Here is a 56737-nt window from a genome sequence, read left to right on the forward strand (position 1 = left end):
TGAACTGCACCCCGTCAAGTAGACAGTACAAAAAATAAAAGTTAGTTAAACGGCCTTCGTCCTGAATTCTATGGGGCTGAGGCCGTTTAGTTTTGCCTGTAACCGTTCATTATTGTAAAAGTGAATGTAGTCATCGATATCCTTCTTTAGTTCCTCATATGTGCGGTAGGTATGCAAATAATACTTCTCACATTTTAGGGTTCCCCAGAAAGACTCCATCGGACCGTTATCAATGCAACGGCCCACTCGGGACATACTCTGCGTCATATTAGCCTTGTCCAGCATTTCTTTGAACCTCAGTGACGTGTACTGGTAGCCACGGTCGCTATGAATTAAAGGCTTGCTATTAGGGGCTGCCTGTAAAGCCAAATCCAACGTTTGAAAGACGAGAGGATTATTATTCGAGTGACCAAGTACATAAGAAACAATCGATTTATCATGAAGATCGAGGATGGCACTTAAATAAGCCTTCTGGCTATTGCCATACTTAAACTCCGTGACATCTGTAACCCACTTTTCATTCGGCGCTTCCGCTTGGAACTTGCGGTTAAGCACGTTCTCAGCTACCTGCTGCGGCGTAGAACGCTCATACTTCTTTTTCTTTCTGCGGATGACGGACTGGATTCTCTTAATCCTCATCAGTCTTTGCACTCGCTTATGATTAATCGGATGTTGCCATTCTCGGCGCATATGTAACGTTAATTGCCGGTAACCAAAGGTGCCCTCAACTTTCTCGTACATGGACATCATCATCTCTGTCAGCTTTCTATTCTCCAGCTCACGTGAGCTAGGTGTTCGATTAAGCCACTTGTAATAGCTCGACCTCGGAATCCCAGCAACGCCGCATAAAAGCTGTATGGTCATTGACTCTGTGCGCTGGACAGCTTGAATGGCAAGGTAGATGTTCTCTTGCCGATGTTGGCTTAGGGACACCTCCTTTCGAACTCCTGTAACTTTTTTAAGAAAGCATTCTCCGCCCGGAGTCGCTCGATTTCGTACTCCAGTTTCTTCATCGCGTACTTTTGTTCATCGACTTCCGTTAACTCTTCAGGCGCCTTGGCACGCCCTCTACCATCCTGTAAAGCATCCTGTCCGCCTTCTGCATACTTTCTCACCCATCCGTATACTTGCTGGTAAGAAACCTGGAATTGCATTGCTGTCTTCGTGTAGTCTTGTCCATTCGCAAGGCAATATAGGACGATGTCGATCCTCTCTTGCCATGTTGTCTTACGTCCCTTGGTCATAGCTGTTGTTCCCCCTGTACAGGCTTTTAAGCTGCTATGACCAGTATACTTCTTAATCCAATTGAAGAGCAGCGCTCGACAAGCGATCCCGTACTTATCGATGACTTGGTTCTGTGACAATTTCCCCTCCAAGTAATCCTTAACCGCTTGATGCTTCAGCTCTTCGGAATAACTACGGTTGTGTTTACGGACCTCTAGTCCCTCAGTACCATACAACCGATAACGACGTTGCCAATTCGCAAGCGTAGACATGGCAATGCCATACTTCTTAACAGTTGCCCTCACTCCAATATGACCAGCTTCGATCTCTTGAAGGATTGCCAATTTTTCTAAAGCGTTCAGTTTATTTCTAGGCATGAAAAATGCTCCCTATACAGTAAACAGGTTTTTATTTTTCACCTGTCTACCGTATGGGGAGCATATCAATCCCAGTGGCGCCATTCTTTATTTTCGTTCAGCTGCAATTTTCTTCAGCAAAATGTGGGCAAGAGAAAGCCACACGTACAGCCGTGCAGCACCTCAGCATACGGACCTACCCGCCTGAACGCAGAACCTGCAAATGTACATCCTTTTTCCTTCAACTGTAACTGGGTGTGCAAAATTCCTGCTAAAACGGCTAGGCCCCCTAATTAAACTGGAGCATTTACCAAGTCGAGGTATCAGGTAGGTTCTATGCAGATAGCTAATTAGACTGAAAGGAAGACATAAATATCCCCTTTTCTTATAATATATAATAAAACTATATAAAGCAGGTGTTCGTTTATCAATTAGTATGAAAGCTAGCCTTGCCTGCTTTATAAACTTAATGAAACTAATAATAACAATGAACCTATACATTACATTGAGGTGTACCCATGAATGTTGAATGGCAAAAGCTCTTCAAGAACAAGATGACTTATCTAAGCCTGATCGCTCTACAGGTCATTGCGCTTCTGGCTATATGGAAGGGAGCAGCCTATTTCAGTGAAGAATACGATCTGGCTGCGAGATTGTATCATGACTACCCGGATGCACTGGCACTGTTTTCATCCCATCAATACTGGGTTGGTCTATCAGACACATTCTTTTCTTCTTTCTATTACTTTGTGTTCCCCCTTCTCGTCTCTCTGCCTGTTGTAGATAGCTTTTACAAGGAGAAAGCAACCGGCTATCTTAATTTCGAGCTGCTTCGGGTAAGCCGGCGAGCCTATTTCGCAAAGAAGTTTCTTTTTGTGTTTGTTTCTTCTTTCTTTATATTTACTATTCCACTCGTCCTATCGATGTTGTTCGCAAATGCAATGAGCGGAAACTGGAATTTTGAAAGCTACTCGACGGCTTATAGTAAGCTGATTAACGGAACAGCAGCCCTTCCGGATACGAATATCTTTTTTTCACAGGAGAAGCTTTTATTTTCAGAACTATTACAAAGCTCTGTTTACCTGTATATTCTCGTCTACTATTTTATTGGCGGACTCTTTGCCGGGGTCTATGCATGCTTTGGGCTTGCCGTTTCTCTATTCCTTAACAATCGCTATCTAATTCTATTTATTCCAATGTCTATCTACTTGGGAATGTGGACTATCTTTACTCTTCTTGGATTGTTGGCATGGGATCCATTCAACTTTTTGGATCCGAGACAGCCTGTCTCAAAATTGTCTTATGCATCAATGATCGTTATGTTTGGTCTGCTTCTAGCCGTTACCATTACTACCTATTTCATAGGAGTGAAGAGGCAACGAGATGTATTTGCGTAAGGCAATGAACTATGCGATTCGGGATGTCGTCGACAAAAGAGTATATATCGCTTCGTTAATGATAGTGCTGCCTATAGTTAATCTACTGAGTGTCCTTCCCATTTCTACATTTACCGCGGCGTCTTGGTCATCCGTCCAAGATCTGATTCGATTACTAAGGTTTGAGTTCTTTTTTTGCCCTCTCCTCATTATCCTGCTTGGTTCACTATTAGAGCTTAGGGTATGGGAAGTTATAAGGAAATATGGGCGCCGAGTAGAAATTGGCATTCACCAAACCATTCTAATCTTTATCGTATGCGCTATATTTACATTTTGCGTGTTTACCTTTGCGGCTCTCACAGCTCTACTAGCGGAATACTTGCCGCTTAACGGTTCCAGATCGCCGTTTCTTCTTTATGCCCCAGAAGGAAGGAACGATGCTTCTATGCTGTTGTTTATGTTCTCTTTTTATTCCATCTCATCTTTAGTAGGTCTACTCTACTTTCTCGCCAGATCATGGTTAGACAATGGATTCTTGTCGGCCGTTGCGGTTATTTCTATGGTTGTGCTGGATCGGTTTACAATAGCTGTCATTCCGAGAGTGTTCAACTTAGGCCTTGCACCTCTTCCCTTAAAGGTGTTCGTTATTGCTCTTATAACGGCAAGTGCAATGGTCATGGTATGGATAACCCGGTGGCGCTTTAAATCAATAGATTTCAGTGGTTAGGGTGAGATCGTTTGAATCATATATTATCTGAGTACAGATTGTTAAAGAAAGAACTCTTCAAGGCTGGCTTCATCACGTTATTGATATCTGCTTTAATAAGTCTGCTATATGCGGCTGACGGAACTCTATACTCCATCCATTCGTCAAGCGAAGTAGTGCGACTGATATTTGGTTCAGTCACTCACACACCGTTGAATTGGGTTTACTGGATTATCTTGTGCGTCGCATACCTTATCATGCTGCAATTCATATGGAAATCCAATTTACATCTGTTTGAGATCCTTCAAATTTTGCGGTTCAGAAATATCTCACGGTACTGGATTTCAAAATTCCTTTACGGGCTTCTATTTACTATTTTTTATGTCCTGACTTTTATTCTCGCCACCTATATCATGTGTTATTTGTTTGGAGTAAGCATCGATATGGACAGTTATGTGACTTGGATTTTTCTATGTTTAAGTCTGAATTTGTACATTCATGCTTTACTGTGGTTGGCCATAAAGCTGTTTTTCTCCGTAGAAGCCGCCCATATTATGACTGTAGCCTTGTTCTATGCGGGTGTGCGGATTGTTCAGCCCTATGCGCCCCTTTACTACAGCATGTATGAACACATCAGCCCACAAGTCATGGTTGTATTCTTACTAGAAGCAGCCGCTATTGCGATTCTAGTTATGCTCATTTTATGGAGAGCTAAAAAAATTGATTATTTCTAAGGAGAATGAGTCCAATGTCTATTGCTGTAAGATTGAGTGGAGTAAGCAAAAAAATAAAAGGCAGAACGGTACTTGATAACGTAACGATTACTCTGGAAAAAGGGAAGGTGATTGGGTTTGTGGGCCATAACGGCTCGGGCAAGTCTATGCTATTTCGTATCATCACAGGTCTTGTAAAGCCATCCTCCGGGGAAGTGACCGTTCTTGGCGAAACGCTTAACAAAGAAGCTTCATTTGCAAAAAACACCAGCGTTATTCTAGAAAAACCTGGATTTCTGGATCATTATTCCGGGTATGACAATTTGAAGTTTCTGGCTGATATTCAAAAGAAAATCGGCTCACAACAAATTCATGCAGCGATTCAACGAGTAGGATTGGATCCGGCAGATAAACGTCCTGTAAAATCATACTCATTAGGCATGAAGCAAAAGCTTGCCATAGCCCAAGCTATCATGGAAGAGCCAGACCTTATTCTATTGGATGAACCTATGAACGGGTTAGATGAAGAGGCTGTAAGCAGAGTCTATTCTATTATTAGAGAAGAAATCGGTCGGGGAGCGACAATTTTATTGGCATCCCATCATAAAGTGGATATTGAAACGCTGTGTAACGAGGTCTACAAAGTGAATTCCGGAGTTGTTACTGGGGCAGAAAAATAATCTGCCCCAAAACTCTTTTATACGCTCATACGAACGACTCAGGGGCGGTTTCGAAAACTACTAAACCACCGTAACAATAATCGGCTTATCCTGCGTTATGATAAGCGTGTGCTCGTGCTGCGCGACGAAGCTTTCATCCGGGACACTGAGCGTCCAGCCATCAGGCTGCTCCAGCACATAATTTGTTCCTGTCGACAGGAACGGCTCGATGGTGATGACCATGCCTTCCTTCAGGCGGCGCTTGTCATGCTTGTTGTAGGTCGGCAGAATTTCCGAAGGCGATTCGTGGATAGACCGGCCGACGCCGTGGCTGCACAGATTTTGAATAACCTGATAGCCGCCCTTGGCCGCCTCCTCCTCAATAATCCGGCCAATCTCGTTCAGCCGTGTTCCATGCTTGAGCGACATGATCACCTTCATCATCGTCGCATGCGTATGATCGCACAGCCGGGTCAGATCCGGGTTAACCGGCTCCAGCTGGAACGAGTGGCCCGCATCGGCAAAATAGCCGCCCTTCTCCGCGCACACATCAACATTGACCAAATCGCCCGGCTCCATGACCCGGTCTCCGGGAATACCATGCGCCACCTCGCGGTTGATGCTGATACACGTATAGCCCGGAAAATCATATACCTTCTTCGGCGCCGATACCGCGCCTTCGCCTTCCATCACGCGGCGGCCGATCTCATCGAGCTCTCGTGTCGTTATGCCCGGCTTTGCGTGCTTCTTCATCTCTTGAATCGTCAAGGCCACAATCCTGCCGATCTCCTGTAAGCCTTTAATATCCTCTTCCGTCTGCACGATCATGCTGCAAACTCCTCTCTGCCCGCTGTATATCCCAGTATTTTACCATATTCATTCGATTATCAAAAAGACACCCTGCTCAGCCCGCAATTCATGCGGTCAGCCGGTTAGTTCGTACCGAGCTTGTAGATGGCCTTATTCTCCAGTCCCCGGATCATCGGCGTCCACGGCTCCGTCTCCGGCGTTGTGTCGAGGGCATCCTCCACCATCTGCAGCTTCGCATCAAGCGCGTCGATATGGTGGAGCGCAACCGCTTCAGCCGTCTGCGGCTGGACGGGACTTCCCCATTCGCCAAGATTATGATGGGACAGCACCAGATGCTGCAGCCCAAGGACGCACTCGGCATCCAGCGGTATGCCGCTGTGAATCGCCGCTTCTGTAATCCAGTTCGAGGCCATCGCAATGTGGCCGATCAGCTTGCCCTGCAGGCTGTATTCGCTGACGATGCCGAGCTGTGCGACCATCTCCTCCGGTTTGGCGATATCATGCAGGATAATGCCTGCCTTAATATAATCCGGCTTCAGGAACGGACGCTGCTTGCAGATGAAATCTCCCAGCTCAAGCATCCGCGCCATGTGATAGGCAAGCCCGGCAAAATACGCATGATGATGCGTCTTCGCCGCCGGATAATGCATCAGCTTTTCCTCTACCTTGCCTACACAGTAAGCCACAATCTGCCTGATCTGCTCATCCTGTATACTATTCATCGACTGCTTGATCGCATGCACAAGATCCACCGGGCGGATTGGCGCCGAGCGGATGAAATCCGTAATGCTCACATTGTCCTCGTCTGTCACCTTGCGAATTCGCGTTACCTTCACCTGAAGCCGTTCCCGGTACAGCTGCACAATGCCCCGTACCTTGACCAGCATCATCGGGAAGAAGGTTTCCTTGTCGGCCGTGCTCACATCCCAGTATTTCGCCGAAATCTGGCCGCTCGAATCACTCAGCACGATGTCAAAGTAATCCTTCGGAGGCGTCGCATTCGTTTGTCTAACGTCCAGTTCCTTCAATAAGTAAAAGCCCGTGAATTCATCCTGCGGGCTGAGCTGCTTAATCTCTGTCATGCCGGTTCCTCCCCACTATGGTAGAAACCATTATACTATGAAGTTCGGCCGGGGGCACGCGCTGCCGGGATTTGCCCATAGAAAAACGACCCGCCGCTTGGACAGGTCGCCTGGTGAAGCCATTCATTAAGGTAATAACGAAGCTTGCTGTATCTTATGGCTACTTGCCGGGTCCTTTACCACTATGCTAAAGCTTGCTGAACTGAAACTGAACCCTTCGTCTTCCGCGGCAGAACACCAGTCCTACAGCAGACCCGCCTTAATCAGTCCGTTGCGGATGCCGCCTTCATCAACATGCGTGGTCACATAGTCGGCGAATGGTATCAGCTCCGGATGCGAGTTGCCCATGGCGATGCCAAGACCAACGTACTCCAGCATCTCCTTGTCGTTCAGACCGTCTCCGAATGCCACCGCTTCCTCCTTGGAGATGCCAAGCACCTCCAGCATGGCTGCGATACCCTGCGCCTTGGAGCCGCCTGCCGGCAGCACGTCCATCGCCTGCGGATGCCAGCGGATCAGCTTCAGCTCGGACAGCAGCTCTTCGTACAGATGCTCCTCGCCTGCTTCACAGTGCAGGAACATCTGGAAGATGTCGTTGCTCTTCCAGAAATGCGGGTCATAGCCCGGCATATCCACCTTCAATGACATAACCGAATCCTTCATGAACGGATGCAGCTCCGCATCGGTGTAGTATTCATTTTCCCCCTGGAACACCAAGGAGTGGCCGTGCTTAGCCGCAACATTTACCAGTGCCTCAATGCTGCTTCGCGACAGCAGCCTTCTATAGATCGGGTCGCCCTTGTAAACCGCGTAACCGCCATTGAGGGTCACGTAGGAGTTAATTCCGAGACTCTCCGCCAGCGGCTTGATGAAATACGGTGCGCGTCCGGTCGCGATAACCGGCTCTATGCCTTTGGCCTTCAGTTCATGTACCGCATCCATCGTGTCCTGCGGAATCTGCTTTTCCTCGTTAACCAGCGTGCCGTCGATGTCGAAAAACACAATTTTGTATGCCATCTGCATTCTCCTATCCGTCTGCCGGCCTGATCTGCCTGCCAGCTTTGTCTGTGTGCTGCTTGTACATGCTTCCTATAAGTAAACACCGAAACGGAGCAGAAGGCAACTCACAGCGAAGATATCATGGTTAAACTGATATACGAGCGGCCGCCTCTGTACCCTTTTTAGACGATATATCGTTTAAATCACAAGTTATATACTACAGCCAAATAAACAGTAGGCCCCCACCTTGTTAAGGCAGAGGCTCATTATGATAACAATGACCATTTACGTATTACCAAGACGGACTGCCGTAGGCAGACCGTCCAACTCCGCAGCGCTCGTTCTACTCCGCAGTATCCTTCACCAAGCGCTGCTCACCCGGCAAAATAAACGGCACGGCATGAAGCACGCCGTCGCGGATTACGCATAGATTGTAGCCGATCCGGTCGACGTACCGGATCGATTCCTTGCCGCATGGCTCGAAGCCCACTGAAGCGCCCGGAGCCGTAAACGTCCCAACCCCGTGGAAGCTCCCGAAGAACGGATAATGAATGTGACCGGACAGCAGCCCTAACACATTTTTTCCCGCGATCGCCTCCGCCAGCTCTTCATGGTTAATCAGCCGATGCTCATCCAGCAGACCGCCTGCCGTCAGGCCCGCCGGATGGTGAAGCGCGATGAGCGTGCCGCCGGAAGCCGGCTCTTCCAGCACCCTGCGCAGCCAGCCCATCTGCGCCTCGTCTATCCGACCCGGCACCTCGCCCGGCAGCAGGGAATCCAGTACGATCAAGCGAACATCATCAATATCGACCGTGTAGTAGTATGGTTCTTCCCCCGCTTCACTGAGGAAGCCTTCGCGGAATGGCCCGCGCAGATCATGGTTGCCCAGCCCCGGATACAGCGGAACGCCTCCGAGCGCAGCCATCTCCTCATCCAGCAGCTGCCGCAGATACCGGTAGTCTTCCGCATCCCCGTCATGGGTCAAGTCCCCGCTCACCACGACGAAAGCCGGCTTGACCGGCAGCGTCCGGATATGCTCGAATACCCGCCTCATATTGGCCGCTGCCTCCACACCGTACATCGGCGTAAGCCCCGGCTTATTCACATGCGTGTCTGTCAGATGGATAAAATACAACTCCTTGCCGCTAACCGCTACCATGACAGCAGCCTCCTCTCCATTACTCCCTTAGATCTCCACTGCAGACTGCACAGGCCCTGTCTTCAGACAAAATCTCCGGATCGCCTCCACAACACCGTCTCCGTACCCCGCTTCACACACATAGTCCGCCTGCGCCTTCAGTTCATCCGGACTATTCGCGACAGCAACACCAATTCCTGCTGCCAGCAGCATATCGAGATCGTTCATCTGATTCCCGATTGCCATAATCTCATCCGGACGAATGTCCAGCCGCTCTGCCAGCCGCCGCAGCGCGGCCCCCTTGCTTTGGCCGGGCGGGATGATCTCCCAGTAGTTCACCTCTGACTGAAAGGTGGAATACTGCAGCTTCAGCCCCGGCTGATGCCGCTCCCAGAGCGGCCGGATGACGTTCATATTCCCCATCAGGATAACCTTCTGTACCCTTCCCACTCTCCACGATGCATCTGCCGTACGGTCAACAAGCGAGCAGGCAACCTTCTCCTTGGCCTCGTATGCGGCAACCGGCTCCGAAGCCCGGAACACCGAGACGCCGCCCTCCCCGAACATCAGCACATCCACCAGCTGCTCATCTGCTTCCTCAAGCAGTCCGGCCAAATCGTCCAGCATGAAATCCTGGCTCTCCACAATTTGTCCTGTACAGGCCAGAACCGACCCATTGCACAAAATATATGGCAGCTGCAGCTGCAGCTGCGTCTCGAAGGCCGCTGCCGTCAGGAACGGCCGTCCGGTTGCGAAGGTAAACAAGCCTCCCCGTGACGTAAATTCCTCCACAGCATCAATTACCGACTTCGAAAGACTGTGATCAGGCGACAGCAGCGTTCCATCCAAATCACTGACAATAAGGCGTATTGCACTCATGAATTCCCTCTCCCTGCTGCACATATATGTAATAAGTCAGACAACAGACAAAAAAACCCGGGCATCATCAGCGTACGGGTCTGCATACAGCATGCAGCATGCCGTTTTCACGACAAGGACAAGTACGAGGCAGCATCCAGATGCCTTCTCCATACAGCCTAAAGCCTGTCCCGCAGCGCTGATTGGTAGCTCCAAGGTTTTCTCATCGTCTCCACCTTAGGATTGTCAATCTCACGTCTTACCAGAATTGATGATGGCCGACGGACACGAAGTCCGCGTTATTATCCAGTGCTTCCTGAATCTCTTCTTCATAGCGGATCAGACCGCCAACGATCAAGGGCTGGCTGACCTTGCCTTTGACCTCTCTTATAATCCGCGGCATCAGGCCGGGCATAAGCTCCACTTCATCGGGCTTGCTCGTATGAATCATCCGGATTGCCGTCTCCACGGCTGCTGTATCAATTGCGAACACACGCTGAATGCTGCGGATACCCGCATTGCGTGCTGCTGCGACTGCGTTGCTCTTCGTTGTCACAATACCGTCCACCTTGAACGTCTGCGCCATGTACTGAATGGCGGATGTATCGCGGCCGAGGCCGTTAACCATTTCCATATGCACATAAACCTGCTTGTCCGCTTCATGCAGCTGCTTCACAATGGACGCCAGCGTTGTAATGTCCCCGGTCATCAGGTTGACCCGCCGGACGCTGCTTGCCAGCACCTTCTCAATCTGCTCCACTCTTGTAATCGAAGCGATGATCCTCTCTTTCATCCTGCACCTGCCTTCCTTGTACCGCCTGACTGTCTACTTAATGCCCGAATGGATGAAGCTGTTCATGAACTGCCGCTGGAATAGCATGTACGCAATAATCAGCGGTATGATGACGATGATCGTCGCCGCGGTCACTTCACTCCACTGCGCTCCCGTCTCGAACGACTGCGCGAAGATCGCCAGTCCAACCGTCAGCAGACGATTTTCCACCGAGTTCGTCACGATAAGCGGCCAGAGGAAGTTGTTCCAATGGTAGCTGACTGATACAACACCGAAGGATATGTACGCCGGACGCGACAGCGGGACATAGATTTTCCACAAAATCTGCCACAGATTGCACCCTTCCATCCGTGCCGCCTCATCCAGCTCGTAAGGCAGTGTCTTAAACATCTGGCGGAGCAGGAATACGCCGAAGGCGGAGGCCAGGTACGGCATCATGATGCCAAGCTTCGTATCAAGCAGCGACAGATCGCGGAGGGTCGTATAGTTCGGAAAAATTAGAATGTCCGCCGGAATCATGATCTGGGCCAGGAACAGAACAAAGACAAGCTGCTTGCCCCAGAAGTCAATTCGCGCGAAGGCGAACGCCGCCATAGTGGCCGTCAGGAACTGCACAGTGAAAATCCCTACTACAACGAGCAGCGTGTTCAGATAATAGGTCGAGAATGGTGCGCCCTGCCAGACATGGCTGAAGTTCGCGAAGGTAAAATCAAACGTAATCGAAGGCGACAGCGCCAGCTTCTTCGGTCGGAATGCCGTCCAGAATGTCCATACGAGGGGGATAAGCCAGATGATGGCCATCACATACATCAGGGTGTAGCTGATTTTCTTCGTCATGTATGGGCTCCTCCTAGCGGTAATGGATCTTCCGGTCCAGTCCGAAGAACTGAACGGCGGCAATAAGCAGCAGCAGCGCAATCATGACGGTTGTCAGTGCGGATGCCATGCCTTGATCCCAGAATTTAAACGCCATCTCGTACACATAGTACAGCAGCAGGTTGCTGGCATTGTCAGGCCCGCCCTTGGTCATAATCCAGAGATGGTCGACCAGCTTGAATGAATTGGTCAGTGCGATGATCGAGACGAACAGCGTCGTCGGCATCAAGAGCGGGAATGTAATCCGCCAGAACACCTTCCACTTGGGTACGCCGTCCACTTCAGCAGACTCATACATTTCCTGAGAAATATTTTGCAGTCCGGCCAGATAAAACAGCATGAAGTAGCCGGCTTCCTTCCACACCACCATGATGATCATGGCGATCATGACAAGGCTCTGCGAGCCCAGCCAGTTGATGTCCCCTACGCCAAAGTTCGCGAGAAAACGGCTCAGCATGCCGTAGCCCGGCGTGTAAATAAACAGCCAGATGTTGCCGATGGCAATCATCGGAATCAGCGTCGGGTAAAAGAACGCTGTCCGCACCAGCCCCTTGGCCCTGACAATCTTGTTGGCGAACACTGCCATCAAGAGCGCCAGCAGAATACTCGTCGGCACGGTGCCGACCGCAAACCAGATGTTATTCGTAAATACTTTCCAGAACACGTCATCTTCCATCATTCCCTTGTAATTGTCCAAGCCTATGTAGATGGGCTGGGGCGTGCTCAAGTCAGCCATGTAGAAGCTGGTCTTGAGCGCCCCGGCCACGGGGTAGAAGGTGAACAGAATGAGGAAGATGAGGGAGGGAAAGAGCAGCATCCAGGCGAATGCGTTCATCTTCAATTTGTTGCGTCTTGCTGTCTTCACAAGCAGCCCCCCTCAAATTCGTCCTTACTTATTAAATGGCGCGAGCACCTTGTCCGCTTCTTCCTGTGCCTTCTGCAGGGCTGCAGCCGGATCAGCGCCGCCGGTCAGTACCGATTGCAGGCTGTCGTTGAACGCCTTCACAACCTTGCCGTTGTTATGGGTGGACAGCTCGGCCGATGCGTACTGCAGCTGGTCGCGGGCAACAAGCGCCTGCGGGAACTCTGCGGTGTAAGCCTTCATTTTCTCCGTCTCATATGCGGATTCACGCGGGGCTACATAGCCTGTATCAATACTCCACTGCGCCATGCGCTCCGGCTCGGTCATGAACTTGATGAACTTCCAAGCCGCCTGCTGCTTCGCTTCGCTCGTACCCTTGAAGATGTAGAAGTTGCCGCCGCCGGTTGGTGTACCGTGCTGCTTGCTCGCCGGCAGGATGCTCACGCCGAAGTCGAACTGCGCGTTGTTCTTCACGTTCGTCAGGTTGCCTGTCGTGTGGTACATCATAGCCGTCTTGCCTTCGATGAAGTCGGATGGAACAGTAGCCCATTCAATCGAGCCCTCTGGCATCGCTTTATGCACAGCGGACAGATCACGCCAGAATGCAAGTGCTTCGACGTTCTCCGGCGTATTGAAGAATACCTGCTTGCCGTCGTCAGACATCAGATTCTTGCCGTTCTGCAGGGCGAAGGTCTGGAACATCCAGTACTGGAAGCCGGTTGTCGGAATCTCAAGACCCCACTGGCCGTCCTTCGTAAGCTTCTTCGCATAGTCAGCCAGCTCATCCCAGGTCTTAGGCGCCTTCTCCGGATCAAGTCCAGCCGCCTTGAAGGCTTCCTTGTTGTAGTAGAGAACGATCGTGCTGCGCTGGAACGGAATACCCCATGTCTGGCCGCCCGTCTGGGAATTGGCCATGAAGCCAGGGTAGAAGTCATTAATATATTCGTCGCCGCCGTCTGCAGCGATCATGTCGTCAAGCGGAACGATTGCGTCCATATCAAGCAGCGTGTACAGCTCTGTGCTTAGCAGAACCGCTACATCCGGCGGCGTCTTGCCTTGTACGGAAGCCTGCGTCTTGATCATCGTGTCGTCATAGCTGCCCGTGTAGACAGGCTTGACTGTGATGTTCGGATTTTCCTTCGTAAAATCAGCCGCCATCTGCTCAATGATCTGCGTCAGCGGGCCGCCTACAGCCACGGGGTAGTAGAATGTCAGCTCCACCTTCTCATCCGTGCTTGCCGCTCCTCCGTTCTCGGCAGCCGCCGGCTCGTTCGAGGCTGGTGCCGCACTGCCCCCGTTATTCGCCGTGTTCGAGGAACAGCCCGCCATGATCATGATGCTTGCGAGTACTAACAGAATCGCCTTCATTTTTGAACGCATGTTTTCTCTACTCTCCTTTGGTTTTGATCGTGCAAATGTATATAACACGGGTCAGTCCGTTCCGGCTTAATGCCGATGCCCGGATACCCGGTGTTAACGATTGATGAACGCCGCCTGCGGAACCCCGGCCAAGCCGAACACCGTGCCGGAAGCTTCAAGCAGTTCGTCCGGTACGCACAGGTGCTTGTCCTGTGTGCTGGTCATGCCGCTCCCGCTAGTCGCTACGAGTTCTTACTATAAAGACTGTTTATCAGAACAGATGCGAGGAAATGTTTACGTATTGTAAAAGTTCCAGGCCCCTGCTGGCTGCAGGAGCGCACGCCAAAAACCCTGTTCGAAGAAGCCTCCAGCTTGTCCAGGGACAAAGCCAGGCTGTCATCAAACAGGGTTTTCTCATCATCTCAACCCGTACATTTGTATGCATCTGTTAAAGCCATTATAGGGTTGCAGCGTCAATTCAGTATCAAGCAGATGTTATGATTTTGTAAATTCTTGTCGGTTCGTGGCGAGTGATAAATATGTGATTATACTGCCACTAATCCAATTAGCCGGCTGAAAACCAAGCTAGGTCGGATCGGACCAGGCCAGACGCAGCGCGAAACTCCATGGGATTCCTGCAAAAGTGCATCCTTTTTCTTAGCCAACATTTGGAGCAGCGGAATTCCTGCAAATGTGCATCCTTTAACTGGCGGAAAGCTCTGACAGGCTCGCTAATGAGGTAATTCCTGCATTTTTGCAGGCATTTATACGAAACCAGCCTTCCTGTCGCAAAATACCTGCACTTTTGCAGTTATTTCCCCAGTCTCTTCTGCGCCCACGGACAATACTAACTACCACCAGCCCACTAGCCCCTTCTCCTGCTCCCGCAGCAACAACTAATTACCGCCGGCCTAATAGCCTCTCCTGTCTCCCCGACAACAATAGCAGCCACTAGCCTAACAGGTTAGCCTCTCCCGCCCCCGCAGCAACACTCGCTGCCACCGGCCCACTAGCCACTTCTCCTGCTCCCGCTGCCCGCTAACAGCCCACCCACTAGCCCTTTCTCCTGCCCACACCGACAACACTAGCAGCCTCTTGCTTACCGGCCTCTCCCGCTACCACTAACAGCCGCTAGCCCACCAGTCTTTTCTCCCGCTCCCCGCTAACAGCTAGCCCATTAGCCTCTCCCGCCCCCGCAGCAACCACTAGCAGCCACTAGTTCAGCCCGTAAGCCGCCCAGCGGTCGAGGTCGATTTTGACCATGCGGTCCATGATGTAGGCTGTTGTATAGCGGTACTTGTTGGCACCCGATTCCAGCAGTACGTACAGCTCGCCATTCACCTCGGCAATACCTTCTGACATCGGTACGATAACGGCTTGGCTGTTCGTAGCCTTCGCTGACTGTCCGTCCAGAAACCATACCGGCACCTGGCTTCCATTCAGCGTAACCGACGTATGCGGCGTCTCCTTCAGCGGATTGTCATAGCGGTACAGAATGCTGTCATTCGCCCGGCCGTAGGATGTGCTGAGAATGATGCCGTCAGTCCCGACCGAAGCTCCCTGCACCTTCCCGATGGTAGACAGGATATAATCCGGATTAGCACCCGCGGACGGCTCGTCCGTTAGCGCGTCCAGCTTGTACCCCAGCATCCAGGCATGGTTAATGTTTCCGTCGCGGTTGCGCAGATGGTGTGACGAATCAGTCGGGTAGCTCTTGGCTTCATAAAACTCTCCCACCCACAGCACGCCATCAGAATAGGTGTTGTACGCCGCCTCCACCGGAACCGGGAAGCGTCCTGCAAACCGGATATCGCTGCCGTCAGCCGCCTGAACAATATCCTCCAGCTCCATCTTATACAGGAACTGCTCCGAGCCAATCCACACATGCTCGCGGCTGATTGCGACACCCCCTGCATGACCGGTGTAAGGCGAACCGTCTTCGTTGTACAGATGAACAGACTTTATATGAGTACCTTTAGCAGCACAAATGATCGAGAGCGTGCCCGGCCTTCCGTCGTCCAGGTAGCTGACCATCAGCAGCCACTCACGCTCCGCATCATAGGCAAGGCCCTGCGGTACAATGTCTTGGGCAAGTCCAGGTATGACGGGCCCTTCCTCGCTGATGTCCCACAGCATCTGGTATCCCGCTGCATAAGGATTAACCGCCCGCTCCTGCTGTGTGATCACCTGATGGGCCGGAGTGGCAAGGACTGCCCCAGATTTCCCTGACACATTTCCCGACGTATCAACCGCAGCTACCTCAAAGCTGTAGCTTACGCCACCGGTTAGTCCATACACCGTAAACTGCCGTTTCGAAGCCGGCACCGTATATTCCAGCTGCCCGTCACGGTAGATGTGATAAGCCCAGATATCGGCTTCACTGCCGGATGTCCACTCGAGATTCACCTGGCCAGCCCCTGCCTGAGCCGAAAGCACAGGTACCTGCGGAGCCTGCTCGTCAAGCTGCCGCTTCGGCGGCGTCTGTTCCTCCAGCGCCCAGCCCGGTGTAGGCTTCTCTCCAGCTCTCAGCAGTCTCATCTCACGGGTGCCGTCTGTCGGATAGCCGTAAACAATGGATTTTCCATCCGTCACTTCTGCTCCTGTATAACGGGCCTTAGCCGCTTCTGCACCGCTTGGGTCAAATACCGTCACCGACTGCGTGCTGCTGTTCACCAGCCCCCCGATATCGTCCAGCTTCAGCATCCGGTCTTCCGTTACATGCTTGCTCGAGTAGGAAGCGTAATAATAGCTGTTAAAGCCCTCCAGCGTAAGCGATGCAATCTCCGCTCTTCTGGTCCAGAACACAACCGTGCTGTATGGTGCCACCTTGAACGTCTCGGTTATGGTTTTATTCCAGCTGCCTGAGGTGATACGGTATCCTTTCAGATCCACTTCATGCGGACTCGCGTTATACAGCTCAATGAATTCGAAAGCATCCAGGCCGGCATAGTTGGCTGTGTTCGGAATGAGTTCCGTAATGAGCAGATTGGCAGGTGCTGACGGATCATTCAGCTGCTCAGACACCAGAGCTCCCGGGGTCGGCGCTTCGTTGTTCCGCAGCTTGACAGCCTCATTAGAACCGCCTGCGGCACTGTAAATAACACTCCGTCCGGTTATACCGTCAGCTTCACCGTCATTAATCAGCGCCGAGCTGATCAGCGCTCCGCTTGATCCGGCAATGCCGACCTTACGAAGCAGGCTGTCGTGCAGCCCCTGCGCAGACGTCGTAAGCTGGATCTCATACACCTGTTCCGGCCGCAGGCTGGTGTCATAGGCTGCATTGAAATCCGTCAGGGGCACATTCGGATAGTCGTATTTTTTCAGCCATAGAACGAGCGCACCCTTCGCCGGGACAATCGCATTCCCAATCGTCCACCGGTTCGCGGGGCTTTCCATATTACTTGTAAAATACTGCAGCTGATAGCCGCTCAAGCTGATGGCCTGGCCGGTTGTATTGTAAATCTCTACAAACTCGTAAGGCTGGCCCTGCCCTTCTGACTTCGGCACAATCTCTGTGATGACCAGCGTTGGTGCGGCAGCCGCTTCAGCTGCGGCGGCACGGTCTGCTTCTCCCTGCGGAATCAGCTGGGTCACAAGCAGCGTCAGCATGACTGCCCACACGGGCATTTTTCTCCACAACTTACCTGCGGTCCTTGTCATTAAATCCCTTCCCATCCTGTACAAAATCAACTAAGGGAACAAGCTCCATGTCTTGGGCACAAAAAAAGAGAAAACCGCTGTCTGTCCGAAGAGCTCGCCGCTCAATCGGTTCAAACAGGGTTTTCTCATCGTCTCAACCCGGGTTCCTTCAGTTGTTACAGCAAGTATAGGGAGGAAAGGTCAACGCATCATTAATGAGAAATTTAGATTGTGTTAATTAAAACAAATATTCATTAGCAGCGAGCAGAGCACTGCCGCGGCCTGGTTAATTGCGCCATAAACGAGCGGCGACATCCCCTTCGTCCATCCACTCAACGTAAGCTGGAATAATCCAAGCCGGGGCACACCTGGCCGGAACGCTAATATTACGCGGCATCTGTCTATGCTTTCACCCCGGTCACCGTACTGTTCACTGTTCTTATATGCACACCTGGGGATTCTTTCAGCTTCCTTAAGATGCACAAAGAAACAGACTGCAGTGAATGGCTGCAGTCTGTTTCCTTCTAGTGTGGCTATTCTATTGTTCATCCTTGCAGCGCGAGCACAGTCATGCCCACAAATAGCAGCAGCGTGTAGAAGGACAAGAGCAGCGATACGGCGGGCAGCTTAACCGGAATACGCTTCTGCGGCTCCAGAAGCTGCTGCAGCCGGTAGTTAATCGCACCATCTGTACTGGCAAAACAGACGGTGACCGGCGCAGTCCCGGCCGCTCTCGGCCTTTCATGAATCCGCACCAGCTTAAGAAGCGCGCTGCCTATTGCCCACTCGGAGCCCGTCCGGCGGATCGCATAGCTGTCTGCCTGCAGCTCGCTTAGAATTTTCACATTCTCGTAAGCCCACTTCGTGAGCGGGATGAACCACAGCGTCTGTGCAATCAGCTGAAGCAGGAAGATCCGCAGCGGATCATTTTTCAACCGGTGATAAGACTCATGCTCCACTACCGCCTGCAGCTCATCCCGGTCCAGCATATCGAGCAGGCCGCTGGAGAGCACAATAACAGGCTTCCAGAATCTCATCGTGAAGGCCAGCGGCTCCGCATGGCTGATGACGATAAGCTGTCCTTCATTCAACCCGCATGCGCTGCTGACACTGCTGCTGCGGCCGGCATCATACAGTGCGCTAATATGCCTTCTGAACCCGCGGGCACTTCTGTACTGAACCGAAATCCTGAACAGCGTATGTATGACGAGGTAAACAATAAAGAATTGCACAGCGAACAGAGCGAGCGAATAATAGAACGTATGCTGCCTAAAGAAGCTCGTGCAGAATTCGAATACGTTGAACATACGGAGGTTCACGCCGAAGAACAGATGCGCCGCATACATCCCAATCTGAAACCAGACGACAATCGCAACAGCCAGGCTGAGCCCGAAGGTCAGCATGGCCTGCTTCCGAAAACACTGCTCTCTCATGGGCTGTCCTTCTTCAGCTTCTGAATTTTGTCCTCCAGCTGCGCCAGCAGCTTCTGGTCGGCATGGTCAAGTGCGTCAATCATATGCGTGATCACGACTCCTCCGAATTCGTCCAGCAGATTCCGGGTCAGCTTCCTTGACTGCTCCCCGATGAATTCCTCTCTCGTCTGAACAGGACGGAACAGCGACAGCCGGCCCTCCGCTCTTTTCCGCAGAATACCTTTGTCCACCAGACGGTTCATAACCGTCATCACCGTGTTGAAGCTCAGTGCCTTCTCTCGGTCCAGCCGCTCCTGCACCTGCTTGATGCTGAGCTCGCCCGCATCCCACAGGTAATCCATAATCTTCGCTTCAAGGGGCCCGAAGAAGCGGTTCAGGCCTGTCTCGCCATACTTATATGATTTAATGTCCATTATAGTCAACCTCCACTACACAGTATAGTGCAGCGGGCCTGTATCTTCAAGCCTTGGACACTGTATATACGGCTGCATGCCGCCGCTGCCCTTAGGCTTGCGCCTTATTAAGAATCAGCTGAAGCTGGACCTTCACATCGTTTTCCGTCTCTACCAGAACCTGGTGCGGATTCTCCATCCCGAAGTCTGCGAAGGTCACCACCGTACTGCCTTCCATCTTGACCTGCCCCTGCTCATAAACAGCCTTGCTGTCGAACACAACATCCTTCGTGATGCCTCTCACCGTCATTGTGCCCTTCATCTGAAATGGTACCGGCACGCCCTCCTGCCACTGCTCCGGAAGCCCCTCGAATGCCGCTGCCTCGAAGGCCGCCTCCGGGTATTTGCCCGTATCGAGGAAACGGTCGCCCTTAATGTGATCGTCCCGCGTAGGATTGCCGGAATCCACACCGCTGAGGTCAATTTTCCCCTCGCCCTTCATCTGGCTGGCATCTCCCATATCGATTGTCCAGCTTCCTTCGACATTTCCGAGCGTCATATTGACCGGTTCCTTGGACGTCTTCAGCGACAGGTAGACTTCCGACTCCTCGGCCAGCTGCCAGACACCATTCAGCTGCTCCGCCTCCACTGCTTCGCCGGATGCAGCAGCTGCTGAGTCCGCTTTACCGATAACCTCCCTTACTTCCACATGATTGCCTGTAAAATAATCAAAGGTCATATAAGCCCCACCCGCCAATACTACTGCTGCTCCAAGCGCAATCCATGCCGTCTTCTTCATTCTGATTCCTCCCCAAAATAGTAGCCGCCCTCGACACTACAATATGTAGTTTTATAGTCAAAAAAAATCTGTATCCTGCGTGCGTCCTCTCTTTCTGTTGTGTCGGTTGCAAATCAGGATTCCGGGATTCCATAACTACAAGTTGTAGTGCAAGTAAGCGGACTGAATAGCCATCAGTGTACCTGCCCATGCTGAAAGCAAGCTTAAGCGAACCTTAAAGGGATATTAATTTACTCGAATGTGGGTTTGGAACGAGGCCCGCCGGTCTTAAATAGGCCTGCGGGCCTGCCCTGCATCAGCTTCAGCTTTTGTCAGGAGATTGTTATTAAGCGCCAGTACACTAGTCAGTAAGCCGGCTGTCCCTATTCCTCAACCCCTCTTCTCGGGAAGAACCAGACCACCATGACTCCGCCAAACAGCAGAAGGAACAAGGCTCCCCAGAATGCTCCTTCAACTAAGGCCGCTGTTCCGAACAGAAGGCTTACAAGGCCTACCCACGTGCCGAACGACAGCCGAGCGTAGAACCAGACAGCTACCACAAACTCCGCGATGCCGCGCAGCTTTCCCCTGCCGCGCGACTGGTAGGCTGCCAGTATAACACTCCACAGCAGCAGAGCCGGGATTCCATAAATGAAGACAAAATAAAATAGTGATTCCAGCATGCAGCTTCACCTCTCTCACATTCAAGCAAGCCGGTTAAGGCCGCCTACGATTCCCGGATCGTGACCGTACTCCAATTCGTCCGGTAGAAGCGGATTGTTACCGCCAGCCCGAACAGAACGAGGTAGGAATACAGCGCAACCCAAGCACCGATGCTTCCCCATTTGAAGATAAAGATCGCAAGATACGCTGTCGGCACAAACACAAACAGGCCAAGCACGAACGAGATGATTAGCAGGAAGCGTGTATCACCGGTTCCTCGCAGGCCCCCGGCATAGATGTTCAGCAGGCCGTCGAACAGCTGCAGGAATGCCGAAATCATGATCAGCTGGCCGGCCAGCTGGTACACTTCTGGATCAGGCGTATAGATTCGGGCTATCGGCTCGGCGAAGAAAAACTCGACCACTCCGATAATAATCAGCAGCAGTGTGCCAACCACAGCCGTGTCCGTTGCAAGCCTTCGCCCTTCAAACGGCTTGCGCTGTCCGATCCGCTGGCCAACGAGAATGGTCGCTGTCGAACCGAAGGCAAATGCCGGCATAAAGCCGAGCCCCATTACACTGAGCGCGACTTCGTTAGCCGCAAGAGCCACCTCACCCAGCACAGCAACGAACATCGTAAACAGCAGCATCGAGAAGCTGAGGGAAAACTCCTGAACCCCCAGCTTGCCGCTTTCCTGCAAAATCAGCCTGGCCTCGCTGCGGTTCCAGGCGATTTTGGAACGTGTACCGTACACTGGGTGCAGACGGATAAAATAAACATACAAGCATCCCAGCAGCCCAACCGCTTCACCCAGGAAGAAAGCCCAGCCCGCCCCGGTCAGCCCGTAAGCCTGAAAGCCGAAGTGGCCGTAAGTCCAGGCGTAGGTGAAGAATACCATCAGAATATTGGATATGAGGGAAAGCACCATAGGCGTCCGGGTATCTCCAATCCCGCGGAAGAAGCCGTGGAACACGAAGTTCAGAATACCGCATGCCATTGCATAAAAGCGAATCTGCAGATATTCCTCGCCAGCCAGCAAGCCTTGAGAGTTCTCCCCGCCGATCAGACGCAGTATTTCCCCAGACAGGAAAGCACCAGCCAGGAATATGAGCACCGCCACAATGGAGGTCACATACAACGCGACATAGGTCCTCTCGATGCCCCGCTTCATATCCCCCGCACCGAAGTTCTGGGCAACGAGATAGTTAACACTGTGCCCGATGCCCGAGAAGATTGCCCAGGCATTATAGATAACAATGTTGGCGACACCGACGATTGCAATTGCCTCGGCACCCAGCTTGCCAATAATAATCAGATTAAGTGTACCCGAGAGCGTTATCATGGCAAACGATATGACGGAAGGCAGCGCGAGCGACAGAATCAGTCCCCAGTTTGCCGTAATTTTTTTCACCTTTATCATGCCTTTCATCGAATATGTAAGCATTCCGTAAGATAGTTGGACGCACCTCTCCCATTTTACGATGACAGGCACTTAAAAAGCTACACGGCCTGCCTATAGATATTATAGATAATAAAAAAGCCTGCGCCTATGATCAGCGCAGGTGGTTGCAGGGTAAGGCACCGGCGGCAAAAAGTAAGCGCCGGATCGAACAATATAATTCGGTCACTTCCCTATAAACATTTGTGTCCAGTGGTTGCCTTGTTCGCAGTAACCGACACCAATATGAGTGAACTCGGCTTTTAAAATATTCGCCCGGTGACCGCTGCTATTCATCCAAGAATTCATTACCTCTCGTGGGGACCGCTGCCCTTTGGCAATATTCTCACCGGCGGTTCGGTAGGAAATACCGAAGGCTCTTATCATATCAAATGGTGATCCGTAAGTAGGTGATTGGTGACTGAAAAATCCTTTTTGCGCCATATCGCAAGACTTCACTCTGGCGGTTCTTTGAAGTTCCCAATCCATCTGCAAAGGCCGGAGTCCGGCTTTGGACCGCTCTTGGTTCACGATCGTCACAACTTGTTGTTCGATATTTTTGGTTTGGTCAATATTCGGTACGTTGACTTTGTCGCCCGGATAGATCAGGTTCGGATTTTTAAATTGAGGATTGGCGCTGATAATTTCGCTTACACCGATCTGATATTTTACAGCGATTTTCCAAAGAGAGTCACCCGGTTGAACTATGTAAGTGTCGGTCTCCGCATTTGAAACGCTCGGCAGCAGCATAAAAACAGCCATTGCCAAAATTAAAATCCGTTTCACAGGTTCCATCTCCTTTTCCCTTCTTAAGATATTAAGATATCCGGCAAGCGGAGTTATTATCGGTGCCAAATTCATGAAACAGAAAAAAGCCGCCCAGCGCATGTAGGCGACTTTCTTCGCTTTATGATAGCTATGACGCTTCCGGCATTCGGATAAGTGAACGCTTCCCGGCGCCTGTAAGAGCAATAATTGTTGCCGTCTATGTATCTGCTCGGAGCTATGCAGTTTGCAGTCTGCTGCTAATTGGTACACCTATCGGTATCTTACCTGTGATAAACTTGATAGAGTCTACAGCACTACACACTGCTGGAACTGCCATCATAAGGAGATCACATACGATATGAAGCTTATATCCTGGAATGTTAACGGTTTGCGCGCTTGTGTGAACAAGGGCTTTTATGATTATTTCAAGGAAATGGATGCCGACATCTTCTGCATTCAGGAATCCAAGCTGCAGGAAGGCCAGATTTGCATGACCTTCGACAGCGAATACCACCAGTTCTGGAATTATGCTGAGCGGAAGGGATATTCGGGAACCGCTGTGTTTACCCGGATCAAGCCGTTGTCTGTCCGTTATGGCATGGAGGAGGACCGTGAGCCGGAGGGCAGAATCATTACGCTTGAATTTGAAACCTTCTACCTGGTTACGGTCTATACACCTAACTCCAAGCGGGACTTGGCAAGGCTTGACTACCGTCTGGAGTGGGAGGACCGCTTCCGCGCTTATCTGCTCGGACTCGATAAGGTTAAACCTGTCATCCTATGCGGCGATTTGAACGTGGCCCATCAGGAGATTGACCTTAAGAATCCGAAGTCCAATGTTAACAATTCCGGCTTTACGCCCGAGGAACGGGGGAAAATGACGGAGCTGCTGAACGCCGGGTTTACCGACACATTCCGCCATCTGTACCCGGATCGTGAGGGTGCTTACACCTGGTGGTCGTATATGCCGAAGATCCGGGAGAGGAACATCGGCTGGCGGATCGACTATTTTCTCGTGTCGGACCGCTTAAAGCCGATTATCCGCGATGCCCGGATTGACCCTCATGTTATGGGGAGCGACCACTGTCCCGTCCTACTGGAAATAGACGAAATCGATCAAAATTAGCGCCTGCTGCTTAATTTCTGCCTTCCGCGTGTATTAGTAAGCTAGAGACTACTGATACTGGAGGTATGGTGATGAAGCTGTCGTACAATACGGAAACCCTGTTCCAGGGAATGAGCATCTACGAGGCAATGGAGACCCTCGCTGCGAACGGGCTGAAGACCATTGAGTTCTGGTCCTGGGAGGACAAGGATCTGAACCGGATCAGACAGTTGATGGCTGACTATGATATGAACGTCGCCTCCATTGTCGTGAAGCTTGAAAGCCTGGTAGACCCGGCCCGCCGGGAAGCGACCGTCGATGCGGTCAAGCGGTCCGCAGAGGCTGCCAACCAGCTTGGCTGCTCAACCATGGTACATACCGTAGGCTTCGAGGCCGGGCATCTGTCCCGCGAAGAGATGCGCAAGAGCCTGGTTGAAGGCCTGTATGCCTGCATCCCGGCCCTTGAAGAGGCAGGCATCACAACAGCGATTGAGCCGCTGAATACGAAGGTCGATCTGGAGCTTTCCGGCTATTATCTCACCACCTCGGAGGAAGCCCTTGATATTGTCAAGGAGATCAATCATCCGCTGGTGAAGGTCTGCTATGACATCTACCATGTGCAGGTGATGGAGGGGCATGTCATTTCGCGTATGCAGAACAACATCCATCACATCGCCCATATCCAGGCCGCAGGCCATCCGGGACGGCATGAGCTGTACCTCGGAGAGCTCAATTATGACAATATCTTCGATGCCATCAAGCAGATGGATTACAACGGTTATGTCGGCATCGAATATTTCCCGATTCATGACCCGATCGACGACCTCAAGCGAATTCATGCCAAGCATCATACCGGCTGACAAAAATATAAAGGAGTTCCCGCGGCGGGAACTCCTTCTCTCATTTTACCCCATTGTGGTGATGTAACGGCCCGTCAGCTTACCTTCCCGTATACGTCAATCTCCCCGCTTTGCTCACCGCCAGCCAAGCTTCATGCAGCGATTTCACATAGCCTTCCGCCCGGCCCCTCGCTTCCTGCACACGGGTCCGAACCGTTAGATCCATCATATCGATCTTCTTCTTGTAGACAGACACCAGGAGCTGGTCAACCTTGTTGGCTGCTTCAAGCTCGCTAACCGTCCTGCGCACCTCAACCAGGAACGCCGCCGTTTCCTGCTCCATCTTCTTCCCTGCATCGTAGCAGGCTTCCGCCGATTCAAGAGCCTGCGTGTACATCGCCTGGTAGCCATCCATATAGGCATTAAAGGCCGTCACGAACTCGCGGTCCTGAGCCAGCAGCGGGGCCATCACGCCGAAGGCAAAATTGCCGCTGTGCGGAAGCTTCAGATTAAGCACCTGGTTCAGCGACTGAAACAGGCGGTCCGAAGCCGATACATATTCCTCCACATTGGCCTCCGCTTCCCGTACCGCTTCATCAATCGATTCCGTCTTGACGACGGCAGCGACCACCTTGTAAAGGTACTGGGCATGGACGGAGTGCAGCTTGAAGAAAATCATTCCCGGCTGCCCGTCGAGCAGCCCCTTGGTCTCATTCAGAATATTGCGCAGCGACCGGAGATCCATTAATAAGGAGGCCAGGTAACCGGCTTCTGGCGGCATGGTGAGCGCGGACTTATTCAGCACGCGGTCGCTGTTCTTAAGCGGATCGGACATCCTGCCATCCTCCTCTCATCAGCTCGCGGTTCCAGCGGCAGACCCGGATGCACCGGACGGGTCCGACGGCTCGGAAGGTTTATCTCCATCTTCCTTCTCAGCCGGCTCAGGCTGATTAAGCATCTGATACAGACGGGCAGCAAGCTCATCGCGCTTCTGCAGAATTGTAAGGGCGTAGGAACGCATGCGGTTCTCGTTATAGAGCTCCTGATTCTTAAGCTCAAGCCCGCGAATCGTCTCATCCTGCAGACTCTTCGAGTAGCTGTCCAGCGCCTCACCCTGACCAAGCAAGGCTTCCACAACTATGCCTTCCGTTCGCATGACGTACTTATTAGCGGCCAGAATAATACCCGGCACGTTAAACGTCGTGCCTGTCGCATCGTCATAATACTCCGAGACATAATCCTTCTTGACCCGCAAATAGCTGGACAGCTCAATAATCTTGCCCTCTTCATCCAGGAAAGGCGTCTCCTCGACGAAGCGGTGATGGCGGTCCTTGTAATCGAATATGTTCGTCAGCTGATGCAGAATAGAGTTGCGCACCTCTACGCGCGCCTCGGGTGCAATCACATCGTTCAGCAGGTTGTTAAGCTGCGGCAGCGGCACCTCCCGGTAGTAGTCGGCATCCTTGCCATCCACTGTTGCCGCTTCATAATAGCCGACACGCACATCCACCAGATGCAGCACGGAAATATACTCTTGGTTCATCTGACGGAAGACGTAATTCAGCGTCCGGCTTACATTAATATTTTCCACTTCCCGGCTGATCGTGGATTCCTCGGAGGTCAGAGAACGCTCCTCGGTACTCGTATTAACCTGTACCTCCCGCTGCGATGAGGCCTTGGCCGCGTGCTTCTGGATGCTGTTGGAGACGTTCTTGGCAAATTCCTCGCGTGCTCCGTTGGTATCCGAGCTGACGGATGCCGAGATGCGCGCGCTGCCCCAGCCCCAGCTGGCCTTCGCTTCGCCGTCAACCGTGTACTTGAAACTTTCCTTATACTGCTTCTGGTCGGATTGTTCATCCATCAGTGACTTCTCAAAATCCTGCGCGCTCTCCGCATTGAACGAGTCCAGAATGCTCGATGCCTTCTGCGCCTTCGTCTCGTTGGACTGATAGGACTTGATGCTGATCTTCGTCTTCTCGCCCGGCAGAAGAGAGAACGTCTTGAGAACCCGTCCGGCCCCATAGCTGCCGAGATAGGTAGACAGCATATACTTCTCCACCAGAAACAGCCGCCGCGAATGCGAAACGACGTCTGGCAGAATGGATACTCTGACTGGTATGGTAACTTCGGTCGTGTTGTTGGCCTTGTCTCTGCATCTGGCTGTGATGAAGTTCAGGCCGGGGTCCGTCAGCGTCAGCTTCCCGGACCACGAGCTCCAGTCATCCAGAGCCTTGGGCTGCACGGGTACCCATACCGGATTGTGTCCGACAGTCAGTTCTACTGCCTGAACCCCGTTAGCATCGGAGGACGTACCGGTTACCTCTACTAATACACCATTCGGTTCAACACCGGTAAGCTCAGCCTGCTCCTTAGGTGATGTGATCGTAATGGAAGGCGGCTCCACATCGACGGTCACCACCATACTCGTTCTGCCCTCAAGTCCCGCTGCATCCACACATCGTGCGTGGATCGTATTAGTACCGCCGCTTAGCTTGACGGTTCTCGACCAGTTTAGCCAGTTGTCGCCGCTCTCCGCCGGCTGGAAAGCGCCATCATTAACCGCCACTTCGACCGTCGTAATAGCTCGGTTGTCAGAAGCGGTGCCCCGAACGAGTATTGGGGTCTCCTCGCTGCCGCCAGGCACATACCCCCCAGCAGGGGATGTTATACTAACTGTTGGCGGGACGGTATCCGGCTCTGCACTGAGTGCAATATGCACGGTGATTTCCCGCGCTGCCGTTGTATAGCCGTCGACATGGGTCGCTACAGCCCGAATCACAACTGGTCCCGGGGAGTCGGCAAATGCATTCGTCAAGGTCCAGCTGCCGCCTGTTCCAAGACCCGCAGTCTGCCAGGATTGGCTGCCGATCCGTACCTGTACGGATGCCACTGTCCCTCCAACTGCGGATGCCTTACCGGTTACCGTGAAGGTTGCGCCGGTATGGGGGCCGTTAACTGTTCCGCCTGGAGCTGGTGACGTAATTGAAACACTGATATCATGATCCGGCTCCTCAGGAATCGGGTCACGATCGATATCATCCCGGGGCCGCATCATAACAACCGGGCCGCCCTCCTCATGAATCGGAAGCGGCGCCCTGGCGAATGCGGCTGCTGGGCTTATGCCCGGTACCGTAGTGCTTACAAGCTCGCCTGACATGGAGCGGTAGACGAGCGGCTGCTCCTCCGCCGCTATGACCTTTTCCGCTGTACCGCTACTGCTTGTTAACGTCCTGCTCCCCAGCTTTGCCGCGCTTCCCCTGCCGCCTCTGTAAATGTTCTCACCGAGCTGCAGCTCGATGAAATTCCGTCCCGTGTAGGCAATCGTTTCGGGAACGCTGTAGCTGATGACTGGTGCCGAGCCCCCTGCCTGCATTTTAATAACCGGCCCTTGATTGTCTCCCATTATTGACCCTCTCCCCGTGATTAGTACCTGTCAGTCTTGTTGTGTAATCCAATCTTAATGACGGCGGGTCACTGCCGCAAGTGCTCATTAACCATATTTATCCTTTCTTTAGAACTTATGACAAAATTCATCATCCCCCTGCTCGAACTTGTGAAAACAAGAAAAAGCCAGCTCCCTTAGACTTATCTAAGAATGCTGACTTTGGTATCAGGATAATGCCTTCAAGCCTAATTTACTACGACTGTCTTCAGCAGCCAATCTGTTCGAACCTTCCGAGCAGCTCCTCCATAGTCCAAACCTGAACACGCTCAGGCAAATCCTGCCCCAGGGAGCAAACTGCCAGCTTGTAGCCCGGATCCACATTATACTGGCCGAAACGCCAATTCTCCCGGGCAGCCGGGCCCGTTTCTGCATGCAGCTCAATCTCTCCATTCCTGTGCAGGGTGAAGCTGAACGAATCCAGCGGAATCGACATGCCCGCCCCTACCGCCTTGATATAGCTTTCCTTCAGGGTCCACAGCTCGAAGAAGCAATCCAGCTGTTGACTGTGCGGCTGTGCTCTAAGGAACTCCGCCTCCGATCTTGAGAAGAAGCGGTCCGCAATAGCCAAATCTACGGTATGTATCTGCTCCACATCAATTCCAACTGGAGCAAAATCGAACACCGCAGCCACCCACTGGCCGGAGTGCGACACATTATACTGGCAGTCCGGCCGGCCGGACAGGCCCGGTTTCCCGTAGCTGTTCGAGCTCCGCAGCTGCTCCAGATCCAGCAGCGCCCACCTCTCAGCCGCATACACGCGGACCAGCAGCTCGCCCACCATCGACCGCACGCGGTCATCCGTCTGCCGGTAGGCCTCCACCTTGCTTCGTCTGGCCGGACTGAAGTTCGGCAGCGCACGTTCACGCAGCAGCAGTTCCTCCCGATAAAGCGCCTCCTGCTCCGCCGCAGAACCGCCGCGGCATCCGCCAATCCTTACAGCGATAATATCCATTCGTGCCCCCCATTCTATAGCTGTAACAGCGTGGTTTAGCGGCGAGATGAAGATAGCTGACGGCTGCCACAATCATCTCTTGCACATACGCCCGTATCTGTACCCAAAATCTTAGATTTATTATAGAGTTATATGCCGCTGGGCGGCAACAGTCTCTCGCAAGATAGACAAAAGAACCGCTCAGGCTGTTAAGCCTTAAGAGCGGTCCTTATGAGAAAAAGATGGCTGCCAATTACAAACTCAGCATCAGCATTTGATTTCGGCGCCTTTTCTCGAATACCAGAACCAGCAAACGAACAAACTGATAGCATAGTATCCTACGAACAGGTACAGGGCAAAATCAGCGCTGCCTGTCGAATCAATCGACCAGCCGAAGATTTTGGGAATGAAGAAGGCACCATATGCGCCAAGCGCCGCAATGATTCCAAGTACGGAACCGGACTGCTTAGCATCGAATATAAAGGGAACCATCCGGAAAGTCGAACCGTTGGCAAGGCCCGTTCCAGCGAACAGGATCAGGAACATGGTCAGGAAGCCGGCAAAATGGTTCAAGTGCAGGAAGTAGATAACTCCGCTTGTTGCCAGCACCATGGACAGGGTTACCCAGAACGTTACCTTCGCTCCACTGTTCACCTTATCGGAAATCCAGCCGCCGATCGGGCGGAACGATGCGCCGATGAACGGTCCAAGGAAAGCGAGCTGAGCCGCATTGATGTCAGGAAACTCTGCTTTGATCAGCAGCGGGAACGCCGCCGAGTAGCCGATGAACGAACCGAAGCACATGACATAGAGCCAGGTCATAATCCAGGTATGCTTCTTGCCAAGAACAGCCAGCTGTGAGCTGACGCTCTGCTTCGTGTTCGGCAGATTGTCCATACCGAATGCTGCAAGCAGGACAGCCGCAATGATAGGAATTACCCATACGAAAGCTGCGTTCTGAATAAATACTTCCGATCCATCCGGCAGCACCTGTGCGCCTCCGGTCATCGAGCCGATAAAGCTGAGTCCAATAACAAGCGGTGTTGCGAACTGGACGACACTCACGCCAAGGTTGCCGACTCCGACATTGATGCCGTTAGCCGTGCCCTTCTCCTTCTTCGGATAGAAGGGTCCGAGCGTTGCAGTTGACGATGACAAGCATCCGCCGCCAAGCCCACACATAGCCGCCAGAATGACCAATACGTAATACGGTGTTTCGGGATTTTGGACCGCTACGCCAATACCGATTGTCGGGAACAGCAGAAGCAGCGTGCTAATGATTGTCCAATTCTTCCCGCCCATGATCCCGGGCATGAAGGTGTATACAAGCCGCAGTGTTGCACCCGATAATCCGGGAAGCGCTGCCAGAGTGAACAGCTCGCTGCTGCTCAGGTTAAAGCCTACATCATTAAGACGCACTGCCGTTACTGACCAGATCTGCCAGACAATGAACGCGAGTATAAGTGCAAATACGGAGATCAGCAAGTTTTTCCTCGCTGTCTTTCTGCCGGAATCTTCCCAAAACTTAGCGTCTTCAGGCTGCCATGTTTTTATTGTTGCCATCTTCTTCTCCCCCATAACTCTTGTTGATGTCTCAATATTAAGCGTTACAGGGAAAGTGCGATGTTAATTTTATCACACCCAAAATGGTGTTTTTTGAAGGTAACATACTGATAACCCATCTCAGGATTCACTTATTTGACAAAAGGAAGGGATGATTCTAAAGACTGAGACACCCTTGTGCCAGCGGGAAGAAGCTATCCCTTCACTCCCGACAAAGGCTTCTCTCTCAATGCCTTGAAACAGAAATCGACCGTACTCCGCACGGCTGTCCATCGCTCCCAGAAGCTGCCGGGCAGCTGACTCCCGCCAGATAGCGAAACGAGAGCAAGCCTCCTCCAAACCTGACCCTGCATAGAATCAAATTCATCCGCTGATGTTTCTCCAGAAATAGAGGCAAGCGCCCAGGAAGTCTGGCCCCGCCAGTTGGCTTGTACAGGCGGCTCTTCCCCTTCGGACCAGAACATACCGCCGAACATCCGCTCGCCTGTATCATAATCCGCATGGAATTTGATCATCGCATTGCTGTAGTCAGTCCATTGTGTGCCTGCCGGAGAATCATTCCAGGCTATCCCGTTAAATCTGGAATTGAAGACAACATTCGTGATCGTTCTCGTATTGCTCCCATCCGCCAAAACAACCTGCAGTCCATCACCGTTATTCACAAGCGTGAAGGTGACCGTTGACGGGACAAATGTGCCATCCTTCCGTCTGCAGACCGTGCCATAATTGCCGCACCAGGCATCCGGTGTTGACGGTGCATCCGTAGAAGACCAGCCTTCCGCTGTCCCGTTCTGAACCAATCTGCCAACAAAGCAGCGCTGCTCCTGCTCTGTAAGCTGAAAGGCTGCTTCAAGGCCTACCCCACCCTTGACTGACGCCTTAAGAATCCCGCTGCGGTACGTGACTTCTTCAAGCCGGGTTTCCCCCAGCCATACTGCTCCCGCTTCAGAACCTGAAGCAGCCGATATGATCAAGTCAGGCCCTTTCTCCTGTCCCGCCGCAGTTTCATAACGACCGTTCCAAATATCCAATGGCCGGGCAACCCAGCGGCCTCGAAGATTCGCTGCAGCCGGCTTTTGGGCCCCTTCCGTCCATATGTAACCGGATATCGAAGGCTGACCTGTCAGCGGATCCACAAAGAGGCGCAGGCATCCGCTGCCGAATGCTCCGCCGGCACGCTGCCAGCTTATTTGATCAGCGCAGCGGTTGACCGGCGATATCTCTTCGCTTCCGATGTACAGCGCACTTCCGCCATCATAGAGCTGATAGAATCCACTCCACTGCCCTTCTTGATACAGCTGGACAGCAAATTGGCCTAACCCACTTTGCACATACTCATGTTCTCCAGTCACTTGCTGTTCCGGCAAAATTATTTCAGAGGCAATGACATTGCTTTCGACCGGCGGATTGTCGCCCCGCCATATCTTCCCTTCTATGATCCGGGCCGCATGGTCCGCTGCAGCTTCTGCCATCCGGAACACGAGCGCGCCATGACTCGGATTCCCGTCGTCTTCATTCCAGATCAGCGTGGAATTAGCGAACGAAAACCTCCGAATGCGTGTGTTGTTCAGATAGACGGCACATGCTGTATGGTCCTGCGAATCACTCATAACGGTCAACACCAGATCGTTGCCCGGGCAATAATAGGCGCCGGTCCACGGCAGGAGCATAGTTGCCTCTACATTCGGCAAAGCCGCTCTGACATCGTTCATAGTGGCGGCATATCCACGGCTCTTGTGCCAAGCATGCATGAAGTCTTGGCGGTCATCAGCGGCTTCTGCCAGCTTCAATGCCAGACTGTACGCAGCGGTAAACTCCGGTGCTGCCAGCATATCGATGATCAACTGCTCGCCCGGAGATCTTGGCGTATCCGATCCCTTGACAGCGCAATTCAGATTGCCCGGCTGCCGGCTCATCAGAAGACGCCGTTCCCAGGCATCAAGGTCCGGGAAGCGGTCGTTAGACAGCGCAGACGCCGGATCACATTCATACAAATCCTGCAGCTCCAGATCACGCGTCAGCTCCAGCATAAATTCAGCCGCATGCGTCCGCTCCGGATGCTGATAGTCAGCAGGGATGCAGTAGTCCGCGAGCTCCCGGATCGCCTGAATTTCTCTATCGCCATACAGATCGATCACTTTGCGGGCCGGGTATGTCCATGGCCTGCTTCCCGGCTTAGCCATCCCGATGCGAACCGCCATCTCCACATGGCTCTCGGTAGAATCCTTGGGCGGTATGTAAAAGGTGGACAAGCCCTGAATGCTCGCTTGAACATCGGGCATCAGCAGGTCGCTCAGCCTCCACTGGTCGACAACCGGCGGCAGGGTCGGATAGTGAGCCGCTATATAATGGGTAACTTCATAATCCGGCCCGTACACACCCTGCAGAAACTCAACGAGCACATTGAAGTTCTTGTTCAGGTACCCGCGCCGGCGAAACCCGGTAACGCCGACCAGCCCGGCCTGCCACAGGACCACGTGCTGTGTGGTGTCCGGCGCTTTTCCCCGGAGCAGCATATCAGTCGCCTCCATCGTCTGCATGCCCGGATAGCTTGGGTCGACCCCAAGATCCGCACACAAGCAATCCAGCGCCGATATCCCCGGCTTCATGACAGCCTGATGCCCTTCGCGGCGGGCAATCGCCACTGCTCTGTGGGTAGATAAGGCAAACACACCAGGATGCCCGTAATATATGCCTGCTACGGTTTTCCCCTGCCGCACGTAATAGAGCATGGCTTCTGTCATCTGCATATAGGTGCTGTAGCGCGGCTTATTATCGCTGTACAATGCGGAGAGATCATAAGCATCCGGCCGGCGCTCCCTTATCCAGATCTTGGTTACAGCATCTGTCACCACAAAGAAAACGTAATCCGCCGCCTTCAAGTACATCTCGGTGTCCAAGGTAAAGCCTGCTGAGGCAATACCCGAACCCATAATGATCAGCCTGCCTTTAGGGGCATCAGCCGCCCTTCCCTGCTGTTGTTCCACACTGCCGTCAAGCGATTCAGCCGTCTTCGCAATTTCCCGCATCAACTGCTCCATCTGTTCCTCAGCATTTGTATAAGCATGCGGCACTTCCAACATTCTCAACCCCTTCCTATAGGGGGATTAGTTCCCCCGCAGCATATGTAAAGGCTTAGCTCCAAGCGATTGAAGAGACGCTGCCAGTGTGACTGCAGCTGTCGTAAGCATGGACAGGAGAATCCCGATGATGCACCAGGTTAAGTTAAGGTCGACATTGCCCTTGACGAACAGGCTTAAGGCGAGCAGTGCAAAGACGAGTCCGGCGAACGACCCGATGATTCCCGACAGAAACGCCAGTACCAGGTTCTCCGACAAAATGGATCTGAGCAGGCGGCCTGTAGACAGGCCGATTGTCTTGAAGATCGCTACATCCCTGTTCTTCTGCACGAGCGACAGCACAACCTGATTGCCGATCATCAGAATCGCCGTCAGGAAAGCGAATAGTGCCATAGCCGAGAAGAAGGTGCTCTGGGTGCTCAGCGTCTTTTGAAGACTGTCGATGATGGAGCTGTTAAGCGAATATGCGACTGCTGAAGCCGGCAGACTGCGGTTAAGATTGGTCAGATGCTCCTGGAAGCCCCTCGCCGATAACTCCACGTAATAATTCAGCCTTGTAGGCGATCCGTAGGCCTTCAATGTGTTTTCCGTAACCCGGATCCCTTCACTCTTGATAACGCCCGATTCATAGAAGCCGACAATCTTAAGCGGTACGACATCGCTGTTAATCCGGACCTCTACGCGGTCGCCGAGCCGGAGTCCCAGATCTCTCCCATAATCCTCCCGCAGGATCGCTGACAGCTTGCCGTTGTCCTCCTCAGTCAGACCCCTGCCCTCTTGAACCGTATAAGCAAGGGCGCTGGAGACAGGGTCAATCCCCTGAATCGTAACGTTCGTTGTGTTCAGGTAGCTGATTTTCCGGTCCGCCGTCGCATCCAGGAACTTCTGCGCAGCATCCGTCCCGCCCAGGCGGACGAACGAGCCCTTCAGTTCATAGCCTCTCGCGTAATGCTTCACACCGGAGGAGCCTTCGAGGACACGGTTCATCTCCTCCTCTTCGTCTGCAGCCGCCGATATGATAACATTGCCGTTGACCTGCTTCTCCATCTGCGCCTGTACCGCGTTTACCAAGTTGTCAGTAAACAGCTGGCTGGCGACGACGAAGAGCACGCCTACCGATAAGGTGATCGTCAAGAGCGCATTGCGTTTATAATCTGAGCCCAAATTGTGCAGCAGCAGGAACCATCTCATAGGCAGTACCGTCTTCAGCCTGCCCAACATCCGGTACAAGAGGCCGTAGCCGAATACGAAGAGCTTCAAGAATACAAGCAGGAAGATCAGAATCAGCATCGAGAGCACGAATGAAGCGATCCACTTGAAGACCACCCCGTCCTGATTGGCCGCTAGCAGCGTTTCATGCAGATAGAAGCCCATCTCCGCGCAGATAACCAAGAACAGCTTTACAGAGGTCTTCCAAGGCAGCCTCTTCTGCTTGTGCACCAGACCCGAATCACGCAGCAGCTCCAGCGGCGACACCTGAATGGCTGAATGAACCGGAGACCAGGCAGCGATAAGCGCGACTGTAATGCCGACAACGAAGGAGAACACAACGGACGGAATGTACAGCTTCCACTCCATTGGCAGCACAAGCATCTTGGCGATGTAGGCGGACATCCCGTAGCCGATCAGATTTCCGATCACAATCCCTGTTAATGTCCCGATGAAGCCCAGGAAGGCCGCCTCAAACAGGAAGTACCGGGCAATACTCGGCTTGTTCATGCCGACAGATTTCATAATGGCAATGTCCCGGAGACGGCCAGCCATCACGATCGTCATTGTATTGAATATCGTAACCGCAGCAATCGCCACAGCCAGCAGGGAAAACAGCTGCATGACGAGCAAAGTCCCTTTGGTTCCCGCCAGCACCTCGGCCTTCTTATCCTCAAGGTCTGCCGCCTGGCTGCCGACGATCTGTTTGCGTATGTTTTCTTTGATTGCCCCGGTATCAGCCGTATCATTCAACTGCAGGTATACTTCGTTGACCGTACCCGACGGAACTCGCGTCAGTTCAATGCTCTTCGAGTAAGACAGATATGCCGTGCCCCAAAATGCGCTGTCCGTATAGGATTCCTGCACACCGTCTACCAGCCCCTTCACCCTGAAGGCATTTAGGGAGCCGTCCTGCTGATTAATCAGCGATACCGTATCGCCTGCTTTGATCTGCAGACGGCCGGCAGCCTGAGCGGATAACAATATTTCATCAGACTGCAGATTCTGAATATCCGGGAATTTCTCTCTCCCGTAATAAGGGTAGGTGTCCGGATCTACACCTTTCAGGATGATATTGGAGGTCTTAAGCTCGGAACGAACCGTAGCGAGTGTAACCCACGCGCCCGTGACCGCTTGACGCTCAGTTTCGGGAACAATGCGACGAATGTCGCCCATCGTCGTGGGCTCCAGATAAGCCTGCACCGACAGATCAGCGCCAAGCAGCTGCCTGCTGGACTGATTGACGGATTCGGGAACCAGCTGGGTCATGGCAGACATGCAGAACAAGCTCGCTGTGCCTACTGCTATCGTTAACAACGTAAACAGTGAGCGGAGAGGTGTCCGCATTAAGCTTCGAAACGCAGATATCAGCATGATGACCGCTTCACTCTCCCTTTGGCTGATTCACATGCTCTTCCACAATTTTCCCGTCAGACAAATGAATAACGCGGTCCGACAAACCTGCTACATTCGGATCATGTGTAGCCAGGATGAAGCTCATGTTCAGCTTGTTGCGAAGGCTGAAGATCAGGTCCAGAATCATCGCTCCGGTCTTCTGATCCAGATTGCCGGTAGGCTCGTCAGCAATAACGACCATCGGATCATTGGCAATTGCCCGGGCAATAGCAACACGCTGCTGCTGACCGCCGGACAGCTGACTGGACAGATGATTTATTCGGTCACGCATTCCGACCAGGCTGAGCAGCTCCTTCGCCCGCTGCTGCATCTGCCTCCTGCTCCTGCCTTTGACAGATATCATCGGAAGCATCACGTTCTCAAGTGCGCTCATGGTAGAAATCAGGTTATACGATTGAAAGACAAACCCGATTTTATGGGCGCGGTAACCGGCCAGCTCGGTCTCGGACAGACTGGTCACGTCCTTTTTCTCAAACAAGATCCGGCCGTCTGTCGGCTGGTCCAGCGTTCCCAGAATACCGAGCAATGTCGACTTGCCACTGCCGCTAGGACCCATTATGCTGACGACCTCGCCAGGCTGTATTTGCATCGTAATGCCTTTCAGAATATGGATCTTGCCCGCTTCCGTCTCATAGCTCTTGAAGAGCTGACGGACTTGAATGATGGACGCAGCTGCAGTCATGATTCTTCATTTCCTCCTGTTCGCTTGTTAAATTTGATCCTGCTGCACGCAAGAATGAGCATACGCAGCAGCATGACGCCGAAGATGAGCAGTATGCTTGAATAATGACCGGGCTGCCCCTGGCTCCAGGAAGCCGCAGACCGGAACAGCCCAATAGCGATGATAGTCAATACAGCTGTAACCGTGATGGCGTACATCACTGCATAAACAGCAAAAATGCGGCGTACCCGCTGGCTGAGTGCGGCTAACACATTCTTGTATTGAAGTCTGTACGATTCTCTCTTTAATATAAACGACAGAAAGAAGTATTTGGTTAATTTTTTAATTCTTGGATGTAAATTCACAATACCCAGATAATCCGTCAGCACCCAGAATCCATCATAACGGAGCAGCGGGTTGAGATTATGCAGCACATTAAAAAGTATCATGACATTCGCGTACAGGAAGGCGGAGCTTCCGGTCAACCATCCCAGGAGTCCTGCCGCACCCATAAATATAAGCTGGAAGTATACCCCTGCAAGGTTAACGACTATCCTCGGTGTTCGGGGAATCTGCCAAAGCTCGCTCAAATCCACAAAAAAAGCCGGCATCAGCATATACAGCCCTACGCCGACGTCACGGGGTTTAATCCCATAACGGAAGGCCGCGGCAATATGGCCAAGCTCGTGAATGAACAGCGACAGCAGAAACAGCGTAAAGGCCAGTACCAGCTGATATACCGATTCATACAGCGAGCCTATCCGAATGCTCTGAAGCTGAATAAGCGTCAGGCCGAGCGCTGCTGCGATCCAGATGAGACAGCCCGCTGCGGCCTTCTTACGAAACAGTGCCTGCAGCGGCCTAGCGGCCCGCTCAAAGGATGCGCCCTTCATAACCGCTGTACGGAACATGATCGCCGATTCATGACGAGGCTTTCCGGCGCATCCCTCCAGAACCCCCTTGGGCTTCAGCTGTTTATCAATGAGCTGCAGTAATTCATCCGCTGCAATCGACATATTCATTTCCAGCTCCACCCGCTCACAGATCCGTTCAACCGTATGACTGCCGTCGAGATAGCGGAACAGCTGCTCCATGCGGGAGGTAACTTTAAGCTGGAATTCATTCTCAAAGGCGAGAAGGAACATATCCCCTTCCTCGGATACATCCATCGGTATGGCCTGATAAGGAATCAGCTTGGGGAGTATCATACCCGCCCCTCCTCCTGGTTTTCCCCTAATACAACCTAAACTCCGCAATGGATGCGGAGTTTAGGCCAATCAGCAGGATAAGACCTTAAATTTGGAAGCAGCAGTCAATGCACCAAGTGATTTCAGGGCTAACAGCGTTAGTTGTTGTCATCTCGTCGCGGTTTTCCAGCTCTTCTACCTCGGATACCAGATTCGTCCACAGCTTTTCATTTTCGTTGATGGCCCGGACTTTGTACGTCATGATTGCACACCTCCTTCCCGTTCCAGATTATTTATATGAAAGGCGTTGTGGACGCCTCCCATAACGGGGGAATGAAGCCGCCTTAAGTAACAGCGGCGGATAGAAACCGGTCCTCGTTCAGCTTAATATAGGTTGAGATGGACTGGTGGGAAAAATTGCAGTACGGCTTGTTAATGGCGCCGTTGCGCATCAGATTGGAGTATGCGCAGCCGCCGCCGCAGAACATGGATATACTGCATGCGCTGCACTGCCCGGAGGCCGTAAAGTCCTGGTTCCACATGCTGTGCTTGTCCGCATCGATGTAATAGTCGGGATAGAAGGCTCCGACAGCCAGTTCTTCCCGGCCTACCGTCTCCGGACAGGCGTAGATCAAGCCCTCAGAACCAAAGGTATAGTATCTGTGGTCACGGGCACTGCACTGCTTGAAGATCGGTACAGCCGCAGGTGCCGCAGCGCTGCATGTATCGCATGGATTAGTGGACCAGCCCCTGGAGTAGATTGCCTGGCGGATTCGGGAGGTGCGCATGCGCAGGTCAGTACCGAGCGTGACATTAAATTTATCCATAAACCGGTGCATGTCCCCGAACTGCTCCTGCAGGGCGATCAGCAGATGATGCTCAGGCATGTGGCTCGGCAGGTTTTCGGCATAATGGTCGTAGACCGGCGAGATCTGCCAAGCGAACAGCTCATGTTCATGCCAGCCCCGCGACTCAATGAACTCGGCCAATTCTTCCAGATAAGCGACATTGTCCTTGTTCACATTGGTACGGAGCGCGATCTTGAAGCCGCGGCCAAGCGCAAGATCAATGTTGTTCACGATCCGGTCGAACGTGCCCTGGCCGCCTGCCGTAATGCGGCGCTTGTCATGTATATGCTTGGGGCCGTCGATGGAAATCTGGAAGAAATCCCACATCCCCTTGTATGGCTCGAAGAAATCCAGATACTCGTGCAGGAACGTCCCGTTCGTGATGGAATACGAGCGGAAGCCGTAATCTTCAATACCGCGGCGGACCACTTCATGCACCGTCTTCTTGGCAGTAGGCAGCAGCGGCTCTCCGCCATACAGCAGCATCGTATGCTGGGCATTGTGAAATCTGCCGCGGGCATTTTCCATCTCGAGAATCCGGTCAATTGCATAGAACATCCTATTGATCTCATCCCCGGTCAGCGAATGGTTGACCTTATGAATGTCATGCCCCTGGAAGCAGTAAGGACAGCGAAGGTTGCACATGTAGGTCGTGCAGACATTAAACACCACGCCGAGAGAGGAGGCCTGCAGCTTCTCACTCATCTGATCGCGCAGGGTCGTAAGCGTCTCCCACTCCTGCTCCCTGCTGGCGAATACATAGCCGCGATTGATAAAGTGAACCAGCAGCTCATCCAGTCCGGGATTCGAGTCCGGCTGCCTGCCCGCTGTCAGATCATCCAACACCGCCTTAACATCGGGCTCTATCGTATCAACTGCTCCGCTCAGCGAGTTGACGACAACATAGTTTCCGTCAGATAGTCTGTAGAACGAATTATAGGTACTTGCAATCACAATTTAGCCCTCCCCGCTCAAATCTTAATCAGTTCATCACGAATGGAGTCCAGGTAAGACATAACCTTGTCGCCCGCGTGCGTACAGTGAGGCTGATCAAGATGACCGTGCACGACCAGTGCTTCCGCTGCACATCCGCCGCCACAGATGGGGGCCGAAGAACAGCCGCGGCATTGCGGGATCGTCAGTGAGTTAAAGGCCTTCCACTTCTCCCACTTCCACTCCTTCAGTTCAAAGTCCGGGTAGTAATCGCCAATTTTAAATTCCGGTCTGCCGATTAAATCGGCACATGCATAGACATGATTGTCCGGTCCGAATGTAATCTTCCTGCCCTGGACCGACTCACAGAATACGATGTTTGGCAGGAAGGGAATCGTCTTCTGCTGAAGGTCCGGATCAAGCTTGGAGACTGCATAAATATAGCGGTACATATCCGATCCAACCAGGACTTGTTCCTGCCTTTCCAGCTCATCTAAGTTCGGGATGCTTGTGCGCAGATGCCTGAGGATTTCAATTCCCTGCATGATCGTATTGCCGGTGCTTTGGCAGGTATGGTCGGTGACAGGAGCGAAGTGGAGTTTAAAGCCGGGGCGACCGAGCATGCCAGTTTCCATGTAATGCTCAACCAGTAAAGAGACACTCTCGATGTTGGTTCGATCAATATTAATTCTGACAAGAACAGGAAGGCCACAATCCAGGGCAGCCGATATATTCTGCTCGATTCGCTGGAAGGTTCCGCTGCCGCTGGACAGAATCCGGCGCTGATCGTGAATATCCTCGGGACCGTCAACGGTTACGGTCAGCTTCATTCGGTCGCGGTATCTGGAGAGGAGGTCAAGAAAGGCGGGAAGGTGGTAGCCGTTCGTGTTGCAGCCGATCTTAAAGTCCAGCTCGACAGCTTTCTCGCAGATCTGTTCAACAATGGACCGCGTAAACGGCAGCAGCGGTTCTCCGCCGAAGAGATTGAACATGCCCTGCTTAAGCCCGCTGTCACGGTGGAAGTAATCGACAGCCCTCCAAATGGCATTCAGCTGCTCATCTGTCAGCAAGGAAAGCTTGTTGTGGATTTCGTGATTCTCGAAGCAGTAGGGGCAGCGGAAGTTGCAGGTGTAGGTCGGACAGATAACATACTGCATGACCTGCGATTTTCTGGCGAAGACCGTGGCTCGCTCCAGCAGACGCTCTTCTTCGGCATCGGAATGGTAGACATAGTTGCGGGAGTGGAGATAGGAGATTGCATCTGACTGTTCCCTCGTCATATCTTCCGGCTTCAACTCGGGCAGCTTGTGCAGGTATTGAATAAGCTCATTCGGAATTACATCAATGGCACCATTCAGCGTATTGATCACCAGCGTTTCTTCGCCAAGGGGGTATTCCAGACGATAACGGTTGCTGTGCATGATCATTACCTCTCCCTTAAGTGGAATTGAAGGGTAGTTGGGAAGATCTTCAGAAGTCAGTTCGGCCATATTACGGGTTCAAGCCGAAAGGCTTAGCTTGTTTTACCAAATATGTGGGTATAAGTGGTTTATTGTGGAATATCAATGAGGTTATTTCCATTTACTGCTGGGGCTTATATTACGCCTAATTTATCTATAAATATGTGTGATTTATCACTGATTTTTATTTTTTCTGTATATTTTCGGTTGATTACACCTTGCTGATTCTGGAATATATTCAGCTCCAATTATCAAGACAATAGAGCCAGGATGCCGGCATCCTGGCCCTGCTATTTTCTTCGTATTCCTCGCGTTATGAAGATCTGGCTCTACGCCCGGTACTCTTCGATCAGGCGCATCTTCTGCTCCCAGCACTTCGTGCTTAAGTCAACCGGATATGACTCCGGATTCAGCTTCCGCAGATACTCGGGCCAGAACATGTCCAGTTGTTCCCGGTGATAGGCACGGACCGCCTCCAAGTCAGGCAGACTCCCAACCAGCTCGCCCTTCCTGTATACTGGCTGCAGCAGCGGCTTCGCCTCGTAATTGTCCACATATTTGTGAATATACGGATGGACGGGATCAAACAGCTTGATACGCCTGCCCTCCCGCACATCCTCTTCGTCCTTCAATGCGATATAATCGGCCTCCGCCTTGCCTGTCTCACGATTAATAATCCGGTACACATCCTTGAGGCCGGGAGTCGTTACCTTCTCGGGATTGCCTGAAATCTTGATAACCGGCACCATGCCTTCTCCTGTCTCGCGCGCTACCAGCTTGTAGACACCGCCGAGTGCCGGGTTGTCCGCCGCTGTAATCAGCTGTGTTCCCACGCCCCAGACATCGATTCGCGCACCTTGAGCCTTCAGGTTGAAAATGATGTTCTCGTCGAGATCATTCGACGCGACAATCTTGACCTCCGGGAACCCGGCTTCATCAAGCATCCTCCTCGCCTTCTGCGACAGATAGGACAAGTCGCCGCTGTCGAGCCGTATCGCATTCAGCCGCTTGCCCCGCTGCTCCAGCTCCTTCGCCGTCTTAATGGCGTTCGGCAGACCGCTTCTCAGTGTGTCATACGTATCCACAAGCAGCGTAGACTGATCGGGCAGCACCTCGGCATAGCGGCTGAACGCCTCATGCTCGCTGCTGTGTGCCTGTACCCAGGCATGCGCGTGCGTCCCCTTGGCAGGAATGCCGAACAGCATGCCTGCCCGCATGTTCGAGGTGGCATCAAAGCCTGCAATATAAGCTGCACGCGCACCCCAGATGGCTGCGTCTGCCTCCTGTGCGCGCCGCGTGCCGAATTCGAGCAGAACATCATCACCGGCGACCAGCTTGACGCGCGCCGCCTTCGTCGCAACCAGCGTCTGGTAGTTCATGAAATTGAGCAGCGCCGTCTCGATCAGATGGGCCTCGAATATTGTCGCCTCCACCCGGATCAGCGGCTCATTCGGGAACACCAGCGTGCCTTCCGGCACGGCATAGAGGTCACCAGTGAAGCGGAAGCGGCGCAGGGTCTCCAGAAATTCCGGGCGGTACTGCTCCTCCTGCTGCGCCAGATAAGCGATCTCTTCATCTCCGAAGCTCAGGCCCTCGATATACTTCACAATCCTCTCCAGTCCGGCGAATACAGCAAATCCGTTGCCGAACGGCAGCTTGCGGAAGTAAACGTCGAACACCGCACGCCTGTTTCCCGTTCCCTGCACCCAGTGGGCGTACATCATATTAATCTGGTATTTGTCCGTGTGAAGCGTCAAATTGTCGTAAGCCATTCCGATTACGTCCTTTCCGCTGGTGCCATTCTTTTATGTAAAAGCCGGCCTGATGCCGGCTTCACGAGCTTCCCTGCAGGACTGACCCCATCAGCCATGAGCCCTGCTCCTGCTCCGTGCTTCGTTCTTAAACCTTGTATTCTTCTCCGCCGCACATCAGTCTCGCGCCGAGCGTATTCTGGAAGTGTCCCAGCGCCCAGTCATGGCCAAGCGGATTGAAGCTCGCTACCGCATCGGCATGCACGGTAATACTGAAGCCCTTGTTGTAGGCATCTACGGCTGTATGCAGTACGCAGATATCCGTACAAACTCCAATCAGATGCAGCTCTGTAATCCCGCGGGCGCGCAGCTGCAGCTCAAGATCAGTTCCGCAGAAGGCGCTGTAGCGGGTTTTGTCCATCCAGTAAATACGCTCTTCATGCTGGGTATATACCTCATCGAGCTTGCCGTACAGCGCACGGCCTTCCGTTCCCCGGATGTTATGGGGCGGGAACAGCTTTTGCTCCGGATGATAGATATCGCCCTCGTCATGCATGTCAACGGCCATCACTACGTAATCTCCAGCTCTGACAAAGTCCGTGGTCAGCTCTGCGATGCGCGGCTCGATCTCGATTCCCGGGTCCCCGCAGGGCAGCTTGCCCACCACAAAATCCACCGTATAGTCGATAACAATCAATGCTTTCATGCTCATCAGCCTCCTAATAAGAGTATGGGCTCACACCCTGCCCGCTTAACGATAAATGGACAGCTGCGGTTTGTAGCCGGTGAACCGGTACAGCTGGGCAGCCCGCTGGGAATAGCGGTTCGACAGCAGCGGCCGTCCTTCTGTGTCCCTCACTTCTTCAATGATCCCTTCCCGGCTCTGAGTCGATGTAATTTTACGGATGAAATTACGCTCTTCAAAGTCCGGCACAACCGTGCGGATCACCTGGTAGAGTTCGCTGATTGTGAATGCCTCCGGCAGAAACTCGCTGGCAATCGTCGTTGTTACCATCCGCTCCCGAATCCGGTTCAGCGCATCGGTCAGCACCTCCCTATGGTCGAAGGCAAGGTCCATCTCCAGCGCCTCCCCTACCGGGAACAGCCGGACATCAGCCGCATCATCGTCGGCCCGCCGGTCCGCCAGAAGGTCTTCACGAACGAGAGCGCAGAAGGCATGGGAGATAATCCAGCCGCGCGGGTCGCGGCCTGGGCTGCTGTACACATTCAGGTACTCCATATGCACATCAGCAACGCCTGTCTCTTCCCGCAGCTCGCGTCTGGCACATTCATACATGCTTTCCGACTCTGCGCAGAACCCGCCGGGCAATGCCCACTGTCCCTCGAACGGCCACTTCTTGCGCTGAATCAGCATGACCTCCAGCTCTCTGTCCGGCAGTGCCTTCTTCACCCGCTGCCGATTGTTTGATGTAATCGTGAAAATCACGATGTCAGCCGGCGCCCCATCGGGCGTCCGATACCTGGACGAACTGTAATTTGATTCGTTCTCTTCCTGCATCTCATGCACATCCATCACCTAGTCCGATTTGATACTTTCAAATTGATAATGTCATTATGACAAATTCTATACTGAAGGTCAAGTGCTTTATACCCTCTTTAGCGCATTACGATTTCATTAAGGATATAAATAACATTTTTAGGTAGTTTAGACCTATTCTTCTAACACTCTACATTCCGCTATAATCGAAACCGCACAGGTTTGGTTCTAATTTTGTAAAGCCAGGATTCTGGAGGTGGGTATTACTCAGACACCCTTATGCTGCTCGCTGCTCAGGCACCCGGTTATCATCTGAGTTGGAACAGAAGGAGAATTGTGCTGTGAAAAATGATACACCATTTATGGTTGTGGTCTTGCTGATCCTCATCTTTTTAACGGTTGATAATTTCTTTATCAGGAACGAAGCAGTCCGAGATTTCATCAATATCGCTGCGTTTGCTGTTGTCCTTCTGCTCTTCATGTTCAGACTTTCCCGCAGGAAATAGCCGAACACAATTCATTGAATATCGAGGGTATCAAGCAAGGACATTCTTTTATGAAAAGGGGTCCGTTGTCCATGAAGAAATGGGTAATCTATGCGTTATCAGCTGTTGCCTTATTCCATTTATCTCTCCCCCCATCCTTGTCAGCGATGCAGCATCCCGTCATGGAGTACATGGTTGTGTTCGAACAGGAGGAAGGTCTGCCGGCAGACTACCGGGCAGCCGTGCACAACGCAGGCGGCGTTATCGAGAAGGAGTATCCGAGGCTGGGAGCGGTCAAAGCTTCCTCAATGAGTCCCGGATTCCTGCCCGCCATACAAGCCCATCCGTCAGTTGCAAGCGCGGGTATACCGGGAATTATCAGGCCTGAGCAGCTGGAATACATAGAAATGGACAGCCCCCCGGCTGCAGAGGCTGCTGGCGGGCATGATTTGTATGAGACCTACCAGTGGGATATCAAGCAGGTGACCGGAGACGGTGCATCTTGGAAGATGCAGGGCGGTACCGGGCATTCGGTCGACGGGCGCCCTGTCGTGATTGCCGTTGTGGATACTGGCATTGACTACACGCACCCTGACCTCAGCGGCAGTTACCTGTACGGCAAATCCTTCGTTGACAATGAGCCAAGCCCCCGTGACTTTAGCGGCCACGGAACCATGGTTGCGGGGATGATTGCGGCCAATGGAAGAGTAATGGGGGTCGGTCCTGACCTGAAGCTCGCCTCCTACCGGGTCTTCGGACAGCTGAACAGCGCGACTACTTTCGAAATCGCGGAAGCCGTTATGACAGCCGCAGACGACCAGGCTGATGTGATCAATCTGTCGCTCGGCGGCTACATCTGGGTCAAGAACCCGGAGCAGAACGAGAAGGAGAACAGAGCCGAGCTTAAGATGTTCCGCCGGGCAATCAAATACGCGATCAAGAAAGGCGTAGTAGTCGTCAACTCGGCCGGCAATCTTGGTGCGGATGTATCCGATCCCCATCAGTTAACCCGCCTGCTCTACGGAGAAGATGCCAGCGGTAAAACCTACCGCAACCCTGACCACAAGGATATGATTGTTGTTTCTTCCGGAACGTATGATCAGCAGCTGGCTTCCTATTCCAACTTCGGGCGTAATGTCATTGATGTCATGGCCCCGGGCGGCGAGAAGAATCCAGGTGTGCTCTGTGTATCCACCTCTCTTAACGGCCGTTATGGACAAGCCTTCGGCACATCTCTTGCTGCCCCTAAGGTATCGGCCCTTGCCGGTGTCATTATTGCGAGCCAGGGCAAGAAGGCGCTCAAGCCCGGAGAAGTGGCGAAGATCATCGCGAAGTCGTCCAAGGATCTATTTGACAAGGGTAAGGACGAATTTTCCGGTTATGGTCTTATCGATGCCGTTAAGGCACTTTCATACAGTGATGCGAAAGCGGCTTGATTCGAGCCGAAAGAACCGGCCCTTCATAAGGACCGGTTTTTTGGGCTTTGGGATTATCCCTTTGAACCTTTTATATTTTGTAACGTCTAACTACTAAGGGTAATTAGCCTCCCGGGGGTGAATCTGCCGGTATGGGATCAAGCTGATCACGGCTTGTTGGCGTACCTTCGGAATATGATCTCGGTGGGACTACGGGGAGGGAAATTTCATGAGTAAGAAAGTCAGGCTGCTGCTTCCGAATATCATTGCGGGACTAATCTGTTCGGTTGTGTGGACGGCGGTCGGAATCGTCCTTTATCTAAGTGCGATTGCCCGTCTTTCTGGCTATAGTTCTGTAATCCTGTTTCTGTCTATACTGTGGGGTATTCCCGCACTTGCAGCGGCTTACGGCATATTCTTCGCCAAGCAACCGGAGGTTAAAATTCTGCTGCCATCACTGCTGGTCGGCACAATAGTGTTTACATTGATCATCGACCATTATTGACTAAAGACTTGCAGGCTCGAGTCAGGCTGATCGACACCCGGAAATTCTGCCCTGAAAGGTCACAATATGACCTGAGACCATGGCTGTGGCTAACGTGCGGCGTTCGGAGGCCATGAGTACACTTATTGGGCATAATGGGCTGATCGTGGGGAGGGAGGGGAACATGATAACCCGAACCCATGACTTAGGTAACGTCCAGCGGCCATGACTATGCTTAGTGAACATGGCCTGGTCGGGGTAACTTGTGCTGGGCTAACAAGTGTGCAGCACTGAGGTTTGAGGTTCAGCGGAAATACCTGCAAAATTACATCCTTTCACCGGTTTAAAGTCCCCATATGGCAAAATACCTGCGAAATTACATCCTTTTTCACTCTGCTTATCCGTTTCAGCCTGCCCCTTCAATAATACCTGCACTTTTGCAGGAATTTACGTACAGGGCCAAGGGCGACACACAATACCTGCACTTTTGCAGGAATTCCCACACACAGCCAATTGCCGCGCACAAAGCCTGCACACTAGCAGGAATTTACGCACACAGCCAATAGCCGCACACAAAGCCTGCACATTAGCAGGAATTTACGCACACAGCCAATAGCCGCACACAAAGCCTGCACATTTGCAGGTTTTCTGGCTATGCAGATCATGCAGGCAGCTCGTATGAATTAGAAGGCAGTCGTTTCAAGCGCCATAACCGAATGGATTGACCCTCCCCATCATCTATCCACTTCGCCCCCTCTACGCCAAAAAAAGCCCCGCATACCATTCAAGGTATGCAGGACTTTTCCGGACAAGGCAGCTGCTGTCCACCCCGCCTTCACCACGGCCTTCACCATAGCCTTCAACACAGTCTTCATCACGGCCTTCACCACGGCCTTCACCACGGCCTTCAACACAGCCTTCATCTCACGTTACTTCATTATCCCCAGGTCATCACGGTCTGCTTAGCCGTGAGGTACGCGCCGAGCTTGCCGGTGATTTGGCCGTAGACCTCATCCATGTGCTCCAGAATATAAAAATGATTGCCGGGATAGGTGATAAACTCGCAATCCTGCAACGTTTTCTTCATCCACGGCTCAACCTCCTCCCGGCTTACCGTATCCTGCGAGCTGTACAGAACCGTAAACGGACAGTCGAGAGGAGCATAGTCCGCTGCCTTATGATTCTCGAGCAGCCGGAAGTCCGAGCGCAGGATCGGCAGCACGTAAGCCCTCAACGCTTCATCTGCGAAGACCTCGGCAGGCGTGCCGCCATAAGCCATGATCTTGGCCATGAACGCCTCGTCAGACAGATGGGCGACAGGCTCTCGTGTACTGAACGACTGTGGACAGCGCGTTGAGGACAGAAACAGATGCTCCGGCTGCCGGTACCCGGCAGCTGTCAGCCTGCAGGCCGTCTCATAAGCGAGCAGCCCGCCCATGCTGTGACCGAACAGGGCATAGACGCCACTCCGGTTATGCAGCTCCACATAATTACATGCCTCGTCCACCGCTTCAGACAGTGTGTCGTAATGCGGGTCCCCTACCCGGCTGCCCCGGCCTGCAAGCTCCACCGGGTGAAGGGCCAGCCCACTGCGAAGCGCCGGCCATTTCTTATAAAACATCGCCGAGCCGCCGGCATACGGGAAACAGAAAACATCAATACCAGCCATTCTATCTCTCCTTTATCCCACCGTTATGAACTTGGAGCCCATCTCCTCTACCATCGCCTTACTGATCAGCTGCAGGCCTTCCATTAACAGCTCGGATTCGATGGTGAGCGGCGGCATGATTTTGAGCACCGTATCATTTCGTCCGCTTCTCTCCATTATAAGGCCATTCTGGAAGCATTGCTCGGCTATCCGCTTGGCTGCTTCGGCGCCGCCGGCATTTTTCACATCAATGCCCCAGAACAGTCCCAGGCCGCGGATTTCCACCTCGCCGTCCAGCTCTTCCGCCATGCTGTGCAGATAATCCCGCACGATCTCGCCCTTGCGGATGACTTCCTGTTCAAGCCCTGCCTGCTCCCGGAACTGCAGCGCAGCCGTGGCCGCCGTGAAGGCCAGCTGATTGCCGCGGAATGTGCCGTTATGCTCACCCGGCTTCCAGATGTCGAGCTCCGGCTTCAGCAGAACAAGCGCCAGCGGCAGTCCGTACCCGCCGATCGACTTGGACAGCAGCACGATGTCCGGCGTAATGCCCGCCCGCTCGAAGGAGAAGAACGGTCCGATCCGGCCGCAGCCGACCTGAATGTCGTCGCAGATCAGCAGGATATCATGGTCGTCGCACAGCTTGCGCAGGCGGATCATCCACTCAGCCGGAGCCGGATACACACCGCCCTCTGCCTGCACCGATTCGAACAGAATGGCGGCTGGCTTCTCTATACCGCTGTTCTCATCGCTCAGCACATGCTCCATATAGGCAATGCTGTCAAGGCCCTCCATGCCGCCGGCCGGGTACGGCACCAGCGTCACACCCTGCAGCGGGATGCCTGCCGCCTGGCGGCAGTACAGGTTGCCTGTCGCGGCCAGGCTGCCGAGGGACATGCCGTGGAACCCGCCCATAAAGGCGAAGATATTCGTCCGCCCCTTCACCCTCCGAGCCAGCTTCATTGCCGCCTCTACTGCGTTGGTGCCTGTCGGGCTGCAGAACTGCAGCTTGTAGTCAAGCTTGCGCGGCTTCAGCACGAGGTCGGCGAAGGTTTGAATAAACTCTCTCTTGACCGTCGTGTACATGTCCAGCCCGTGCGTCACATAGTCCCCCTGGAGGTGGGCGAGCAGGCGGCTTTTGATAAAATCGTTGTTATGGCCGTAATTGAGCGCTCCGGCTCCCGCGAAAAAATCGATATAGCTGCGGCCGGCTTCATCTTGAAGGACGGCATTTTTAGCTGTGCGGAATACCACCGGGAAGGATCTGCAGTAGGACCTGACATTCGATTCGTGCTTCTCGAACATATCCATCATTATCACTCGTTTCCTTATAATTTTGGTATTAAGCCATTACATTGAGCAGCTCAATCTGTTGATCCCTGCATGCATTCACGATGTCCTGCGGCCACACCGACATCTGCACCTGCCCGATATGCGATTTGCGCAGCAGCAGCATGGCTACCCTCGACTGCCCGATACCCCCGCCCATTGTATAGGGAAGCTCGCCGCCGAGCAGCATCTGGTGAAAAGGAAGCTCCATCCGCTCCGCACAGCCGCTGTCCTTAAGCTGCCGCACAAGCGACTCCTCATCGACACGGATGCCCATGGAGGAAATTTCGAAGGCCATTTCCAGCACGGGGTTCCAGACGATGATGTCGCCGTTCAGCTGCCAGTCATCGTAATCCGGGGCCCGGCCGTCATGCGGCTGGCCGGAAGCCAGCCTGCCGCCAACCTGCATCAGGAAGACCGCCCCCTTCTCCCTGGCGATCAGCTGCTCCCGCTCCTTCGGCGTCGTACCAGCTCCGAAGCGGTCCTCAAGCTCCTGCGAGGTCACGAAGCTGATGGCCTCAGGCAGGAACGGCGGAAGCAGCGGGTCAAGCGCAGCAAGCTCTGCCTCCGTCTCCTTCAGCGCTTCGTAGATCAGCTGAACCTTGGACTTCAAGGTATCCTCGCTGCGCTGCTGCTTCGAAATAACCAGCTCCCAGTCCCACTGGTCAACCAGCAGCGAATGAAGCGGGCTGAGCTCTTCATCACGGCGGATCGCGCGCATATCGGCATAGAGCCCCTCGCCCGGCTGGAGCCCGTAGTAACGGGCGGCAAGCCGCTTCCATTTGGCCAGGGACTGGACGACCTCAAGGCTCATGTCCTTACAGCCAGCCGCGTCGAACGATACGGACCGTTCCCAGCCGTTCAGGTTGTCGTTAATACCTGTGCTGCCCGCCACAAACAGCGGCGCCGAGACCTTCATCAGGTTAAGCTTGCTGCCAAGCTTGTGCTCGAACAAGCTTTTGGCTGTGAAGATCGCTCTTTCCGTCGCTTTTGCCGAATCTGTCCGCGTGAGAACTGCCTGCGCTTGATTTGCCATTATGGACGCACCCCAAACCTTCAATAATTTTTTGTGCAACTAGTCCGCTACCGTCTCCTGCTCCTGCTTCTTCTTCCAGGGCTTGTACAGGAGCAGCATCGTAACTACGGTCAGAACAATCGCAATCAACGGGAAAATAATCAGAATCCAGCTCTTTACTTCATCAAAGTGCTCCAGCGATATCCGGCCCCCATATCTGGTGTTGGCCAGGTAGGCAAGGCCGATTACACTGCAGATAATATAGTAGAGAATTGCAAACCCGATAAAAGCGGCCGTTTTCTGCGCGGTGCGCATGCGCACTGACACCTCCTGCAGGGCCCGCCGGTCCAGCCCCTTATACGGGCTGGCCGGCTGCCTCTTTGTGTTGGATAAGTTCCTGCATCGTTGCGGCAAGCCCGGCGACATAAGGTGCGGTAAATATGGAGTAGTGGTCACCTTCTGCGGTGTACGTCCTCACCTGCCCGCTGCCTCCCGCACTCCACCGCGCAGCATCAAGGTCAGCAGATGCCGCAGCAATGATAAGATCAGGCGTGCAGTGCTGCAAAGGCTGCAGGCTGTAGCGTGCGAACGCGGCGGTCAAGCTGCGGATCATGTGGACATAAGGCAGCAGCTTGCCGAGACTGAGCTGGTCAAAATGCGGGATCGTCTGGCGGATATCTTCATCTGCCAGCAGCTTGATGCCTGCCAGCAGCTCATCCCTGTGCTCATGCTGCTCGACCGTCTGGATCACATGGGTCCATACCTCCTCCATCGTGCGGCAGGAGCCCATCAGGCCCGTCTCCTTGAAGATGTTCATGCCATCCATCCGGCTCAGCAGATCACCTGCCAGCTCCAGCTCGGTTTCCAGGCTGAACTCCACCTCGACCGGCGCAGCCGGATCTGCGGCAGCAGGTGCATGCGAATCGATTAGAACCAGCCGTTCCACCTGCTGTCCCCTGGCTTCCAGCAGCCTCGCCACCTCGTATCCGATCGTGCCTCCAAGGCTCATGCCCACAATGGTATAGGAGCCATGCGGCTGGATTTCCGCCATATATCCCGCATAGGCCGCTGCAAGCTCTTCAATGGAGAGCTGCTTCGGACTTGGCTGCTCCCACGGCGGAAGCTGGATTCCCCAGTAATTCGCGTCGTCCGGCAGCAGGTTGACAAGCGGGATGTAGACAGTGACATCTCCGCTGCCTCCGTGAATCATGAACACATGGCGGTTCTGATCCTTCCCCTTCTTCAGCAGGACCAGATGCTGATGCTGTCTATGCCGGTCCTCTCGTACCTTGTGCATCTCAATATAGGCAGCCAGCTCCCGGATGGTCGGCCGCAGGAAGACCTCCTGCAGCGGAAGGCTGATGCCCAGCACCCGGGATATCTCATCGCTCAGCGCCATGGCCTTCAGGGAATGGCCTCCGGATTCGAAGAAGTGGTCGTCAATTCCCGCCCTGCTGATGCCAAGCACATCCTGCCATATTCCCGACAGCACCACTTCAGCCTCGCTCTGCGGCGCTGCATAGGGAGCACCTGTCTGCACATGGTCCTGCGGGGCCGGCAGAGCCTTGCGGTCCACCTTGCCGTTGCCCGTCATCGGGATGGATGCAAGAAGAACGAAGTAAGACGGAATCATGTAGTCCGGTACCGCCGCCTTCAGATAGCTCCTCAGCTCAGATGCTCCTGCGGCCTGCTGGGATGAAACTGCTGCGGATTTGCCGGCTGCCGCTGTGTAATAAGCGCACAGGTATGCCTGCCCGTCTCCGTCATCACGGGCGAGCACGACCGTCTCCTGTACGGCTTCATGCCGCAACAGTGCCGCCTCCACCTCCGCCAGCTCGATGCGGTGGCCGCGGATTTTGACCTGATGATCAATCCGCCCCATGTACGCCAGCTCGCCATCCGGCAGACGCTTCGCCAGGTCGCCTGACTTGTACAGCCGCTCACCCGGCACGAACGGGCTCTCGATGAACCGCTCCGCGGTCAGCTCAGGCCGGTTCAGGTAACCGCGGCAGACGCCTTCGCCACCGACGTACAGCTCGCCTGTCACGCCGATTGGCACCGGCTTCAGCTGCCCGTCGAGCACATAGGCCGTCAGCGTCGGGATCGGCATCCCGATGCTGTCCGAGTTCGCTTCGATCTCCGCTTCTGTGACCGCCTTGTACGTCACATGCACCGTGGTTTCCGTTATGCCGTACATGTTGACCAGCTGCGTATCCGGGTAGCGGGCATGGAACGGCTTCAGCAGCAGCGGCTTCAATGCTTCGCCTCCGAAGATGATGTACCGCAGCTTCAGCTGCCGCTCATGACGCGCTTCCTCCTGCAGCAGCTGGTAGAACGCCGTCGGCGTCTGGTTCAGCACGGTCACCTGCTCTTCGGCGAGCAGCTGCCGGAACGCCTGCGGATTGACCGCCGTCTCACGCGGCACCACCACCAGCGTGCCGCCGTACAGCAGCGCGCCGTACATTTCCCATACCGAGAAGTCGAAGCAGTACGAGTGGAACATCGTCCACACATCCCGCTCGCTGAAATCAAACAGGTTGCGCTCATTGTGCAGCAGCCTCACCACATTCCGGTGCTCCAGCATCGCGCCCTTCGGCCTGCCCGTCGTGCCCGAGGTGTAGATGATGTACGCCAGATCGGACGGCTCATTGACTGGCTCAGGATTAGCGGCAGCTCTCGCCGCAGCGGCTTCAAGCCCTGATGCCCCCGTCCATTCAAGCTCCAGCTCGTCCAGCCTGAGCACCTGCCCCGCGAACGATTCCGGCACTTGACCAGAGCCATCGGTCAGCAGCCATGCCGCACTGCTGTCCTCCAGCATATACTGCACCCTCTCCTGCGGGTACGAAGGATCGACCGGCAGGTAAGTCCCTCCTGCCTTCAGCACGGCCAGCAGCGCCGTCACCATCGACGCCGAGCGGTCCGACATAACAGCCGCGATGGTTCCCCGGCCCGCACCGCCGGCACGCATACGATGCGCCAGCGCGTTCGCCCGGCTGTTCAGTTCCCGGTAGGTCAGGCGCCGGCCTTCATGCACCAGCGCCGTCCGGTCCGCCCAGAGCGCCGCCTGCTCCTCGAAGATCTGATGGATCGTCTTGCTGCGGGGATATTCCGCCGCCGTCCTGTTCCAGCCATACAGCAGGTTATGTTCTTCTGCCTCTGACAGCACAGCAATATCCTGCAGCGGCATGTCCGGATTGCCCGCAATCTGCTCCAATACCCGCGTGTAGTACCCTGCCAGCCGCTCAGCCGTCTCCTGCCGAAACAGCCGGGTGCTGTATTCCAGACTGAACCCGATCGAACCGTCCTGCCCGTTCTCCACTGCACTTAGCGTCAGATCGAACTTGGCCATCCGGTACTCAAGCGGGTAAGGCTGGAAGGAGAGGCCGTAGTCGCGGCCCTCCGCCTCCCCGGCATTTTGCATGACAAACATCGTCTCAAAGACCGGGTTGCGGCTCATGTCGCGCTCCACCCGCAGCCGGGTTGCCAATTCCTCGAACGGATAATCCTGATTCTCGAAGGCGGCAAGCACATGATCCTTCATCTTCCCGGCGAATGAGCGGAAGCTCTGACCAGCTGCTGGTCTGCTGCGCAGAGCCAGCGTGTTGACGAACATGCCGAACACCTGCTCAAGCTCCGCTTGCGGCCGTCCCGCCGTCGGCACGCCGGTGATGATATCAGCCTGGCCCGAGCATTTGCTGAGCATGACATGATAAGCGGACAGCAGCATAATGAAGAGCGTAGCGTGCTGGTCAGCCGCCAGATTACTGATACGGGCAGCCAGCTCAGGCTCCAGCCTGAAGGATAGCGTAGCCCCTTCGAAGCTTTTCACAGCCGGGCGCGGGTAATCCGCCGGAAGCTGCAGCTGCGGCAGCTCGCCATCCAGCACGGACAGCCAGTACCGCTCCTGCTCAGCAAGCCGTTCACGCTGCTTCGGCTGCTGCTGCCATACCGCATAGTCCTTGTACTGGACAGCCAGCGGCGCAAGGGCTTCCCCGTTGTAGAGACGGTTGAACTCCTCCACCAGCACATTCATGGATACGCCGTCCGAAATGATATGGTGAAAATCCGCCAACAGAATATAGCGTTCCTCCGCACATTGAATCCAGCCGGCCCGCATAAGCGGAGCTTCACTGAGATCAAATGGCTGAATGAAGCTCTCCACAAGCTCTCTCACCTTGGCCTGCTCCTCACTGCAGCTGAGGCCCGCAGGCAGTGCAGCCAGCTTCATCTCCAGCTCGGCAGACTCGTGAATTCGCTGGACGGGCTCCTTATTCACCATATGGAACGATGTCCGGAGCGCTTCATGCCGCTCTATGAGCTGCCGGAATACACGCTTCACCCGCTGCGTGTCGAGCATGCCCGTCACTTCCACAACGGCGGGCATGTTATAACCGGTCTGTCCCGGATTCATCTGCTGGAGCAGATACATCCTGCGCTGGGCGTAAGACAGCGGATAATGCGGCTGCTTCGGCGCCTGCGGGATACGGGTGTACGCTTCACCGTGCCCTGCAGCCTGGTCGATGTATGCCGCCTGCATGTGCAGCAGCGGACGGGCGAACACCTCCCGCAGCGGCAGCTCTGCGCCCAGCTCCTTGTGGATGCGCGACACCAGCGTCATCGCCTTCAGCGAGTGGCCGCCCGCTTCGAAGAACGACTGCTCCCGGCCTGCTTCCACTACGCCGAGCACTTCCTGCCAAATCGCCGCCAGCTTCCGCTCCGTCTCCGTGCGCGGCGGGCCTCCCGCCATGCCGCCGCCCAAGGCCAGCTCCGGCTTCGGCAGCGCCTTGCGGTCGATCTTGCCGTTTGGCGACAGCGGCAGCTCCGCCAGCACCTGCACCGATGCCGGCACCATATACTCCGGCAGATGCCGCGCCAGGTATGCCTTCAGCTCCGCCGTCTCCGGCGCCGCCTCGCCCGCGGCTGTCACATACGCCGCCAGCTGCTTCACGCCCTGCCCATCCTCCACATCCAGCACGACCGCTTCCTTCACCCCTACATGCTCGACCAGTCGGGCTTCGATCTCGCCCAGCTCGATCCGGAAGCCCCGGATCTTCACCTGATAATCCTTCCGGCCGTAGAATTCGATATTGCCGTCCGGCAGCCACCGTCCGAGGTCTCCCGTCCGGTACATCCGCACGCCCTCCTCTTCCCTGAACGGGTCTTCCAGGAATACCGCCGCTGTCCGCTCGGGGTCGCGCAGGTAGCCGCGTCCCACCCCAATGCCCGAGACGCAGATTTCGCCGATTGTTCCGACCGGACACAGCCGCAGCTGGTCGTCCACGATGTAGATCCGCATATTGCGGATCGGTCTGCCAATCGGCACCGGCTCGCTCTCCGGCGGCTTGTCCATCACATACTGGCTGATGTCATCTGCCGCTTCGGCCGGGCCGTAGGCATTCACCATCCGGATGTCCGGGCACAGCCCGAACCACCGCCGCACCATCGCCGGCTTCACTGTCTCCCCGGTGATCATCAGGTACTTCAGGTCCGGCAGCCGGACGCCGGTGTCTTCCATG

At 53.7% G+C, this 56737-nt stretch carries 45 protein-coding genes; 8 read left to right on the forward strand and 37 right to left on the reverse strand.

Annotation, left to right across the window (positions count from 1 at the left end; all coding sequences use genetic code 11):
• Positions 1-45: 45 nt before the first annotated feature.
• A protein-coding gene (locus DNH61_RS16170; protein WP_111145361.1) for an IS3 family transposase occupies positions 46-1601 on the reverse strand; the annotation gives its coding sequence in 2 pieces (ribosomal slippage) (positions 46-971 and positions 971-1601; 1557 coding nt in all).
• Between the two features lie 497 nt (positions 1602-2098).
• Here DNH61_RS16170 and DNH61_RS16175 point away from each other — a divergent pair.
• The 3 genes from DNH61_RS16175 to DNH61_RS16190 all read left to right on the forward strand — a co-directional run bounded on the left by DNH61_RS16175 (position 2099) and on the right by DNH61_RS16190 (position 5055).
• On the forward strand, positions 2099-2977 hold the full coding sequence (locus DNH61_RS16175; RefSeq protein WP_111147727.1) for an ABC transporter permease: 879 nt from the start codon (positions 2099-2101) through the stop codon (positions 2975-2977).
• 1128 nt (positions 2978-4105) lie between these two features.
• Positions 4106-4396: a hypothetical protein gene (locus DNH61_RS26115; RefSeq protein WP_146241055.1), complete on the forward strand. Its 291-nt coding sequence runs from the start codon at positions 4106-4108 to the stop codon at positions 4394-4396.
• Between the two features lie 14 nt (positions 4397-4410).
• On the forward strand, positions 4411-5055 hold the full coding sequence (locus DNH61_RS16190; RefSeq protein ID WP_111147730.1) for an ABC transporter ATP-binding protein: 645 nt from the start codon (positions 4411-4413) through the stop codon (positions 5053-5055).
• Positions 5056-5115: 60 nt separating this feature from the next.
• Here DNH61_RS16190 and map read toward each other — a convergent pair whose 3' ends face one another.
• The 16 genes from map to safA form a co-directional block, all read right to left on the reverse strand.
• Positions 5116-5862: a type I methionyl aminopeptidase gene (map, locus tag DNH61_RS16195; RefSeq protein WP_111147731.1), complete on the reverse strand. Its 747-nt coding sequence runs from the start codon at positions 5860-5862 to the stop codon at positions 5116-5118.
• A 104-nt stretch (positions 5863-5966) separates the two neighbouring features.
• Positions 5967-6926 (reverse strand): 3'-5' exoribonuclease YhaM family protein, encoded by a 960-nt coding sequence (locus tag DNH61_RS16200; protein WP_111147732.1) that lies wholly within the window; start codon positions 6924-6926, stop codon positions 5967-5969.
• Between the two features lie 243 nt (positions 6927-7169).
• On the reverse strand, positions 7170-7943 hold the full coding sequence (locus DNH61_RS16205; protein WP_111147733.1) for a Cof-type HAD-IIB family hydrolase: 774 nt from the start codon (positions 7941-7943) through the stop codon (positions 7170-7172).
• A 325-nt stretch (positions 7944-8268) separates the two neighbouring features.
• Positions 8269-9084, reverse strand: a complete 816-nt coding sequence (locus DNH61_RS16210) for a metallophosphoesterase family protein (RefSeq protein ID WP_111147734.1) — start codon at positions 9082-9084, stop codon at positions 8269-8271.
• A 27-nt stretch (positions 9085-9111) separates the two neighbouring features.
• The gene (locus DNH61_RS16215) at positions 9112-9942 is read right to left on the reverse strand and encodes a Cof-type HAD-IIB family hydrolase (protein WP_181438741.1); all 831 of its coding nucleotides are present in this window, start codon (positions 9940-9942) and stop codon (positions 9112-9114) included.
• A 238-nt stretch (positions 9943-10180) separates the two neighbouring features.
• On the reverse strand, positions 10181-10714 hold the full coding sequence (locus DNH61_RS16220; protein WP_111147736.1) for a glycerol-3-phosphate responsive antiterminator: 534 nt from the start codon (positions 10712-10714) through the stop codon (positions 10181-10183).
• Positions 10715-10747: 33 nt separating this feature from the next.
• Complete coding sequence (locus DNH61_RS16225; RefSeq protein WP_111147737.1) at positions 10748-11551, reverse strand: carbohydrate ABC transporter permease; 804 nt, start codon at positions 11549-11551, stop codon at positions 10748-10750.
• A gap of 13 nt (positions 11552-11564) precedes the next feature.
• Positions 11565-12425, reverse strand: coding sequence for a carbohydrate ABC transporter permease (locus DNH61_RS16230; protein ID WP_111147766.1), 861 nt, complete (start codon positions 12423-12425; stop codon positions 11565-11567).
• A gap of 54 nt (positions 12426-12479) precedes the next feature.
• Entirely contained in the window at positions 12480-13832 is a 1353-nt protein-coding gene (locus tag DNH61_RS16235) for an ABC transporter substrate-binding protein (protein WP_111147738.1), read from the reverse strand.
• Between the two features lie 1194 nt (positions 13833-15026).
• Complete coding sequence (locus tag DNH61_RS16240) at positions 15027-17432, reverse strand: lamin tail domain-containing protein (protein WP_181438742.1); 2406 nt, start codon at positions 17430-17432, stop codon at positions 15027-15029.
• A gap of 563 nt (positions 17433-17995) precedes the next feature.
• Positions 17996-18883 (reverse strand): M56 family metallopeptidase, encoded by an 888-nt coding sequence (locus DNH61_RS16245; protein ID WP_111147740.1) that lies wholly within the window; start codon positions 18881-18883, stop codon positions 17996-17998.
• The gene (locus DNH61_RS16250) at positions 18880-19296 is read right to left on the reverse strand and encodes a BlaI/MecI/CopY family transcriptional regulator (RefSeq protein WP_111147741.1); all 417 of its coding nucleotides are present in this window, start codon (positions 19294-19296) and stop codon (positions 18880-18882) included. The genes DNH61_RS16245 and DNH61_RS16250 overlap by 4 nt, the downstream gene beginning before the upstream one ends.
• Positions 19297-19387: 91 nt before the next feature.
• Entirely contained in the window at positions 19388-20074 is a 687-nt protein-coding gene (locus tag DNH61_RS16255; protein ID WP_111147742.1) for a YceI family protein, read from the reverse strand.
• Positions 20075-20436: 362 nt separating this feature from the next.
• Entirely contained in the window at positions 20437-20736 is a 300-nt protein-coding gene (locus tag DNH61_RS16260; protein ID WP_111147743.1) for a hypothetical protein, read from the reverse strand.
• A 44-nt stretch (positions 20737-20780) separates the two neighbouring features.
• Entirely contained in the window at positions 20781-22127 is a 1347-nt protein-coding gene (locus DNH61_RS16265) for an MATE family efflux transporter (RefSeq protein ID WP_425452259.1), read from the reverse strand.
• Positions 22128-22340: 213 nt separating this feature from the next.
• A complete protein-coding gene (safA, locus tag DNH61_RS16270) occupies positions 22341-22949 on the reverse strand; it encodes a SafA/ExsA family spore coat assembly protein (RefSeq protein WP_111147768.1) in 609 nt (202 codons plus the stop codon).
• Between the two features lie 331 nt (positions 22950-23280).
• On the opposite strand from safA, the gene DNH61_RS16275 reads away from it, so the two are divergent.
• Positions 23281-24048, forward strand: a complete 768-nt coding sequence (locus DNH61_RS16275; RefSeq protein WP_111147744.1) for an exodeoxyribonuclease III — start codon at positions 23281-23283, stop codon at positions 24046-24048.
• A 71-nt stretch (positions 24049-24119) separates the two neighbouring features.
• The gene (locus tag DNH61_RS16280; protein ID WP_111147745.1) at positions 24120-24887 is read left to right on the forward strand and encodes a TIM barrel protein; all 768 of its coding nucleotides are present in this window, start codon (positions 24120-24122) and stop codon (positions 24885-24887) included.
• 79 nt (positions 24888-24966) lie between these two features.
• Here DNH61_RS16280 and DNH61_RS16285 read toward each other — a convergent pair whose 3' ends face one another.
• From DNH61_RS16285 to DNH61_RS16345, 14 genes are all read right to left on the reverse strand, one after another.
• On the reverse strand, positions 24967-25701 hold the full coding sequence (locus DNH61_RS16285; protein WP_111147746.1) for a hypothetical protein: 735 nt from the start codon (positions 25699-25701) through the stop codon (positions 24967-24969).
• A gap of 18 nt (positions 25702-25719) precedes the next feature.
• A complete protein-coding gene (locus DNH61_RS16290; RefSeq protein ID WP_111147747.1) occupies positions 25720-28269 on the reverse strand; it encodes an Ig-like domain-containing protein in 2550 nt (849 codons plus the stop codon).
• Between the two features lie 247 nt (positions 28270-28516).
• The gene (locus DNH61_RS16295; protein ID WP_111147748.1) at positions 28517-29263 is read right to left on the reverse strand and encodes a 4'-phosphopantetheinyl transferase family protein; all 747 of its coding nucleotides are present in this window, start codon (positions 29261-29263) and stop codon (positions 28517-28519) included.
• 246 nt (positions 29264-29509) lie between these two features.
• Positions 29510-30805, reverse strand: a complete 1296-nt coding sequence (locus tag DNH61_RS16300; RefSeq protein WP_111147749.1) for an MFS transporter — start codon at positions 30803-30805, stop codon at positions 29510-29512.
• 194 nt (positions 30806-30999) lie between these two features.
• The gene (locus tag DNH61_RS16305; protein ID WP_111147750.1) at positions 31000-33888 is read right to left on the reverse strand and encodes an SAM-dependent methyltransferase; all 2889 of its coding nucleotides are present in this window, start codon (positions 33886-33888) and stop codon (positions 31000-31002) included.
• 24 nt (positions 33889-33912) lie between these two features.
• Complete coding sequence (locus DNH61_RS16310; protein WP_111147751.1) at positions 33913-36468, reverse strand: ABC transporter permease; 2556 nt, start codon at positions 36466-36468, stop codon at positions 33913-33915.
• Between the two features lie 10 nt (positions 36469-36478).
• On the reverse strand, positions 36479-37192 hold the full coding sequence (locus DNH61_RS16315) for an ABC transporter ATP-binding protein (protein ID WP_111147752.1): 714 nt from the start codon (positions 37190-37192) through the stop codon (positions 36479-36481).
• Positions 37189-38379: a zinc metalloprotease gene (locus DNH61_RS16320; protein ID WP_111147753.1), complete on the reverse strand. Its 1191-nt coding sequence runs from the start codon at positions 38377-38379 to the stop codon at positions 37189-37191. Before DNH61_RS16320 ends, DNH61_RS16315 begins: the two co-directional genes overlap by 4 nt.
• Before the next feature lie 85 nt (positions 38380-38464).
• Positions 38465-38620: a hypothetical protein gene (locus DNH61_RS26450; protein WP_181438743.1), complete on the reverse strand. Its 156-nt coding sequence runs from the start codon at positions 38618-38620 to the stop codon at positions 38465-38467.
• A gap of 82 nt (positions 38621-38702) precedes the next feature.
• On the reverse strand, positions 38703-40160 hold the full coding sequence (locus DNH61_RS16325; protein WP_111147754.1) for a radical SAM/SPASM domain-containing protein: 1458 nt from the start codon (positions 40158-40160) through the stop codon (positions 38703-38705).
• 17 nt (positions 40161-40177) lie between these two features.
• Complete coding sequence (locus DNH61_RS16330) at positions 40178-41560, reverse strand: radical SAM/SPASM domain-containing protein (RefSeq protein ID WP_111147755.1); 1383 nt, start codon at positions 41558-41560, stop codon at positions 40178-40180.
• A 368-nt stretch (positions 41561-41928) separates the two neighbouring features.
• Positions 41929-43371, reverse strand: a complete 1443-nt coding sequence (locus DNH61_RS16335) for a nicotinate phosphoribosyltransferase (protein WP_111147756.1) — start codon at positions 43369-43371, stop codon at positions 41929-41931.
• Positions 43372-43498: 127 nt separating this feature from the next.
• A complete protein-coding gene (locus DNH61_RS16340; RefSeq protein WP_111147757.1) occupies positions 43499-44056 on the reverse strand; it encodes a cysteine hydrolase family protein in 558 nt (185 codons plus the stop codon).
• A gap of 45 nt (positions 44057-44101) precedes the next feature.
• Positions 44102-44869 carry an NUDIX hydrolase gene (locus DNH61_RS16345; RefSeq protein ID WP_111147758.1) on the reverse strand — a complete coding sequence of 256 codons (768 nt, stop codon included), beginning with the start codon at positions 44867-44869 and terminating at the stop codon, positions 44102-44104.
• Positions 44870-45189: 320 nt separating this feature from the next.
• Between DNH61_RS16345 and DNH61_RS26455 the strand changes: the two genes are divergently transcribed.
• From DNH61_RS26455 to DNH61_RS16355, 3 genes are all read left to right on the forward strand, one after another.
• A complete protein-coding gene (locus DNH61_RS26455; protein WP_181438744.1) occupies positions 45190-45354 on the forward strand; it encodes a hypothetical protein in 165 nt (54 codons plus the stop codon).
• Between the two features lie 71 nt (positions 45355-45425).
• Positions 45426-46769: a S8 family serine peptidase gene (locus DNH61_RS16350; RefSeq protein WP_181438745.1), complete on the forward strand. Its 1344-nt coding sequence runs from the start codon at positions 45426-45428 to the stop codon at positions 46767-46769.
• 208 nt (positions 46770-46977) lie between these two features.
• On the forward strand, positions 46978-47253 hold the full coding sequence (locus DNH61_RS16355; RefSeq protein ID WP_111147760.1) for a hypothetical protein: 276 nt from the start codon (positions 46978-46980) through the stop codon (positions 47251-47253).
• Positions 47254-47966: 713 nt separating this feature from the next.
• Here DNH61_RS16355 and DNH61_RS16360 read toward each other — a convergent pair.
• The 6 genes from DNH61_RS16360 to DNH61_RS16385 form a co-directional block, all read right to left on the reverse strand.
• Positions 47967-48155 carry a hypothetical protein gene (locus tag DNH61_RS16360; RefSeq protein ID WP_111147761.1) on the reverse strand — a complete coding sequence of 63 codons (189 nt, stop codon included), beginning with the start codon at positions 48153-48155 and terminating at the stop codon, positions 47967-47969.
• A 14-nt stretch (positions 48156-48169) separates the two neighbouring features.
• The gene (locus DNH61_RS16365; RefSeq protein WP_111147762.1) at positions 48170-48901 is read right to left on the reverse strand and encodes a thioesterase II family protein; all 732 of its coding nucleotides are present in this window, start codon (positions 48899-48901) and stop codon (positions 48170-48172) included.
• A gap of 12 nt (positions 48902-48913) precedes the next feature.
• Positions 48914-50188: a diaminobutyrate--2-oxoglutarate transaminase gene (ectB, locus tag DNH61_RS16370; protein WP_111147769.1), complete on the reverse strand. Its 1275-nt coding sequence runs from the start codon at positions 50186-50188 to the stop codon at positions 48914-48916.
• Positions 50189-50219: 31 nt separating this feature from the next.
• The gene (gene asnA / locus DNH61_RS16375) at positions 50220-51242 is read right to left on the reverse strand and encodes an aspartate--ammonia ligase (protein ID WP_111147763.1); all 1023 of its coding nucleotides are present in this window, start codon (positions 51240-51242) and stop codon (positions 50220-50222) included.
• Between the two features lie 39 nt (positions 51243-51281).
• A complete protein-coding gene (locus tag DNH61_RS16380; protein WP_111147764.1) occupies positions 51282-51536 on the reverse strand; it encodes a hypothetical protein in 255 nt (84 codons plus the stop codon).
• Between the two features lie 40 nt (positions 51537-51576).
• The coding region (locus tag DNH61_RS16385; RefSeq protein ID WP_111147765.1) for a non-ribosomal peptide synthetase at positions 51577-56737 on the reverse strand (5161 nt) is incomplete at its 5' end.

The sequence above is a fragment of the Paenibacillus sambharensis genome, assembly GCF_003233845.1.
In the GTDB taxonomy this organism is placed as follows: domain Bacteria; phylum Bacillota; class Bacilli; order Paenibacillales; family Paenibacillaceae; genus Paenibacillus_I; species Paenibacillus_I sambharensis.

What these genes read in the sequence shown, in the direction of transcription:
- DNH61_RS16175 (WP_111147727.1), top strand. Translation starts at nt 2,099, where the DNA reads ATGAATGTTGAATGGCAAAAGCTCTTCAAGAACAAGATGACTTATCTA.
- DNH61_RS26115 (WP_146241055.1), top strand. Translation starts at nt 4,106, where the DNA reads ATGGACAGTTATGTGACTTGGATTTTTCTATGTTTAAGTCTGAATTTG.
- DNH61_RS16190 (WP_111147730.1), top strand. Translation starts at nt 4,411, where the DNA reads ATGTCTATTGCTGTAAGATTGAGTGGAGTAAGCAAAAAAATAAAAGGC.
- map (WP_111147731.1), bottom strand. Translation starts at nt 5,862, where the DNA reads ATGATCGTGCAGACGGAAGAGGATATTAAAGGCTTACAGGAGATCGGC.
- DNH61_RS16200 (WP_111147732.1), bottom strand. Translation starts at nt 6,926, where the DNA reads ATGACAGAGATTAAGCAGCTCAGCCCGCAGGATGAATTCACGGGCTTT.
- DNH61_RS16205 (WP_111147733.1), bottom strand. Translation starts at nt 7,943, where the DNA reads ATGGCATACAAAATTGTGTTTTTCGACATCGACGGCACGCTGGTTAAC.
- DNH61_RS16210 (WP_111147734.1), bottom strand. Translation starts at nt 9,084, where the DNA reads ATGGTAGCGGTTAGCGGCAAGGAGTTGTATTTTATCCATCTGACAGAC.
- DNH61_RS16215 (WP_181438741.1), bottom strand. Translation starts at nt 9,942, where the DNA reads ATGAGTGCAATACGCCTTATTGTCAGTGATTTGGATGGAACGCTGCTG.
- DNH61_RS16220 (WP_111147736.1), bottom strand. Translation starts at nt 10,714, where the DNA reads ATGAAAGAGAGGATCATCGCTTCGATTACAAGAGTGGAGCAGATTGAG.
- DNH61_RS16225 (WP_111147737.1), bottom strand. Translation starts at nt 11,551, where the DNA reads ATGACGAAGAAAATCAGCTACACCCTGATGTATGTGATGGCCATCATC.
- DNH61_RS16230 (WP_111147766.1), bottom strand. Translation starts at nt 12,425, where the DNA reads ATGAACGCATTCGCCTGGATGCTGCTCTTTCCCTCCCTCATCTTCCTC.
- DNH61_RS16235 (WP_111147738.1), bottom strand. Translation starts at nt 13,832, where the DNA reads ATGCGTTCAAAAATGAAGGCGATTCTGTTAGTACTCGCAAGCATCATG.
- DNH61_RS16245 (WP_111147740.1), bottom strand. Translation starts at nt 18,883, where the DNA reads ATGAGAGAGCAGTGTTTTCGGAAGCAGGCCATGCTGACCTTCGGGCTC.
- DNH61_RS16250 (WP_111147741.1), bottom strand. Translation starts at nt 19,296, where the DNA reads ATGGACATTAAATCATATAAGTATGGCGAGACAGGCCTGAACCGCTTC.
- DNH61_RS16255 (WP_111147742.1), bottom strand. Translation starts at nt 20,074, where the DNA reads ATGAAGAAGACGGCATGGATTGCGCTTGGAGCAGCAGTAGTATTGGCG.
- DNH61_RS16260 (WP_111147743.1), bottom strand. Translation starts at nt 20,736, where the DNA reads ATGCTGGAATCACTATTTTATTTTGTCTTCATTTATGGAATCCCGGCT.
- safA (WP_111147768.1), bottom strand. Translation starts at nt 22,949, where the DNA reads ATGGAACCTGTGAAACGGATTTTAATTTTGGCAATGGCTGTTTTTATG.
- DNH61_RS16275 (WP_111147744.1), top strand. Translation starts at nt 23,281, where the DNA reads ATGAAGCTTATATCCTGGAATGTTAACGGTTTGCGCGCTTGTGTGAAC.
- DNH61_RS16280 (WP_111147745.1), top strand. Translation starts at nt 24,120, where the DNA reads ATGAAGCTGTCGTACAATACGGAAACCCTGTTCCAGGGAATGAGCATC.
- DNH61_RS16285 (WP_111147746.1), bottom strand. Translation starts at nt 25,701, where the DNA reads ATGTCCGATCCGCTTAAGAACAGCGACCGCGTGCTGAATAAGTCCGCG.
- DNH61_RS16290 (WP_111147747.1), bottom strand. Translation starts at nt 28,269, where the DNA reads ATGGGAGACAATCAAGGGCCGGTTATTAAAATGCAGGCAGGGGGCTCG.
- DNH61_RS16295 (WP_111147748.1), bottom strand. Translation starts at nt 29,263, where the DNA reads ATGGATATTATCGCTGTAAGGATTGGCGGATGCCGCGGCGGTTCTGCG.
- DNH61_RS16300 (WP_111147749.1), bottom strand. Translation starts at nt 30,805, where the DNA reads ATGGCAACAATAAAAACATGGCAGCCTGAAGACGCTAAGTTTTGGGAA.
- DNH61_RS16305 (WP_111147750.1), bottom strand. Translation starts at nt 33,888, where the DNA reads ATGTTGGAAGTGCCGCATGCTTATACAAATGCTGAGGAACAGATGGAG.
- DNH61_RS16310 (WP_111147751.1), bottom strand. Translation starts at nt 36,468, where the DNA reads ATGCTGATATCTGCGTTTCGAAGCTTAATGCGGACACCTCTCCGCTCA.
- DNH61_RS16315 (WP_111147752.1), bottom strand. Translation starts at nt 37,192, where the DNA reads ATGACTGCAGCTGCGTCCATCATTCAAGTCCGTCAGCTCTTCAAGAGC.
- DNH61_RS16320 (WP_111147753.1), bottom strand. Translation starts at nt 38,379, where the DNA reads ATGATACTCCCCAAGCTGATTCCTTATCAGGCCATACCGATGGATGTA.
- DNH61_RS26450 (WP_181438743.1), bottom strand. Translation starts at nt 38,620, where the DNA reads ATGACGTACAAAGTCCGGGCCATCAACGAAAATGAAAAGCTGTGGACG.
- DNH61_RS16330 (WP_111147755.1), bottom strand. Translation starts at nt 41,560, where the DNA reads ATGCACAGCAACCGTTATCGTCTGGAATACCCCCTTGGCGAAGAAACG.
- DNH61_RS16335 (WP_111147756.1), bottom strand. Translation starts at nt 43,371, where the DNA reads ATGGCTTACGACAATTTGACGCTTCACACGGACAAATACCAGATTAAT.
- DNH61_RS16340 (WP_111147757.1), bottom strand. Translation starts at nt 44,056, where the DNA reads ATGAAAGCATTGATTGTTATCGACTATACGGTGGATTTTGTGGTGGGC.
- DNH61_RS16345 (WP_111147758.1), bottom strand. Translation starts at nt 44,869, where the DNA reads ATGCAGGAAGAGAACGAATCAAATTACAGTTCGTCCAGGTATCGGACG.
- DNH61_RS16350 (WP_181438745.1), top strand. Translation starts at nt 45,426, where the DNA reads ATGAAGAAATGGGTAATCTATGCGTTATCAGCTGTTGCCTTATTCCAT.
- DNH61_RS16355 (WP_111147760.1), top strand. Translation starts at nt 46,978, where the DNA reads ATGAGTAAGAAAGTCAGGCTGCTGCTTCCGAATATCATTGCGGGACTA.
- DNH61_RS16360 (WP_111147761.1), bottom strand. Translation starts at nt 48,155, where the DNA reads ATGAAGGCTGTGTTGAAGGCCGTGGTGAAGGCCGTGGTGAAGGCCGTG.
- DNH61_RS16365 (WP_111147762.1), bottom strand. Translation starts at nt 48,901, where the DNA reads ATGGCTGGTATTGATGTTTTCTGTTTCCCGTATGCCGGCGGCTCGGCG.
- ectB (WP_111147769.1), bottom strand. Translation starts at nt 50,188, where the DNA reads ATGGATATGTTCGAGAAGCACGAATCGAATGTCAGGTCCTACTGCAGA.
- asnA (WP_111147763.1), bottom strand. Translation starts at nt 51,242, where the DNA reads ATGGCAAATCAAGCGCAGGCAGTTCTCACGCGGACAGATTCGGCAAAA.
- DNH61_RS16380 (WP_111147764.1), bottom strand. Translation starts at nt 51,536, where the DNA reads ATGCGCACCGCGCAGAAAACGGCCGCTTTTATCGGGTTTGCAATTCTC.